Raw genomic sequence first — 56,595 nt, 5'->3', positions numbered from 1 at the left:
GGCCCGGCACCTGTGGGAGTTCGGCCGCCTCGTCGTACGCACCCCCGCACCCGCCGCCGCGGTCCCCGCCACCGCCACGTACCACGTCGACGAGGTCCGCACCGCGACCGGCACCGGCTGGTCCGTCACCGCCAGCGGCCCCACCGAGCTCATCACCGACCCCGACGAGGCCGCCCACTACCACCGCACCCTCCCCGCCCTGACCCACGGACCGCACGACACCCTGCTGCGCATCCACCCGCAGACCGTCGCCGGTTTCCGCCTCACCCGTGCGGAGGACTGACCCGGCCGTGACCCAGCTCGAAGCGCTGCCCTACCGCCACGTCCTGACCGTGCCGACCATGCCGTCCGCCGTCCGGCTTGCCCGCGAGACCACCGAGCACGTCCTGACCGAGCTGGGCGTGAACCCGCGCCACCCCACCGTGGGACCGGCCCTGCTGATCCTCAGCGAACTGGTCGCCAACGCCGTCCGCCACACGGCCACCGCGTCCCCGCAGACGACGGTCATCTACGCGGCGGGCGAGCACTGCCTGGCCTTCGGCGTGCACGATCGCCACCCCTACCAGCCGTCGCTGTACGGCGCGGCCACCGGCCCGGAGGCCGAACGCGGCGGCCTGGTCACCGTCATGGAACTCACCCTCGGCCTCGGCGGCACCGCCGTCGTGCGCGGCGACGCCGACGGACAGGGCAAATCGATCTGGATCACCCTGCCTCTCTAGCCGGGGCGCCCTGCCTCTCCAGCGGGATCGCTCGGCCTGTCCAGCTGGCTCGCTCTGCCTCTCCAGGTCGTATGAAGTTGCTAAAGTTGGCAACTCCTGAGTTCGTCACCATGGGGTTCAGGCGGCTGTTCCTCGCGCGCGGATTCGGTTAGGTCGGCCGCGCGGGCGAGGATAAGCCGCATGTCTGTGATGAGTGGGTGGATGCGATGCGCCGAAGTCCGGCCGGTACTGATGTGCCGGTCAGCGGGGGAGGCGATGTCGGCATGAGCACGCCGCTGTACCAATTGAAGGCCGAGTTCTTCAAGACCCTCGGCCATCCGGCGCGCATCCGCGTCCTTGAGCTGCTGAGCGAGCGCGAGCACGCGGTCGCGGAGATGCTGCCCGAGGTGGGCATCGAACCCGCGCACCTCTCCCAGCAGCTCGCGGTGCTGCGCCGGGCCAATCTGGTGGTGACCCGCAAGGAGGGCTCCACCGTCTACTACTCGCTGACCAGCCCGCACGTGGCCGAGCTGTTGAAGGTGGCGCGGACGATCCTGTCCGGCGTCCTGGCCGGTCAGGCCGAACTGCTCGCCGATCTGCGGGCGGGCCAGGGGGAGGGGAAACCGCCGTCGTAGACGGCGTCAGAGCGGCGGTCGCCTCGCGTGCGCATGGGGTTCCCCTGCTCGAGCGCAGTCGAGAGCTCGGGGAAGCCCAGCGCTGGACGGCGGGAGGCGACCGCCTTGGCCCGGCGGGGGCTTGTCGGGGAAGGGCGTGCCCCTCGTACCCCTCGTACCCCTCGTACCCCTCGTACTCCTCGTACTCCTCGTACCCCTCATGTCGCCACGTCCGCCCGGCGCAGCTCCTCCAGCAGATCCTGCTGCCCGGCCAGCAACACCGACAGGATCCGCCGCGCGGCGGCCAGCAGTTCGGCCACGTCGCCGCCGCCCAGCTCGTACACGACGGTCGACCCGGTGCGGGTGGCGGTCACGATCCCGGACCGGCGCAACACGGCCGAACTCCGCCTTCGCCTCGTACAACGGAACCGGCACCGCGCTCACCCCTCGTCCGTACCGGCACCGATGCCATGGATACGGGCCAGTCGCAGCGCATCGTCCAACTCGTCCCGCGCCACGGCCACTTCATAGGCGTCCCCGGCCTCAAGGGCTGCATCCAGCGCGGCACGCGCCGCCCGCACCCGCTCCAGGACGGCCTCGACGAACCCGCCCACCCGGCACCACCCCGCGACCTGCCCATCAAGACAACTGGCGAATTGCAGAACTCTGCAAGTCTAGGGGCGGCATGCCGAGCCCACCATGGTCGTGGTGATTGATCGGAAATGAACCGGGCCGATGAACCGGGCCGATGAACCGGGCCGATGAACCAGGCCAATGAACCAGGCCAATGAACCAGGCCGATGAACCGGGTCAATGGACCAGGTCAACGAGCCGGGTCAATGGACTAGACCAATGAGCTAAACTGTCCGACTCCCCCCACTTCATTACGTCGGAGCATCATGTCCGCCTCGTCCCCTTATCCGCCGCACCCCTACGGCCCGCCCGCCACGCCCTCCCGGCGCTGGTGGCAGCACCCGGCCCTGATCATCGTGCTGCTGGTCTTCATTCCCCCGGCCGGCATCGTGCTCGCCTGGCTGGGCACCTGGAAGCCGAAGACGAAGATCATCGCCTCGGTCCTCGCGCTCCTGTGGTTCGTGTTCATCCTCTTCCAGGACCCGCCCGAGAAGAAGGAGGCGGCGGCCGACCCGAAGCCGACGGCAACCGCCGCCCCCACCCCCTCCGAAACGACGGCCGAGCCCACGCCGACACCGACGCCGACGCCGAGCGAGGCACCCATGCCGGGCGTCGTGACGAAGACGTACGCACAGGCGTCGAGGACGATCGGCGAGCTGATCGACGGCGACATCCGCGCGTACAGCGCCTACACGGACGTAGACCTGCCCAAGAACCATGACGACTGGATCGTCTGCTTCCAGGGCCCGACGGCGGGCAAGACGCTCATACGCGCGTACGCCGACCCGACCCTGCACCTGGTGGCACCGGGCACCGCGTGCCCGAAGCGCGAGGGCACGGAGCTGCACCCGGAGCCCACGCGCGACCCTGCCCCGGACAACGGATCGACCGGCGACACCGGTACGGGCGACACCGGCACCGGCAGCGGCAGCACCGGCGGCTCCGGCTCCTCCGGCGACGACAGTTCGAGCGGCGGCGGCTCCTCGTCCTCCGGCGGCGGGGTGGGTGTGGTCCACCCCGGCTCGTTCTGCGACACCCCGGGAGCACCCGGCGTCACCAAGAAGGGCACGCCCATGATCTGCGGCCCCGGCTCCGACGGCCGCAACCGCTGGCACTCCTGAGGAACTACGGCAGGCAGGGGCCTGTCATTCGCCGATGCCCTGGCCGAATCCGCCGTCCACGGGCAGCTCCACGCCGGTGGTGAAGGTGGCGTCGACGGCCAGGTACAGCGCGGCGGCCGCGACCTCCTCCACGGTGCCTCCGCGGCCCATCGGCGTGGAGGCGTTGCCCTGTTCGATGAACTCGGCGCGCTGCTCCTCGGCCAGTTCGGCGACGCCCATGGTGGGGGTGAGGATGAAGCCGGGGGCGATCGCGTTGACGCGGATCTTGCGGGGGAGCAGCTCGGCGGCGAGCACCTTGGAGAAGGCGGCGACGGCCTCCTTCGCCCCGGAGTAGGCGCTGAGGCCGGGGAAGATCTGGTCGTTGGAGACGGTGGTGAACACGATCGAGCCGCCCTCGGACAGCAGCGGCGCCAGCCGCTGCACGGTGAAGAAGGCGCCCTTGGCGTTGACGTCGAAGATGCGGTCCCACGACTCCTCGGTGACCTCTTCGAGCGTCTGGAACTCGGCTATGCCCTGATTGACGAACAGGTAGTCGAAGCCGCCGAAGCGCTCGGCGACCTGGTTCCCGAGGGCGGCGATGGCGCCGGCGTCCGTGGCGTCGGAGCGCACCGGGTGGGCCAGCGGGGTGCCGAGCGCCGCCTGGGCCTCGGCGAGACGCTGTTCGCTGCGTCCGGTGTAGATCACTTCGGCGCCACGGTCGGTCAGGGCCTGGACGATGGCCCGGCCCATGCCGAGGGTGCCGCCGGTGACGACGGCCTTCTTGCCCGCCAGGGGCTTCGGGGCGACGGCTGAGGACTGCTGGGTGCTCTGGCTGGTAGACATGGCGGTTACGCTAAAGCTTGACATTGACGTCAGAGTCAAACTTCTGTGCCGGGAGTCACATGTTCATCGGCGAGCTGTCGAAGCGGACCGGCGTCAGCGCCAGGGGCCTTCGGTACTACGAGGAGCAAGGACTGCTGCGACCGCAGCGACGCGCCAGCGGCTACCGCGAGTTCGACGAATCCGATGTCGCCACCGTGCGCCGCATCCGCATCCTGCTCGCCGCCGGGCTGAACACCGACCTGATCCGGGAAGTGCTGCCCTGCATGGCCGACGAGGGCGCCATCCTGGCCCCCACCTGCGAAGAAATGGCCCAGGACCTCAAGAACGAACGCGAACGCCTGAGCCACTCCATCAAAGAACTCCAAGCCGCCCACACCATGCTCGACTCAATCATCCACGCAGGCGAACCAGCCACGGCCCGGGCCGACTGCGCTGGCTAGGGGCGGGGCTTCACCGGGGGCACGTCAACTACCGCACCGGACGCTGCCACAACCGTGGCGGGCGGCAGGTGGTCAGACGGTGCTGAGCTTGCACGAACATGAGCGCCCCCGGCAGGACTCGAACCTGCGGCCAAGCGCTTAGAAGGCGCCTGCTCTATCCACTGAGCTACGGGGGCCGGGTGTGGCCGGGTGGCATGGAGTCCGGATGTGGGGGAGATCCGTGACCTTGCCGGGGACAAGGATAGGGCTCCCGGGGCCCTGTCCCTGGTGCTTCGCCTCCGCGCCGTGATGTGGAGGTTCGGTGAAGCGGTCCTGATAATCGCAGGCAGGTGCGAATCTCGCATCGCTTTTGGCGTCTCACGCCCCGGGTGTTGTGCACTCGTTATGCCTGCGCCCCAGTCGCCCCTTCCATCCCCTGTGTCCGATCGGCGCGCAGAGACGCCCATATGCTTCAGAAAGCCGCCAAAATTGGGCATTCTTCGCATGTGGTGACCTTGGACGTACGGCCTCAGTTGCTTGACGCACTCTCCGCCCTGCGCGAGCGTGTCGCCGCCGCACGCTTTCCGCTCCCCCTTCCGGGGGCGCCACGCGCGCGTGCCAACCGGGATGAGCTTCTCGCGCAGCTCGATGACTATCTCGTGCCCCGGCTGAAGGCGCCCGAAGCGCCCCTCCTCGCCGTCGTCGGCGGGTCCACCGGAGCGGGCAAGTCCACCTTGGTGAACTCCCTGGTGGGGCGGCAGGTCAGCGAGGCGGGGGTGCTGCGGCCCACGACGCGTACGCCGGTGCTCGTCTGCCACCCGGACGATCACCGCTGGTTCGCGGGGATGCGCGTCCTGCCCGACCTCACGCGCGTGTGGATGCCCCAGGGACAGCCCTTGGAGGGGGATGAGGACGAAGGCGACGGCGGTGACGACGACCTTCTGGACATCGGGGGCGGGCCCGACGGCGAGCGCGCGTTGCGGATCGAGACCGCGGAGAGCCTGCCTCGGGGGCTGGCACTCCTCGACGCCCCCGACGTCGACTCGCTCGTCGCCGACAACCGGGTGCTTGCCGCCGAGCTGATCTCCGCGGCCGATGTGTGGGTCATGGTCACCACCGCGTCGCGCTACGCCGACGCCGTGCCCTGGCACCTGCTGCGTACCGCCAAGGAGCACGACGCCACCCTCGTCACCGTCCTCGACCGCGTCCCCCACCAGGTCGTGACCGAGGTGTCGCGGCAGTACGGGGCGCTGCTCGCGAAAGCGGGTCTCGGCGACGTACCGCGGTTCACCGTCCCCGAGCTGCCCGAGTCCGCGGGCGGCGGCGGGCTGCTCCCCGCCACCGCCGTCGCGCCGCTGCGCGCCTGGCTCACCCACCGCGTCCAGGAACCCGCCGCCCGCGACCAGGCCGTCGCACGCACCGCACACGGCGTCATCGGCTCGCTCAACGTACGGATGCCCGAACTCGCGAGCGCCGTCGCCGCGCAGTACGCGGCAGCGCTGCGGCTCACCTCCGCCGTCGACGAGGCGTACGAGAACGAGCACGCGCGCGTGAGGGGGCGTTTGCAGGCGGGCGGCGTGCTCGCGGGAGGCGCCCTGAAGCGGTGGCGCAGCTATCCGCTGGACTGCGGCCCCGGGGAGCTGCTCGACGCCATCGCCGAGAGCCTGGAGGCCCTGCTGCTGTGCGCCGTCACCGCAGCCGACGAACGCATCGACGAGGCCTGGCGCCGCGAACCCGCGGCGGGCGCCCAGGGGCTCGCCGACCGCGATCCGGAGGTGGAGAGCGCCGAGCACCGCATCGGGATGGCCGTCCGCAGATGGCGGCGGGTCCTTGAGGAGTACGCCGAGGAGGAGGTCCGCGGCATCGAGAGGGTCGACAAGAGCCCCCTGCCGGACCCCGAAGTGGTCGCCGCCCTCCTCGCCACCGCCCTGCTCGGCGGGCGCAGGGCGCGCGCGGCAGGCGAGATCCTCGCCGAGCGGATCGGCGCCCAGGGCGCGGTCCGGCTGCGCGACCGGGGCGGGCGTCTGCTCACCGACTACCTGGAGAAGGTGCTCGCCGCCGAACGGGAGCGGCGGCTCGCCCCCCTGGACGCCCTCGACGTCCACCCCGAACCCCAGGCCGAGCTGATCGCCGCCCTGTCCGTACTGCAGAAGGAGAGGTGACCGCATGACCGCCGTCACTGATCACGCCGATCACACCGAGCACGACGAGCGCCCCAAGCGGCAGGGACGTCCGGACGGCGGCTCCGAAGGCGCCTGGGACGACGGCCTCATCGCACGGCGCGTGGCGGGCGGACCCAGGGACTCCGGCAGCGGCTCCGACACCGGCACGCGCGCGTACGCCCCGTCCGGGACACCCACGTCGTACGAAGGGCCGCTCCGCGCGCGGCTCGACGCGCTGCGCGAGCTCGTCGGACTCTCCCGCACCCGCCTCGACGGCGGCACGCTCGCCGAGGCGGGCCGCGTCCTGGACGAGGCCGCCGCCCGGCGCCGACTCTCCGAACGGCACACCGTCGTCGCCATCGCGGGCGCCACGGGCAGCGGGAAGTCGACCCTGTTCAACGCGCTCGCCGGGGTGATGATCTCGGAGACCGGCGTGCGCAGGCCGACCACCGCCGCGCCCATCGGGTGTAGCTGGACGGACGGCGCGGCCGGGCTGCTCGACCGGCTCGGCATCCCGGGACGGCTGCGGCGGCGCCCGCTCCAGGGGGCGGGCGCCGACGATCTCCAGGGGCTCGTACTGGTCGATCTGCCCGACCACGACTCGGCGGTCGGTGAGCACCGCGAGCAGGTCGACAGGATCCTGGCGCTCGTCGACGCCGTCATCTGGGTCGTGGACCCGGAGAAGTACGCCGACGCGATGCTCCACGAGCGCTATCTGCGGCCCATGGCGGGCCATGCGGAGGTCACCTTCGTGGTGCTCAACCAGATCGACCGGCTCCCCGGGGACGCCGCCGACCAGGTGCTCGACGATCTGCGGCGGCTCCTGGATGAGGACGGCATCGCGCTCGGCGAGCACGGCGAGCCCGGCGCCACCGTCCTCGCGCTCTCCGCGCTGACCGGCGAAGGACTCGGTGAACTGCGCGACGCGCTCGGCCAGTTCACCCAGGAGCGGGGTGCCGCGGCCCGCCGGATCTCGGCCGACCTGGATGCGGCCGCCGCACGGCTGCGTCCCGTGTACGTCGACGGGGCGCCGTCGGGGCGGGGGCGCGGGCGGATCGGGCTCAGCGAGGAGGCGCGCGAGGAGTTCGCCGACCGGCTCGCGGACGCCGTGGGGGCGACCGCGGCGGGGGACGCGGCGGAGCGGTCCTGGCGCAGGAACGCGGGCAAGGCGTGCGGCGACCCCTGGCTCAGGCTGTGGCGCTGGTACGAGGCGCAGCGTGCGCCGCAGATCGGCGCGGGGCCGGTGGCGCTCGCCCCCGCGGACGAGGAGGCGACGGCGCGGCAGCGCGTGGAGCACGCCGTGCGCACGGTGGCCGACGAGGCGGCGACGGGGCTGCCCGCGCCCTGGGGGCAGGCGGTGCGGGAGGCGGCGGTGCGCGGCGCCGAGGGGCTGCCCGAGGCGCTCGACGACCTCGCGGTGACCGCGGGGGTGCCGACGGGGCGGCCGCCGCGGCCCGGCTGGTGGCCGGTCGCGGTCCTCGCGCAGGCGGCGATGACGCTGCTGCAAGTCGTGGGCGGGCTCTGGCTGGTGGGGCAGATCATCGGGATCGCCGAGCCGAACCTGGGCGTGCCGGTGCTGCTGATGCTGGCGGGCATCGTGGGCGGTCCGTGCGTGGAGTGGGCGAGCCGGATGGCGGCGCGGGGGCCCGCGCGGCGCTACGGCCTCGACGCGGAGAGGCGGTTGCGGGAGGCGGCCGCCGGGTGCGGAAGGGCGCGGGTCCTCGATCCGGTGGCGGCGGAGCTGCTGCGGTACCGCGAGGTCAGGGAGCAGTACGTGCGGGTGGCGGGGGCGCCGGGCGGCGTATCCATGGCGGGAAATCCCCCCATCGGGTGACGGAGTTTTCCACAACTGGGCGGTAGCACACAGCGCTCAGCGGGCTCGGCCCGACCGGTGCAATCTGAGATCGCAGCCGCGACGAGCGCGGCGGCGGAACGGATGCACGGGAGGGGCTCGGCATGAGCGAGACGATGGTGACGGTGGTGGGGAACGTCGCGACGACGCCGGTGTACCGGGAGTTGCCGACGGGACCGGTGGCGAGATTTCGCCTCGCGGTGACCACGCGGAAGTACGACCGCGTGCAGGACACGTGGTCCGACGGGCACACGAACTTCTTCACCGTGTGGGCCTGGCGGGCGCTGGGGACCAATGTCCAGGGATCCGTGTCGGTGGGTGAACCGGTCATTGTTCAGGGGCGGTTGAAGGTGCGCGACGAGGAGCGCGGTGGGCAGCACTGGACGTCGGCGGACATCGAGGCACTGGCCATCGGGCACGATCTGTCGCGCGGTACGGCGGCGTTCCGCCGGGTGTTCAAGGCGAACCCGGCGCTGACGGAACCGACGGCCGAGCGGGGCGGGCAGCGCGCCGAGGAGCCGGACGGAGAGCCCGCATCCGTGGGGTGATGGTGCGTCAGGAACGCATATGGAGCGGGCGACCGATGTGCGGCTTATCGGCGAATGAATGCCGTTGATTTGTCGATAAGCCCAGCTCGGAGCGGGTGTTGGGGATAACGATTCCGATTCGGATCGGCTGTCCCGTGACATCACCGGGGATGATGGTGTGCCGCTTCCTTAGGATGCCGGGGGTAACTCACGGGGCAGTTGGCAGGCGATGTCACGCAGGTGACAGATGATCCTGCCCCTTTCAATCTGCTGGCGGGACCACCCCCCTCATGCGAACGGGTCCCGCCCGGAGGGGAATTCAGTGTTTTCAGCGTTTTCTGCGCGTACCGCGTCGTCCATACGGGGCCGTGGCCTCGGGGCCCGCCTCGCCGTCGTGGCGGCGGCCTCGGGGCTCGTCGCGGCGGGCGCGATAGCCGGCGCGGGTGCGGCCGCGGCGGAAGAGGCGCCGCAGCACCGGGGCGGTGCGGTCGCGACGCTGGGCGGCCTGCAGACGTACGGCCAGGCCGTCATCCGGGACGGCGGCAGCTCGGAGCAGGTGCCCGCGGGCCTCTTCGAGATGTCCGTGGAGAACGGCGGCACCCTGCAGACGTACTGCATCGACATCAACAACCCCACGCAGAAGGACGCCAAGTACCAGGAGACCCCCTGGAGCGGCACCTCGCTGAACGGCAACCGCGACGCGGGCAAGATCCGCTGGATCCTCCAGCACTCCTACCCGCAGGTGAACGACCTCGCCGCGCTCGCCAGGAAGGCGGGCGCGCGGTCCCTCACCGAGGAGACCGCCGCGGCCGGCACCCAGGTGGCGATCTGGCGGTACTCGGACGGCGCCAAGGTCGACGCCGTCGACCCGCAGGCCGAGAAGCTCGCCGACTATCTGTACAAGAGCGCGCGCAGCAGCGCGGAGCCCAAGGCGTCGCTCACACTCGAACCGCCCGCCGTCTCCGGACGCCCGGGGGAGCGGATCGGCCCGGTCACCGTGCGGACGGACGCGGACGCCGTCACCGTGACGCCGCCCGCCGACACCGCGGCCAGCGGTGTGAAGGTCGTCGGCAAGAACGGCAAGCCCGTGAAGTCCGCGGCCAACGGCAGCCGCCTCTACTTCGACGTGCCGAAGGACGCGCCGGACGGCTCGGCCGCGCTCTCCGTGCAGGCGTCGACCACCGTGCCGGTCGGACGCGCCTTCGCCTCCGAGACCAGGAGCCAGACGCAGATACTCGCGGGTTCCAGCGAGTCGACGGTCTCGGCGACGGCGACCGCCAACTGGGCCGAGAAGGGCGCGATACCGGCGCTGTCGGCGGAGAAGAACTGCGCCAAGAGCGGCGTGGACATCACGGCGAGCAACAAGGGCGACCAGCCGTTCACCTTCCGGCTCATGGGCTTCAAGCACACCATCAAGGCCGGTGCGTCGCAGACCGTGACGATCCCGCTGCAGGAGGACCAGCCCTACGACTTCACGATCAAGGGTCCCAACGGCTTCCAGAAGCGCTTCAAGGGAGTGCTCGACTGCCGGACCGAAGGCGCCTCGATCGGCAACAAGACACAGCCCATGTCCCAGCCGAGCCCCGCGTCCGCGGGCGGCACCTCCGGCGGCGGCGACCTGGCCGAGACCGGCAGCTCCAGCAACACACCATTGATCGCGGGCGTCGCGGTGGCCTTCGTCCTGGTCGGCGGAGTGGCGGTGTTCCTCCTGCGCAAGAAGAAGGACCCGGCGCAGACGCAGAGCGAAGACTGAGGGGACTGAGGGGACTGAGGGCGTAAGAGAGAGGACTGAGGGCGCAAGAGAGCGGCGAATGGGCTTGTAGTCGCTCGACTACAGGGCGCGAGGAGAGGCCTCGCCGGGGAGTGTGGTCCCGGCGAGAGGCGTGATCCCGGCGGAGGCGGAAACTATCCGGTTTCCGCCGGGGGGTGGCCGTACGGCAAGATGGGGTGTATCTGCCCACTCACTGATTGCCGGACGGTTTCTCTTGGCTGAGTACATCTACACCATGCGCAAGACGCGCAAGGCGCACGGCGACAAGGTGATCCTCGATGACGTCACCTTGAGCTTCCTTCCTGGCGCGAAGATCGGTGTCGTGGGCCCCAACGGCGCCGGTAAGTCCACGGTGCTGAAGATCATGGCGGGGCTTGAGCAGCCGTCGAACGGTGACGCGTTCCTGTCGCCGGGGTTCAGCGTCGGCATCCTCATGCAGGAGCCGAAGCTCGACGAGTCGAAGACCGTTCTGGAGAACGTCCAGGACGGTGCCGCCGAGGTCATGGGCAAGCTCAAGCGCTTCAACGAGGTCGCCGAGCTGATGGCGACCGACTACTCGGACGCGCTCATGGAGGAGATGGGCAAGCTCCAGGAGGACCTGGACCACGCCAACGCGTGGGACCTGGACGCCCAGCTCGAGCAGGCCATGGACGCGCTGGGCTGCCCGCCCGGCGACTGGCCCGTCACCAACCTCTCCGGTGGTGAGAAGCGCCGCGTCGCGCTCTGCAAGCTCCTCATCGAGGCGCCCGACCTGCTGCTCCTCGACGAGCCCACCAACCACCTCGACGCCGAGTCGGTGAACTGGCTGGAGCAGCACCTCTCCAAGTACGCCGGTGCTGTCGTCGCGGTCACCCACGACCGGTACTTCCTGGACAACGTCGCCGAGTGGATCCTCGAGCTGGACCGCGGCCGCGCGCACCCGTACGAGGGCAACTACTCCACGTACCTGGAGAAGAAGCAGTCCCGTCTCAAGGTCGAGGGCCAGAAGGACGCCAAGCGTGCGAAGCGTCTGAAGGAAGAGCTCGAGTGGGTGCGGTCCAACGCCAAGGGGCGTCAGGCCAAGTCCAAGGCGCGTCTGGCGCGCTACGAGGAGATGGCCGCCGAGGCGGACAAGATGCGGAAGCTGGACTTCGAGGAGATCCAGATCCCGCCGGGCCCGCGTCTGGGCAACATCGTCGTCGAGGTCGAGAACCTCTCCAAGGCCTTCGGTGACAAGGTCCTCATCGACGACCTGAGCTTCACGCTGCCGCGCAACGGCATCGTCGGCATCATCGGTCCGAACGGCGCGGGCAAGACCACGCTGTTCAAGATGATCCAGGGCCTGGAGAGGCCGGACTCCGGCAAGATCCGGATCGGTGACACGGTCAAGGTCAGCTATGTCGACCAGGGCCGCGCCAACATCGACCCGAAGAAGACGCTGTGGGCCGTCGTCTCGGACGAGCTGGACTACATCAACGTCGGTCAGGTCGAGATGCCCTCGCGTGCGTACGTGAGCGCCTTCGGCTTCAAGGGTCCGGACCAGCAGAAGCCCGCGGGGGTGCTCTCCGGTGGTGAGCGCAACCGCCTCAACCTGGCGCTGACCCTCAAGGAGGGCGGCAACCTGCTGCTCCTCGACGAGCCGACGAACGACCTGGACGTCGAGACCCTGTCCTCGCTGGAGAACGCGCTCCTGGAGTTCCCGGGTGCCGCTGTCGTGATCTCCCACGACCGGTGGTTCCTGGACCGAGTGGCCACGCACATCCTGGCGTACGAGGGCGACTCCAAGTGGTACTGGTTCGAGGGCAACTTCGAGTCGTACGAGAAGAACAAGATCGAGCGTCTGGGTGCCGACGCGGCCCGTCCGCACCGTGCCACCTACAAGAAGCTCACCCGGGGCTGACACTGACATGAGTCGGCATATCTACAGCTGCCCCATGCGGTGGTCGGACATGGATGCCTTCGGGCACGTCAACAACGCGGTCTTCCTGCGGTACTTGGAAGAGGCGCGGATCGACTTCATGTTCCGGATCGCACCGGGTGACGGCAGCCCCTCGTTCTCGGGCGGGTCCGTCGTGGCCCGTCATGAGATCGACTACGTACGGCCGTTGGTGCACCGGCACGAGCCGGTCACCATCGAGTCGTGGGTGACGAAGATAGGCGCGGCATCGCTCACGATCTCGTACGAGGTCAAGGACCCCGAGCAGGTGTACGTGCGGGCCTCCACGGTCGTCGTGCCCTTCAACCTGGAGGCGCAGCGGCCCCGGCGGATCACCGCCGAGGAGAAGGCCGTGCTCGAGGAGTATCTGGACGACGCCGAGGGTGGCTCGGGGGCGCTTGCCGCATGACTGCGCGGCTGCACTTCGCCGACGCCGGGGAGGCGGCCGATCTGGCCGCCTTCCTGGCCCGGCTGATCCACTACGACAAGGCTGCCGCGGTGCGGCTGCAGGCCGCCGGGGACACGCTTGCCGTGTTCGGGCGGCCGCCGTCGTTCGAGGTGCTCGCGATTCGTACGGCGCGGCTCGCCAAGCCGTACGAGGACGGGCTCGACACGACGCTCGACGTCACCGTCTCCGCCGGTGAACTCCTGGAGTCCGTGGCCGAGTCGGCCGAATCCGTGCAGACGGCGGGTGTCGCCGATGTGCCGGAGGCCGTGACCGGGCCGCCGTGGGCCGGGGTGCTTCCGCCGCGCGGCGGCTGGCGGCAGGAACCGGGGCTTCCGGCTCCGGAGGCGGTGCGGGGCCTGGTGGCGGCCGCCGTCGCCGAATTCAAGGCGCGCGTCGAGGAGTTGCCGCAGGAGCGGCGGGTGCGGGCTGAGCTCGACCGGGTGGGTCGGGAGATCTGGTCCAGGACGATCGGGGAGACGGGGCTTCCGGTGCGGGTCGCTCATGCCGCGCAGGGTTTGGGGTTCTTGCGGGGGGACGCGCTGACCTTGCTGTCTTCGGGGGCTTGGCTGCGTCTGCGTACGGCTTATGGGTCTGTCGCTGTTCGGCGGGCCGCCGGTGTCGGGGGACTTTCGCTCACGCCCACGTAAGCGACACCCGGCACCGTGGGTTGTGCCCACCCTTCCCCAAGCTCTCGGCTTCGCTCGAGCAGGGGAGACCCCACTCGCCGTGCGGAACGCCTGCCCACAACAGCGGCAGCTCAGTCCCGGTCGTCGGGCCAGACGCCGATGTGGTCCCGCTCCAGTTCCAGCGCCACCCTGTCCCGCATGTCCAGTGCCGCCGTGTACTCGGCGGGCAGTTGCAGGCGGCCCGCGCGGTCCAGCATCGCGTACTCGCGGGAGATCAGGGACTCCTGGCCCGTCGACGCGTCGACCTCCGTGCGGCGCAGGACCTCCGTGGAGGTGCGGCCGTCGCGGATGGCGACCGTGCGGCGGACCTCGGAGGCGACCGCCTGGTCGTGGGTGACGATGACGATCGTGGTGCCGAGTTCCTCGTTCGCGGTGCGGAACGCGGCGAAGATCTGTTCCGCCGTGTGCGAGTCCAGCTCGCCGGTGGGTTCGTCGGCGAGGAGCACCGCGGGGTCGTTGGCCAGGGCCACCGCGATCGCGACGCGCTGCTGCTGGCCGCCGGACATCTGGTGCGGGCGGCGGTCGCGGCAGTCGGCGACCTTCAGCAACTCAAGGAGCCGGTCGGCGCGTTCGGCCTTCGCCCGCTTCGAGAGGGCCGAGCGGCCGCGCAACTGCATGGGCAGCGCGACGTTCTGAATCGCCGTCAGATAGGGCAGCAGGTTGCGGGCGGTCTGCTGCCATACGAAGCCGACCACCTCGCGGCGGTAGTGCAGGCGTTCCTTCGCGCCCATGCCGAGCAGGTCGCGGCCCGCGACGCGCGCCGCGCCCGCGGTCGGCTCGTCGAGGCCCGCGAGGATGTTCATCAGCGTCGACTTGCCGCTGCCCGACGCGCCGACCAAGGCCATCAACTCGCCGTCGCGGACCAGCAGATCGAGGCCCTGGAGCGCCTGCACCTCGACGCCGTCGGTGGCGAAGACACGGACGAGGCGGTCGCAGGTGATCAGTGCGTCGTGGCCGTAGGCGGGGCGGTCGCGGTGCGCGGTGGCCCGTGCCTCCAGCTCGGCGAGCGAGGGGACGGACGCGGCGGAGGTGTCGGTCATCGGTTGTCTCCAGTCCTCAGGTCGACGGCGGCCGTGCGCCGGGTGGTCCACCACGCCTGGACGAACGCCACCCCGGCGACGAGCGCGACGACGCCCGCCGCGGGCAGCAGCAGCGACCAGGGGTCGGCCCGCAGCGTGATGTCGCCGAGGCCGGTGAGGCCGCCGTGCGCGGCCAGTGCGATGCGGCGCAGATCGAGCCCCTCCGCGAGCAGGGCGATCGCCGCCCACCCCGCGAGGACCCCGCCGACGGCCGCGAGCAGCGCCTGCGGCAGGGCCTCGAGCGCGAGGAGCCGACGGCCCTGGCGCGCGCTCAGGCCCATGGTGCGCAGCCGGCCGAGGAGCGTGGCGCGGCGGGGCGCGGACTGCAGCAGGGAGAGCAGGACGGCGAGCGCGGCGTATCCGGCGGCCGCGGCGACGGCGGCCGCGTAGACGCGTTCGGCGCCGGATTGCAGGGGGGAGCTGGTGAGGGCGGCGCGCGCGTCGGCGCGGATGTCGATCTTGACCGCGCCCGGGTCTGTGCCTGTGCCAGTGCCAGTGCCTGTGCCCGACTCAGGCCCCGCCTCCACCTCCGCCCCCGCCCGTCCCGCCGCCCCCGCGACCGCCTCCCGCGTGATGCCGTCGCCCGTCGCGAGCAGTGCCGTGTCCTTGGCCCGGGGCAGGCCCGCGCGGTCGATCAGGAGGAAGGTGCCCTGGGTGGGGAGTGCGGGGGTGGTCGTGCGGATCGGGCCGACCTTCGCGGTGAAGGTGCCGGAGGGGGTACGGAAGGTGTGGGCGGTGGTGCCGAGGCGGCGGGCGACGTCGGGTGACGCGACGGCGGGCAGCGGCGCCGACTTCGCGGCCGCGAGGTCCGTCCTGGTCAGCGGGCCGAGCCCGGTCGTGCCCGTCAGCCGTGCGTACGTCGTGGGGTCCACCGCGACCAGCACGGCGGACGAGCCGTCGGGCAGCGTCAGGTTCCAGTCGATGTGGACGGCCGCGACGTCGCGCACCCCGGAGGCCTTGCGCAGCTCGGCGGCGAGGGCTGCGGGCAGCGGGGCGTCGGAGCGCTGCACGCGGGCGTCCGCGCCGACCGTGAGGAGCGCCGTGCGGTCCCGGGCGTCGTGCACACCGGCCAGCACCGAACCGCCGAAGGCCGCCGTCGTCAGCGCGAGCAACAGGCCGAGCAGCGGCAGGACATGGGCGGCGGAGGCCCGCCCCGCGCTCGCCATCGACAGGAAGCCGAGCGCGCCGCGCCGTCGCGCGAACGGGCGGGCGAGGAGGCGCAGAGGAAGGGGATACAGGCGTACGAGAAGGAGTGCGGCGATGCAGCCGATGAGCACGGGGGCGGCGCTGACCAGCCAGTCCGCCGAGCCGACGCCCGAGCCGGAGCCTCCGCTTCCCGACGCGGAGCCGGACGCGGAGCCTGTCCCGGACCCCGACGCGGAGCCTGTTCCGGACCCCGACGCGGAGCCACCCCCCGTCCCCCGCCTCCGCAGCGTCACCACCGCCCCCACCGCAACGACGAGCAGCACCAGTTCGGCCACCGTCCGGCGCCGCGAGGGGCGGGCCGTCAGGACGTCGTCGCGTTCCGCGTGCACGCGCGGTCTGCGGTGCGCGAACGCCGTCCGCACCGGGAGCACCGCGCAGGCGAGCACGCACACACCGGCCGCCGCCCAAAGGGAAGGGGCCACGCGCGCGTGCGGCACGGCGAGTACCGCGAGCAGCAGGCCGACGCCCGCCGCGGGCACCACCACCACGGACGTCTCGGCGAGCAGCCGTCCCGCGATGCCGCGCAGGGAGCCGCCGCGCGAACGCAGCAGCGCCAGTTCGCCGTTCCTGCGGGCCGCGCTCAGCGCGCAGGTCATCAGGAGAACGACGGCCGCGATCCCGCCGACGCCGTACGCCGCCACGGCGACGACCGGGGCGACCGCGTCGCGCAGGACCGCGTGCTCCGTGAGGACCTTGTCGAGGTCGGTGGAGACCAGGGCGTCCGGGTGCGTGAGGTCGCGCAGCCGGGTGAGCAGCGGTCCGCCCTCCAGGGAGGCGATGCGCGCCTTGAGCGGGGTCAGGTCGCGGGCGGTGAGGCCGCTGGAGACGGGGGCGACGCGCCAGTACCGCTGCGGGTTCTGGTCCACGGCGGGCAGGAACGCGCCCGCCTCGGGGGCGAGGAGCAGCCCGGCGTGCCAGAGCTTGGGTTGCGGGGCCCGGGTCGGGGCGAGCTCCTCGGCGGGGGTGCGCAGCACGGGGTCGTACGACCAGTAGGCGGACCCGGGCCGCAGGGGTTCGACGATGCCGGTGATCCGGACGGTGACGCGCGGGCCCGAGACGGACGGCAGGTGCAGGTCCGTGCCGACCCGCAGCTTCATCACCCGTGCGGTGTCCGCGGTCACGGCCGCCTCGACGCCGCGGCTGTCCGACGTGACGCCCTCGCCGCGGGGCAGCCTGCCCTCCCGCACGCGCGCGTGCCGGTCGAGTCCGGCCTGGGCGGCCAGCGTGAACTGGGACGGGGGATCATCGAGCCTGGGCAGCCAACGGTCGAGGCCGGGCGGTGACTTGACGGTCCGCGTGCCGTACGTCGACTGTGCGGCGTCCACCCGGATCGGTGCGGGCATGGCCGTGAGCGTCCGCGCGTACTGCCTGCCCAGCGGTCCCGGGCGCAGCGCGTCCTCGCGGTCGCGCTGGTCGGCTTCGAGGCCCGGTGCACGGGCGGTGAGTTCGATGCCGGTGCGGGCGGGGCCCGCGTCGGCGACGGCGGTGCGGACGGCGTCGTTCTCGTACGCCTCGACGGCCCGCGGGAAGAGCGCGGCGAGAAACGCGGTCACCACCACGAGCGCGCCCAGCGCGACCGCGGCACCGGGGGCGGCACGCAGCCGGGTGCGGATCCAGGGGGCAACGGCGGGTGCGGGCACGTCAGTTGCCTCCCTGCGTGGCGCGGAGGTGCCGGGGGGTTGCGGCGATCGGCACCGGCACCTCCACCAGCACCGGAACCTCGACCAGCACCGGCACCTCCACCGGCACCGGAACCTCCACCAGCACCGGCACCGGAACCTCCACCGGCACCGACGCAACGCGCAGCCCGATACGGCCCCGAGTGGCAACAGCGGATACGGGCACGTCAATTGCCCCCTTCGTGGCGCAAGGACACCGTGGGATCGCCGCGGCGCAGGGAGAGGGCCGTGATGATCAGGAGGGGGACCGTGGCCGTCGCGGCGAGGAGAGTGATGACGCGGGCCGCCGGGAGTTCGACCAGGACGGGCGGCACCGGCTGGGTGGCCTCGCCGGTGAGGACGATCAGGGGGACCACGGCGCGGGTCAGGACCGCGCCGAGGCCGAGGCCGACGAGCAGCGCGAGGCCGAGCAGGAAGCCCTGTTCCGCGGCGATGAGGCGGGCCAGTTGGCGGCGTGGTGCGCCGAGCGCGCGGAGCACCGCGAACTCCGCGGTCCGCTCGCGCAGCGACCCCGCCGCGCTCACCGCGAAGCCGACCGCGGCGAGGGCGGCGGCGGCCGCGGCCACCGCGAGCAGCGCGGACTGCGGGCCCGCGCCGAGCGGGTCGTCGCGCAGCTCCGCGGCGATCTCGTCGCGCACCAGGACCTGTTCGGGGTCGATGTCGGGGCGGGCGCGCAGTGCCGTGGCCGCCTCGGCGGCCTTGCCGGGGCGGGTGGTGAGCCACCACTCCGAGGGGGCGAGCGGCTTCGCGCCGTTCCTGGTGATGCGGGCGTCGAGGCTCGGCAGGTCGACCAGGACGGCGCCGCTGTCGGGTCCCGCGGATCGGTCGGAGCCCTCCGCGGGCCCCGACGTCGGCAGGTCGGGGACGGCCTTCGCGATCCGTACCTGTACGTCACGGCTCCCGGCCGGGACCTCGATCAGGTCGCCGACCCGTGCGCCGCTCGCGCGCAGGAACGGCTCCGTGACCACGGCCCGGAGTTGCGAACCGGCTTTCCCCGACGGCCGGTTCGGGGCGAGTGCCGAGGCGATCGTGTCCCGGTCCCCGCGGTCGCCGCGGGTCAGCAGCCCGGGCGCGGCCTTCGCGGTGTCGAGCGCGAGGACCGTCGCCCGGCGGTCGTCCGACAGGTTCATGGTGTCGCGTACGGCGGCCGCGGCGGCGCGCACGCCGGGCAACCCGGCGAAGACGCGCTCCTGTTGGCCGTCCGGCACCCGGCTGCCGAGCACCCGGATCTGGGTGCCCGCGCGGAAGTCCGCCTGGTCTTCCTGCGACCGGTCCCACGACGCGCCCTGCCCGATCGCCAGCATGCCCATCGCGACGGCGAGCACCAGGAGCAGTACGGGCCCGGCGCCGCGCAACGGCCGCCTGCTGAGCTGCCAGCCCGCGAGCGCCCCGGGCAGACCCCGGCCGCGGGCCGCGCGGCGCTCGGCGAGCCGGGCGGCGGGCGGCAGCAGGCGCAGGGTCACGACGGTGCCGGCGAGGAGGGCGAGGGCGGGCGCGGCGACCAGGAGCGGGTCGATGCCGAGCCGCCCGCCCCGGTCGTCGCTGAGCGCCCCGGTGCCCGAAGTCCTGCTGTCCAGCTGCCAGTACGCGACGGCGGCGATGACCAGCAGCCCCACATCCGCACCGGCCCGCAGCGGCGCGGGCAGCGCGGGTGCCCGCACGGACCGGCGTATGCCCGAAGCGGCCGAAAGGGCGGGGGCGACGACGGCGAGCGCGCAGCCGAGGGCGGTGACCAGGCCCGCGAGCCACACGCCGGTGCCCGCCGACACGTCGAGGCGAAGGCCCGTCCGGGACAGTGCGCCCTGTCCGGCGAGCAGCCGCGTCGCCGGGCCCGCGAGCAGCGGTGCGGCGACGGCCGCGGGCAGCGCGAGGAGCAGGGCCTCGACGGCGGCGAGCCAGGCGATCCGGCCGCGCGCACCGCCGCGGGCGAGCAGCAGTTCGGTCTCGCCGCCGCGCTCCGTGCTGAGCAGCCGGGCCACGAGCAGCAGCGCGTACCCGGCGAGCATGATGAGCTGGAGGGCGACGATCAGCAGGGTGGAACGGGAGACGAGCAGGGCGCGTTCGGCCCGGTCGAGGACCTCGGGGAGCGCGGTGTCGGCGCTCGGATTGCCGCCCAGGGCACGGTTGTCGGCGAGCGCGGCGGGGCCCTTGGCCGCGGCGGTGCGCAGCGCGTCGACGCGGCCCGTGGTCACGGCGCCGAAGTCGGCGGTGGCCAGCCACTGGGTGCCCTCCGTCGAGACGCGTGACCCGGTGAGCACCGAGGGGGCGACGAGCAGCGGACCGTACGTCATGAAGACGCCCTTGCGCATGCCGCGCCCGCCGAGCTCGTCGAGCTGCCAGTACGGGTCCGCGGCGTCGGCGGGGCGGTAGACGCCGGTGACGCGGACGGTGACCTTCGGTCCCGTCAGACGGTCGGTGAGGGTGAAGGGGGCCGCGCCGGGGCCGAGCCGCAGCTTGGCGGCGGCGGTCTCCGGCAGGGCCACCTCGACCGGGCCCTTGGTCCCGCCGGCCGGCCAACTGCCCTTGGTCAGGCGGATCCTGGACCGGTCGAGCGCCGCGAGGCGGGTGAGGTCGGGCTGTTCGCCGCGTTCGCCGCGTTCGCCGCGTTCGCCGCGTTCGCCGCGCTCGCCGCGCTCGGCGCGGCCGGTGTCCGGCAGTGCGTAGGTCTCCGAGCGGGCGAGGGAGCGCAGCCGTACGGGAAGCCCGTCGAAGGTGCGCTCGGCGCCCTTCCGCACCTCGTGCCGCGCCGACTCGTCCTGGCCGGGCGGGACTTGGGTGCGTACGACGAGCGCGGCCTGGGCCGCCGAGCGGGTGCGCAGGCTCTGCCGCAGGGCCGCGTCGCCGATCGCACCGGAGAACGCGGTCAGGGTGGCGAGCACCACCGTGGTCAGCAGGACGGCGAGGAGGGCCGCGGCGAGCAGCAGACGGTGTGCGCGTACGCGCAGGAACACGAACCCCGTCACTCTGTAGCCCCCCGTGCCCTGCCGTACGTGTGCGGGTGCCGCGTGCGTACGTGTGCCTGTGGTCTGCCCCCCGGCGGTCCTTTGGGATGTTTTCAGAGGGCAGGCAGTTTGGGGAAGGGGTCAGAAGGGCACGGAGGGTGGCCCTCGGGGTTCAGGCCCCGGAGGCCCCACCTCCTGGAGGTCACCCCGTGGGGTCACCCCCCGGAGGTCACCCCTCGGAGTTGACCATGGACGCCGCCGCGTACGTCAGGTAGTTCCACAGCGTCCGCTCGTGCTCCTCGGAGAGGCCGAGCTCGTCGACCGCCGCGCGCATGTGCTTCAGCCAGGCGTCGTGCGCCGCCCTGTCGACCGTGAACGGCGCGTGCCGCATGCGGAGGCGGGGGTGGCCCCGGTGGTCGCTGTAGGTGCGGGGGCCGCCCCAGTACTGCATCAGGAACAGCGCGAGCCGCTCCTCGGCGGGACCGAGGTCCTCCTCCGGGTACATGGGCCGCAGCAGCGGGTCCTCCGCGATCCCCTGGTAGAAGAGGTGGACCAGGCGCCGGAAGGTCTTCTCGCCGCCGACCTGCTCGTAGAAGGTCTGCTCCTGAAGCGTGCCGCGTGGGATCTCTTTCACACCGTCCATGGTCTCAGACGGGGCGGCCGAGTACCGAAGGCTTAGGACCCTGCCCCGGAGCGCCCCCGCCCCGCCACTCGCATCGGCGGCGACGGCGCAGCACAGTGGACTCATGGAACCCGACGCTGCACTCGCCGCGGAGGCGCGGGCCGCCCTCGTGCGTGAGATCGACGTGACCGGGGTCTGGCGGGGCGATTCCGGCTGGCGTGCGGCGTTCGAGGCCGTGCCGCGGCATGTGTTCGTGCCGTACTACTACGTCAACGCGGGCGGCGGCTACGAGCGGCTGTGGTGCGAGGACCCGGACGCCACCAGGCGGCGGCGCTGGCTGCGCGGGGCGTACGCGGACGCGCCGCTGGCCACCCGGGTGCGCGACGGCGATCTGGTGTCGTCGAGCAGCCAGCCGTCCCTGATGGCGAAGATGCTCGACGAGCTGGCGGTGCGCCCGGGGGACCGGGTCCTGGAGATCGGCGCGGGCACCGGCTACAACGCGGCGCTGCTCGCGCACCGGCTGGGCGACGACCACGTCACGACCGTCGACCTCGACCCGGAGATCACCGAGTCCGCGCGGCGGCACCTGGCGGCCGCGGGCTACCGTCCGGCCGTGGTGACCGGCGACGGGGCGGCCGGCTGCCCCGAGCACGCCCCGTACGACCGGATCATCGCCACCTGCACCCTGACCTCGGTGCCCAGGGCCTGGCTCGCCCAGTGCCGTCCCGGCGCCCGGATCCTCGCGCCGCTCGCCACCGGCCTGATCACGCTGACCGTGCGGGACGCGGAGTACGCCGAGGGCCGCTTCCTGCACACGCCCGCCTACTTCGTGCCGCTGCGCGGCGGCAGCGGAAGGGCCCCGCACGAGCAGCACATCGGGGGGCTGCCGCGCAGGGCCCTGCAGAACGAGCTCTTCCGTTTTCTCCTGGAGCTGACCGCGGACAGCCTTGATCCCCATGAGGCGCTCGCGCTGTGGCAGCGCGAGGGGCGGCCGGTGCGCGAGCGCTTCGGGATCACCGTGAGCGGTCCCTATGCGTGGGCCTGGCTCGACGACCCCGAAGGGCCGTACGCCTGGCCGCTGTGACCGCCCGCCGCCGCGGACTCAGTCGCGGCGGACCGTGATGGTCGTCCAGGCGCCCACGTGCACCTGGTCGCCGTCCTGGAGCGGGACGGGGACGAACGGCTGGATGGGCTCCTCGCCGTGGTTGACCGTGGTGCCGTTCGTGGAGTTCTGGTCGACGACCGCCCAGGTGCTGTCCGGCTGCTGGACCAGGACCGCGTGCTGGTGCGATACGCCCGGGTCCTCCGGCGGCACCGACAGGTCGATGTCCGGGGTGTCGCCCGTGGAGTGCCTGCGGCGGCCGATGGTGATCTGGTTGCCGACCAGCGGACGCTGCTGTTCCGGCGAGTACGCGGGCAGGTTCAGGCCCGATGCCTCGGGGCCGCTGCGCTGCATCATCGCCATGAAGTACTCACGGTCGGGACCGATCGTCGCCGTCCACGTGCCGGGGCCCTGCGCGGCCTGCGGCTGCGGGGGACCCTGCTGGAACGGGTCCTGCGGCTGCACGGGGGCCTGCGGGAACGGGTCCTGCGGCTGCGCGGGAGCCTGCGGGAACGGATCCTGCTGGGCCGGGGCCGAGGGCGGCGAGATCACCCAGTCGTCGCCTCCGCCGCCGAAGGACGGGCCGCCGGTGCCGGGGCCCGTGGGACCGGGCGGCGGCGGGGGCGGGCCCTGCGGGGCGCCCGTCTCCTGCGGGAACGCGGGCGGCGCGGGCGGGCCGGGCGGACCGGGCTGCTGGAACGCCTGCGGGGCGCCGGGCGGCACCTGACCGGGGCCGGGCGGCCGACCCGGACCCGGCTGGCCGGGACCCGCCGGGCCGGGACCGGGCTGGCCGGGACCCGGCTGGCCGAGGCCGTTGCCGCCGTTGCCCGCACCGGTGCCGTTGCCGAACGGCGGGATCGGCTCGGCGGGCCGGTTCACCTGCGAGGGGCGCGAGCCCTGGTACTCGTATCCCGGTCCCGGCGGCTGCTGGAACTGCTGCGCGGGGTTCGGCCCGGGCGGCGGCATGCCGGGGCCGGGGCCGCCGTGCGTGCCGGGAATCGGCGGGTTCGGCGCGGCCGGGGTGTACGAGGTGGCCGTGTTCGTCAGGAAGTTCCAGCGGCACTCCTCGCAGAACGGCGCGTTCGCCTCGCGGGGCGTGCGGCACTGCGGGCAGAGCTCCGCCTCGGGCACCGGGTCCGGCACGGCGGCCAGATGCGGGCGCGGCGGCGCGGGCTGCGGGAAGCCCGGGTCCTGACCGGGCGGCGGCGGGGGATAGCCGTACCCGGCCGCGGGCGGCGGCGGGGGCGGCGGAGGCACGGCACCGGCCATGCGGTGACCGCAGACCTCGCACCAGTCGTCGGAACCCGACTGGTGTCCGTTCGGGCAGGTCGGCATGTCGGCGCTTCCCCCTCTCCTTCTCCGGCCCGAGGGCCGTGTACTGCGCTTTTCGCTTACGGAATTGCTGGTGGAGCGTTCGCGTGCGGCTACTGCGCCACTACTGCTTCTTCACGCGAACTGTTTTCGTCGAGCGCGTCTCGAGTGTCATCTCGTCGGCCTCGGCGACCTTCGCCTTCAATCGAACAGTACCTGCAGCGGCATCGACGACGTCCACCACCTTCGAAAGCAGTTTCGCCGTATCCGCGTTGCCGGAGGCGCTGGCGAGCTGAACGGCGCGGCCCAGCTTCGCCGTTGCCCCGTCGACATCTCCCGATTTGCGGGCGTCCAGACCCTGCTGGATGACTTGTGCCAGTTCCGCCTGCCCCGTGTAGTGCGCGACCTGCGGATTGATCGATGTGGAGGCCGCCATGTCGTCCGTCCACACCGCCCGCACCAGGCCCTGCGACAGCGTCTGTACGCTGCCGTCGCCCTGCGGCACGACCAGCGAGACCCGGGCCGCGAGCATCTCCTGGCCCAGTTCGGCGCCCGGCACCTGGACACAGATGTGGTAGTCGCGGGACTCGTCGCCCCAGGACCCCGTGGGGTAGTCCCCGGCGCGGGGCCCCGCCTCCGTGCGGCGGTCGGTCAACTCCTCGACGGTGGGCGCCACTTGCTTGACGAACTTGATCTCCGCGCCGAGCGGCGTCCACAGCCGCAGACTGACGTCGGCGACCTCCTTGCCCATGGCCGCCTCCATCATCTGCGTGAAGTCGGCGGCGAGACCGGCGGGGTCGGCGACGATGTCGGCGGTCCCGAGCAGCGCGGAGGCGATGCCTGTGACCTCCTTCACCTCCCAGTCGGTGCCGACACCGCGGGCGTCGCAGGTGAAGCGGCCCGCGCAGGAGTCGAGGGCGGCCTTGAGGTCCTCGGGTGACTCGTGTTCATTGCGGCCGTCGGTGAGCAGGATGCCGTGGCTTATGGCGACGTCCGCGGAGGACAGGAGGCGGTCGGCGAGGCGCAGCCAGGTGCCGATCGCCGTGCCGCCGCCCGCGCTGAGCCTGCGCAGCGCCTGCTTGGCCTGCTCCCGGGTCTGCGGATCGGCCACCGCGAGGCGGCCGTTGCCGGGGTAGACCTCCTTGGCGATGTGCGTGCCGCCGATCACCGCGAAGTGCACGCCGTCGCGGACGGCGTCGATCGCGGCGGCCGTGGCGTCGCGGGCGCCGCGCATCTTCGTCGGCGGGTAGTCCATGGAGCCCGAGCAGTCGACCATGATCGCGACGGCCGCGTCAGGGCTCTGCCCCGCGGAGTACAGATGGGGCGCACCGACCGCGGAGCCGATGGTTCCGCCGCCGGTCGAGGTCACCGTGGCGATGGCGTTGACCTCCCGGCCGCCCTCCGGCAGGTACTCGTTCTGGTACACGTCCACCGAGAACTGCGGCACGTTCGACTTCGAGAAATTGGCCATGGATGCTGCTCCCCCTCAGATCCTCAGACGTCCGCCCCCCGGCCTCCCCCAAGTCGGCCGGGCGACACATGTGTTGGCGCGTGCGGCCGCTCCCCGTCCGTGCCGGGAAGGAGCCCGCTCTAGGCCGATCCTGCCCCTTGCGGCACGAACGGGAACGGGACGACCGCCACTGTTACGTTGTCGTGGCCCCCGCCGTCCAGGGCGTGACCGACCAGGACCTGGGCGCTGTGCAGCGGCCGGTCCGCGGCGTCGGCGGGCACCGCCCCCGCCATCTCCTCGACCGCTTCCGCGTAGTTCCACAGGCCGTCGGTGCACACCACCACTACACCCGCACGGTCCGGCTTGAAGGAAGCGGTGTGCGGCTCCAGTTCGTACGCGTCGGCGCCGAGCCAGCCCGTGATGGCGTGCGCGCGCTCGTCGGCGTACGCCTCGGCCTCGTTCATCAGTCCCGCGGCCACCATCTGTGCCGCCCAGGAGTCGTCCTCGGTGAGGCGGACGGTGGGGCCCGAGCGGTCGTCGGGGACCCAGTAGGCGCGGCTGTCGCCGACCCAGCCGACGACGAGCAGGCCGCCCGCGACGATCGAGCCGACCAGGGTGCAGGCGGGCGCGTTCTGGTGGGGGCGGTCCGCGCGGGCCGAAGCGGGCTCGGCGGCCAGGGCGTTGACGGCGTCGGCCGCCGCGATGATCGCGTCGTGCATGGCCTGCTGCGGGTGGGTGCCGCGCGGCAGGGAGCCCTGCAGGGACTCGTTGGCGGCGCGGGACGCGGCGAGCGAGGCGTCGTCGGGCCTGGTCGCCGACGAGACGCCGTCGCAGACGATCGCGACGACGGCGGGCGAGCCGTCGGGCAGCGCGGCCGAGGAGATCGCGAACGCGTCCTCGTTGCGGTGGTGGCGCAGGCCGCGGTCGCTGACCGCGGCGACCGCGTCGAGCTCCTGCTCCATGTGGTCGCGCTCGCGCGGCTGGGCGTGCCCGCAGTTCTCGCAGTACCCGTCGGGGTCGACGCGGCCCGAGCGGCAGGCGACGCAGAGCTTGGTGCCCGCGGGCGGGGTCGGTTCGGGGGCGCTCGTGCGGGGGTCGGCGCCTTCGGGGGTCTCGGGGGCCTCGGGGGCGCCGGGGTGCGCGGCGGGATCGGCGGGCGGTTCCGTGGCGCCGGGCGCCGGAAGCGGGTACTCGTCGGGTTCCATGAGATCGGATTCCACGCGATCGGGTTCCACGAGATCGGGTTCGGCGACGGGCGGCTCCGTGAGATCCGTCCCCGCCGAGTCCGTGCCCGGTACGTCGGCGGGCCGATGCGTCGGCACCGGCACGTCGGAGCTGTCCACCTCGGGGGCGACCGGCCACTCCGTGGCGGACCCGGCGGCGCCGTTGGCCGCGGCCGACCCGTTCGGGGAGGTGTCGGGACGCGCCGGCACCACCGACAGGTCGAACCCGCACGCACCGCAAAACAGGTCACCCGACTCCAGCGGCTCCTCACAGCTGGGGCAGGCAGACAGCTGGGGCATCTGCGACATACTCACACCCACGTCCGGGGGCGGAAACGGTTGGCCCGTTCCACCAGTTCGATCCTCTCCTGGCCACCCTGAGCGAGCCGGGCCAGTGTCCGGTACGAACGCTCCAGACCGAACCGGATACCACGCTCGTCCAGGTCGCTGCCGAGCAGTACCGTCCGCGTGCCGGTGGTGGCCGGTGGTGCGGAAGCGTGACCAGAGTGCCTACCGGAGAGTACCCAGTCGAGCGCGGTGCCAAGGACCTCGGTCGACAGGCGCTCCCTGCGCACCGCGTCGAGACCGAAGCCCGCGAGCGCCTCGACCTGCCCCGCAGCGGCCGTCAGGTCGTCCAGGAAGCCGGCGCCCGTGGTGGCCGCCGTGTCGGAGGTCATACGCTGCCGCAGCCGCGCCCGCACCGCCGCGACCCGGGCCGCGGTGTAGTGGATGGAGGACTCGGGGACCGACTCCAGGGTGCGCACGGCGCCGCGCCGGTCGTCGGCGGCGAGCTGCACACGGGCCAGGCCGAAGGCGGCGCTCACGAAGCTCGGGTCGGTGGTCCACACCAGGCGGTAGTACTCGGCGGCGTTGTCCAGCTGGCCGAGCACCTCCGCGCACACGCCGAGCGCCAGCTTCGGTGCGGGCTCGCCGGGGAACGCGTCGTAGACGGCGTCGAAGGACAGCGCGGAGTTCTCGAAGTCGCCGGTGGCGAGGGCGGCGACGCCGCGGTACCAGACCACGCGCCAGTCGTCCGGATGCTGGAGCTCCAGATCGGCCAAGGCCTCGGCGGCGGGCGCCAGTTCGCCCATGGCGAGGCGGGCGCGCAGGCCGCGCAGCTGCAGCTCGACGGAGTCGCCGGGCGCGGCCCCGAGGGCGCTGATCAGCTCGGCGGGCGCGGAGGCCATGAGTCCGGCGAGGAATCCGGCGTTCGGGTCGTTCGGGTCGACCCGTGGCACCGGGAGCGCGAGGGCCGTCGCCGCGGCGTCCAGGGGGCGCACGATGGTGGTCGGCGTCGTCGCCGTCGCCGGGGGCAGCGCCGGGGGGCCGCCGTTCTCCTCCGGGCCCGTCCTGCGCGCCCCGAGCCGTGACACGTCGCCCGAGAGGTCCGCGAGCAACTCCGTGTCCGTGACCTTCACTTCGGGCCCGAAGAGGGTGGAGAGGGCCGGGCGCGGCTTGCCCGTCTGGAGGGCCACGACCTCCCGCAGGACGCCGGTGAGCTGCTCGGCCATCTCCTGCGCGGACGCGAAGCGGCGGGCCGGGTCGGGGTCCGTGGCGCGCACCAGGAGCCGGTAGAAGGACTCGTACTTCTGGAAGACCTCGATGTTGTCGGGGTCGGGCAGGGAGTCAACGAAGACGTTCGTGTAGCCCTGGAAGTCGAAGGTCAGGACGGCGAGCGTGCGCGCGACGGTGTAGAGGTCGGAGGCCACGGAGGGGCCCACCTCGGCGACTTCGGGCGCCTGGTAGCCGACGGTGCCGTAGATCGCGGACTCGTCGTCGTCCATCCTGCGGACCGCGCCCATGTCGATGACCTTGAGCTGGTCCTCGGTCTGGATGGCGTTGTCGACCTTGAAGTCGCAGTACAGCACGTTGCGGCTGTGCAGGTGTCCGAGGGCTTCGAGTGCCTCGATGCCGTACGCGCAGGCCTGCTCGACCGGCAGCGGGTCGCGCTTGCCGTCGGCGGTGCGGCGGCTGTTGGCGATCTCCTTGAGGGATTTGCCGCCGACGTACTCCATGACGATGTAGCCGTCCATGGAGCCGGTGCGCTGGTCGAGGTGCTCGACGAAGTTGTAGATCCGCACGATGTTGGCGTGCTCGATCTCGGCGAGGAAGCGGCGCTCGGAGATCGCGGCGGCCATCGCGTCCTGGTCGCCGGTGTCGAGCAGGCCCTTGAGGACGACCCAGCGGTCGGACACCGCGCGGTCGATGGCGAGATAGACCCAGCCGAGGCCGCCGTGCGCCAGACAGCCCACGACCTCGTACTGACCGTGCACGATGTCGCCCGGGTTCAGCTTCGGTACGAAGGAGTAGGGGTGGCCGCACTTGGTGCAGAACCCCTCGGTGCGGCCCGGGCGTTCACCGCGCGCGCGGCCCACCGGGGCGCCGCAGTCCGAGCGCGAGCAGAATCGCTTCCGCTCGGGCACCTCGGGGTTCCGCAGGACGGCGCCGCGCGGGTCGGGGCGCGGCACGTCGGGCACCGCGACCAGGCCGACGCCGAGCCGGCCGCGCGCCGACGAACTGGCCGCGGAACCCGAGCTGCGCACCGACACCGAGCGCGAGGTCGAACGCCCGGACAGCGAGCGGGACAGGCGCCCCGACACCGACTTGCGCGAGGACTGGGAGCGGGAGGACCGCGACGACCGCGAGGAGGAGCGGGAACTCGAACTGCCGGAGCCCCGCGACTCCTTGCCGCCGCCGGTGAGACCGGTCGGCGACGAGCCGACCATGCCGTTCGGCGCGACGACCGGGGCGAGACCGCAGGTGTCGCAGTACAGCTCGCCGCCGCCGACGTCCTCGTACGACCCCGTGCACCCGGGCCGCTGACACTGCCGCTGACTCACGATTCCCCCCTCCGGTCGGTGGGCCCGCCCTGCTGCGGGACCCTCGGCACGAGCGCCTCGGCCGCGGCCTGCTGGTAGCGGAGCACCGCCTGCTCGGCCACGCGCAGGTCGCAGGGCGCGCTCCACAGCATCCGGCGGGCCGCGTCGTACCGCTCGATCAGGAGCGGGTCCTCGGCGTGGCCGTGCCGGGCGACCTTCGCCTTGTACGCGTCGAGGCGGCCGCGCAGCTCGGCGCGGACCGCGAGCGGCGCCGTCACCGCCGTCAACGACTCGCGGGCGCGCAGGAGTTCGTCCTCGGCCTTCTGCTCAAGGGACTCCAGGAGCGGTGAGAGGCGGTGCCACTGGGCGTTCCTGCGGTAGTCCGACGCCATCGCCAGCTGCTCCTGGAGCGCGGTCGGCGGGCCGCTGACGGCGGGCACCTCGGAGGCGGCGATCTTCGCGAGGACCTCGCCGCGGGCGCTCCTGGCCTCCGCGAGGGTGCGGTCCGCGCGCGAGAGCACGTCGCGCAGGCGGCCGAGGCGGGCCTCCGCGTCCTGGCGGACGGTGAGCACCGCGTCGATCTCGCGGCGCACGTCCTCCAGGGCGCGTGCCTCGCGGTCGTAGCGGTCGGTGTGCGGGCGGCCGCCGCCGGGCGCCGAACTGCCCTGCGCGCGCTGCCAGAAGGCGAGCGGATCGGAGACCACCTGCTCGCGCAGGGCGGTCAGGGCGCGCGTGATGCGCTCCAGGTCGTCGCCCGCCGGGTGCTCACCGGGGCGTACGCCGACGGAGTGGGCGAGCTGGCGGGTGCGGGCCAGTTCGGCGGCGAGCAGGTCTATGCGGGCGGGCAGCGCCGACCAGACCGCGTCGGCCGCGACGACCATGTCGAGCGAGTGCGCGTACAGGTCGTTCATCCGGGCCACGAGCTCTTCGAGCGTGAAGCGTTCGGTGAGCCTGGCGGGTCCGGTGATCGAGGGCGATGTGCCGCCCGTCGTGCCGCCCGCGACGGTCACGGACTCGCCGCGCAGCAGCTCGGTCAGCTCCACGAGGTCGTCGCGGCTGGGCCAGCGGCGGCGGGCGCGCAGCTCGTGCGCGGTGCGCAGGGCGGCCGCGTACGCGTCGAAGTACGCCCAGAGCAGCGTGATGCGGCCCTCCGCGTCGGACCAGCGCTCCTCGGTGACGCCGGTGAGCGCGGCGCCTTCCAGGAGGCGGCGTCCCGCGTGGTCCTGCAGGGCGAGGAGCGAGGTCTCGATCGCCTCGTGCTCGGCGTCGAGGCGCGCCAGCGCACGGTCCACCTCGTCCCGGTCCATCACCGGACCGGGGGGTCCCGCGACGCTCATCGATCACTCTCCGCTCTGCGTGTGCCGTAACTCTTCAGTGGTACCAGGTCCGTTGGCGGTCAGTCGCGGTACTCCGGTGCGGGTGGGGTCACCTTGCTGCTGAGGCCGCCCGCGAGCCACTTGTCGTAGGACTTCTGCCAGCCGCCGTCCTCGCGGTAGTCGTCGAGGACCTTGTTGACCCGGCGCACCAGGTCGTCGGAGCCCTTCTTCATCGCGACGCCGTAGTGCTCGGTGGTGAACGGCTCCTCGCCCTTGAGCTCGACCGTCGGGTCCTGCGCGGCCTGGCCCGCGGCGAGCGCGCTGTCGGTGACCACGGCGTCGACCTCGCCGAGCTGGAGGCGCACCAGGCAGTCGAGCTGGTTGGGCACCGTGGTGGAGATGTCGGCGCCGAAGTTCTTCTTCTCCAGCTGCTCCAGTGCGATGGAACCGGCGGCGGAGCAGACCTTCTTGCCCTTCAGCGTGTCGTTGTAGCCGGTGATGTCGGACTTCTTCGGGGCGAGCACCTGCTGGCCCGTCTCGAAGTACCCGGTGGAGAAGTCGACGTCGTCCAGGCGCTGGCAGTTGATGGTCATGGTGCGTACGACCATGTCGACCTGGCCGCTCTTGATGGCCGGGATGCGCTGATTGGTGGGGATGGCGCGGAACTTGACGGCCTCGGGGTCACCGAAGATCTCCTCGGCGATCTTGTGCGCGAGGTCGATGTCGAAGCCTTCGAGCTCGCCGCCCTTCTTGTTCGGGTCGCGGTAGCCCCACTGGTAGCTGTTCTGGTCGACGCCGACGACGAGCTTCTTGACCTTGCGGTTCTTGATGGCGTCGATCGTCGGGCCGTCCTTGGACGAGGGGCGCAGGCTGCGGTCGTTGCAGTCGTCCGCGTCGGCCCGCGCGGGCGAGGCCACGGTGACACCGGGGCCGCCCCGGTCCGCGCCGTCGTCCCCGCCGCCCTGCTGCGGCAGCACGAACACGAGCGTCCCCGTCAGCGCGCAGGCGATTCCCATCGTCCCAACGCCCGCCCGTCGCCCGCCACCACCCTTCTGCGGAAGCGCTTCGCGCCCTTCTTGTTTCCCGCCGCGCAGCCTGCCCGTGCCACGTCGTGTACGCATCGTCTGCGCGCCCCCTTTCGCCTGTGCCCCCGTCATCGGTACTCCGAAAGCCTGCGGCCGATGCCGAGCACGGCGCCCGCCGCGCCGAGGACCGCGAGCACGGCGGCGCCGACCGGCAGGCCGCTCATGGCGCCCCTGCCGTCCTCGGCCGCCTGCTTGAACTCGCCCTGTTCGTGCGCGAGTGCCTGCTCCAGGGCGGCGTCCACGTTGTCGAAGCACTCGCCGGTCGGGGCGTCCGCCTTGGTGCCGATGACCTTGTCGAGGGCTTCTTGGTACTCACCGGAGTCGTCGCTGGCGCGTGCTTCCTTGTGCCGGTCCTTCCAGACGCCCACGTTCTTCGCGGCCTCGGCGACCGGGTTCCTGCCGTCCGTGTCGTCGGCGAGCGCGGCCGCCTTCCCGAGCAGCCCGCTGTCGGCGCCGCCGAGCCGCTTCATCATCGAGCGGTAGGAGACGTCGAACTTGTCCTCGGGCTCGCCCTTGACCTCGGTGGTCTCCGCGCCGCGGCTGACCAGCGTCAGGTTTTCGTTGCCCCGGGCCTTCAGGGAGCTGATGCGGGCGTCGTTGAGGACGTTCAGGGACTGCACGCCGTTGTCGTACGAGTCGTTGAGCCCCGAGCGCGCGAAGGTGTGGCCGACGACGAGCCAGAGCAGCACGACGGTGGTGGCGGCGGTGGCGGCGAGCATGCCCTGGTTGAACACCCGGTTCGTACGGCGGTAGTTGCGGCGCTGCGCCCAGGCGAGGGCGGCGAGTGCGAGGACGCCGAGGGCGATGGCGAGCCACGGGTAGGGCTTCGCGTTGCCGTAGTCGGAGTCGAGCCGGCCGTTCTCCGCCTTGTAGAGCTTCTCGGCGGCCGGGAGCATCTGGGTCTGCATCTTGTCGTTCGCGTACCGCAGATAGGCGCCGCCGAGGGGCAGGCCCTGGCGGTTGTTGGCGCGGGCCCGCTCGATCAGTCCTGTGTACTCGGGCAGGAGCTTGTTCAGCTTGCCGACGGCGGCCGCCGACGAGGAGTCCGAGCCCGCGTTCGACGCGGCCGTCGCGAGCTTCTCGGAGGCCCGCTTGATGTCGTTCTCGTAGCGGGAGCGCACGGCGGCCGGTTCCTGGCCGCCCGCGAGGAAGCCGCTGGAGGCCGCGGTGTTGGCGTCGGCGAGCGAGCGGTAGATGGCCGCGGCGTCGGCGCTCAGCGGCTGGCTGCGGTGCAGCACGTCGTCCGCGGCGGCCGAGCGGTCCGTCATCTGCCAGGTGGTGACCGCGCCGAACGCGACGACGAGCAGGGCCAGTACGGCACCGATGATGCGCAGCTTGCCCGGCTCGGTGGTCGCGGCGGCGCGCAGCCGGTCCGTCCCCTCGGCCCAGGCCGTGCGGCGCGCGGTGGCGGGCGGCGCGGGCGACGGGCCCGGTGCCTGCGGCGGGACGGCGGGCATCACCGGCGCGGGCCCGGCGGGCGGCCGCCCCGGCGGACTCGGCGGCACGGCGCTGCCGTTCGGCGGATGTGTCACCTTGACCTCGACCTCCCCCTCGGTCATCGGACGGTTGCTCCCGCCCCGTGCGGTCAGCGCGGGAAGAAGTGCACGGCCGCAAGTATTGCCGCAGGGACTGACATCCGCACAGGCCTTGTCTCGATCTTGTTCGGATCCCTGCCCTTGAACACGAGATTGAGGGATGTTCGGTTCCCGCCCGCGCGCACGGCGCGGGCGGGAAGCCGTCGGTGACGGTGCGCGCCGCTACTCGTAGTGGCCCCGCACGCGCGCGTGCACGTCGGTGGGCGCCCCCACCTGGTCGAGGCCGAGCAGTGCCGCGCCGAGCACGGGCCGCGCGGTGACCACCCGGGGGGCCGCCTTGGGTGCCCGCTCGGCGAGCAAGGCCCTGATCCGGTCGTCGAGTTGGGGGTGGCGGGCCGCGAGGACGCTGCCGCCGAGCACGACGGGGGCGGCCTCGTCGAGCAGGCCGAGGCGGTCGAGGGCCACGGTCGACATGGCCACCACCTCGTCGGCCATCCGGTCCACCAGGGCGCGCGCCACGGCGTCGCCCGCCGCCGCGGTGGCGAAGAGCACCGGCGTCAACTCGTGCCGCCGCACTGGGGTGATGCGGCCCAGGTGCAGCGCCTCGATCAGTGCGTACATGGACTCCAGGCCGAAGTGCGCGGGCAGCGTCTCGCGCAGCGCGGTCGGCTCGCCGCGTCCGTCCTCGGCGCGTGCCGCGTGCCACAGCGCCTCCTCGGCGAGGCCGCCGCCCCCGCCCCAGTCGCCGGAGATCCGGCCGATGGCGGGGAAGCGTGCGGTGCGCCCGTCGGGCAGCATGCCCACGCAGTTGATGCCCGCGCCGCACACCACGGCGACGCCCCGCGGCTCGGCGTCCTCCAGGAGTCCGGCGCGCAGGACGGCGAACGTGTCGTTGCGCACGTCGACCGACGCGCCCCAGGCGCGCCGCCGCAGCGCCTCGGCCAACTCCCGCTCCTCCACGGGCAGATCGGCGTTGGCGAGGCAGGCGGACACATGGCCCACGGAGTCGGCGCCGGCCGCGGCGAACGCCCGGGTCACCGCGTCCGCCAGGACGTCCACCGCGGTCTCCACGCCGACCTGCGGAGGCTGGAACCCGCCGCCGCGGGCCGCGCCGACGATCCGTCCGTCGGCCGCGACCACCGCGACGTCGGTCTTGCTGTTGCCCGCGTCGATGGCGAGCACGCTCGTGCCTACGCCCACGCCAGGTGCTCCCGGTTGTGCGCGATGAGGCTGTCGGTGAGCTGCTCGGCGTACGCGTACTGGCCGACCAGCGGGTGGGCGAGCAGCGCCTTGAAGACGCGGTCGCGGCCGCCGTGCAGGGCGGCCTGCAGCGCGAGGTCCTCGTAGCCGGTGACGTTCGCGATGAGCCCGGCGTACAGCGGGTCCAGCTTCGGCACGGACAGTGGCTCGGCGCCCGTGCCGTCCACCGCGGCCTGCACCTCGATGACCGCGTCGTCGGGCAGGAACGGCAGCGTGCCGTTGTTGACGGTGTTGACCACCTGGTACGGGCTGCCGCCGTTGCCCAGCAGCGAGGCCGCGAGGTCCACGGCGGCCTCGGAGTAGAAGGCGCCGCCGCGCTTGGCGAGCAGCTCGGGCTTCTCGTCGAGGGTGGGGTCGCCGTACATCTCCAGCAACTCGCGTTCCATCTCAGCGACTTGGGCGGCGCGCGACGGCTTGGTCCTCAGCTCTTCGACCACGGCGTCGTGCTGGTAGTAGTAGCGCAGGTAGTACGAGGGCACGACGCCGAGCCGGTCGACGATCTCGCGCGGCATGTGCAGGTCCTCGGCGACGGCGGCGCCGTGCTCGGACAGGAGCTTGGGCAGCACGTTCTCGCCGTCGGGACCCCCAAGACGTACGCCCGTCTCCCACGTCAGGTGGTTGAGCCCCACGTGGTCGAGGTGCACCTCGCTGGGCGCGACGTCGAGCAGCTTGGCGAACTTCCGCTGGAAGCCGATGGCGACGTTGCACAGGCCGACGGCCTTGTGCCCGGCCTGGAGCAGCGCGCGGGTGACGATGCCGACGGGGTTGGTGAAGTCGATGATCCAGGCGTTCGGGTTGGTCCTGCGGACCCGCTCGGCGATGTCGAGGACGACCGGCACGGTGCGCAGCGCCTTGGCGAGGCCGCCCGCGCCGGTGGTCTCCTGGCCGACGCAGCCGCACTCCAGGGGCCAGGTCTCGTCCTGGTTGCGGGCCGCCTGCCCGCCGACGCGCAGCTGGAGGAGGACCGCGTCGGCGTCCGCGACGCCCGCGTCCACGTCGGAGGTGGTGACGATGCGGCCCGGGTGGCCCTGCTTGGCGAAGATGCGCCGCGCGAGGCCGCCCACCAGCTCCAGGCGGTCGGCGGCCGGGTCCACGAGGACCAGCTCCTCGATCGGCAAGGTGTCCCTCAACCGCGCGAATCCGTCGATGAGTTCGGGGGTGTAGGTCGACCCTCCGCCGACCACTGCGAGCTTCATATCGGTTCTCAGCCCTTTACTCCGGTGAGGGTGACGCCTTCGACGAAGGCCTTTTGTGCGAAGAAGAAAACGAGGATGACGGGGGCCATGACGAGCAGCGTCGCGGCCATGGTCAGGTTCCAGTTGACGCTGTGGGCGCTCTTGAAGGATTCGAGTCCGTAACTGAGCGTCCAGGCGCCGGGGTTCTGGGCGGCGTAGATCTGCGGGCCGAAGTAGTCGTTCCAGCAGTAGAAGAACTGGAAGAGCGCGATGGCGGCGATGCCGGGCTTGGCCATCGGCACGATGATCTTGATCAGGGTGCGGAACTCGCCGCAGCCGTCGACCTTCGCGGACTCGATGTACTCCTTGGGGATGGTCAGCAGGAACTGCCGCAGGAGGAAGATCGAGTACGCGTCGCCGAACGCCATCGGGATGATCAGCGGCCACAGGGTGCCCGACAGATGCAGCTGCTGCGCCCACACCAGGTACATCGGGATCACGATGACCTGCGGCGGCAGCATCATCGTCGAGATGACGAGCATCATCGCGGTGCGCCGGCCGCGGAAGCGGAACTTGGCGAGCGCGTACGCCACGGGGATCGCCGAGCAGACGGTGAAGAGGGTGCCGAGACCCGCGTACAACAGCGAGTTGCGCCACCAGTCCAGGAAGCCGGGCGTGTTGAAGACGGTCTTGTAGTTCGACCAGTGCCAGGAGTCGGGCCACAGGTCGCCGCTCATCGCCTGCGAGTCGCTCATCACCGACGTCAGGAAGACGAAGACGAACGGCAGAACGAAGAGCAGCGCGACGGCTATCGCCACGCTGTGCACGGCGATCCAGTGCAGGATCCGCTTGCGGCGGGCGCGGGCCGCGGCGGGGCCTCTTGCCGGGGCGGTGCGTTCGGGCGCGGTGGGCGCGCTGAGTGTCGTCGAAGTCATCGGAATCCTCAGTCCTCCGCCGCGAGCAGCCCGGAGCGCTTGCGCATCAGGAGCATCGTCACGGCCATGGCGATGGCGAAGAGCACGAGCGAGAGAACGCACGCCGCACCGGTGTTGAAGTTCTGGAAGCCCATCGAGTAGACGAGCTGGGGGACCGTGAGGGTCGAGTGGTCCGGGTAGCCGGGCTGGATGACCGATCCGGGGCCGATGGAGACGCCGGACGCGACCTTCCCCGCGACCAGGGCCTGGGTGTAGTACTGCATGGTCTGCACGACGCCCGTGACGACCGCGAACATCACGATCGGTGTGATCGAGGGCCAGGTGACGTAGCGGAACTTGGCCCAGGCTCCCGCGCCGTCCAGCTCGGCCGCCTCGTACTGCTCCTTCGGTACGTCGAGCAGTGCGGCCATGAAGATCACCATCAGGTCGCCGATGCCCCACAGGGAGAGCAGGACGAGCGAGGGCTTGGCCCAGGTGGGGTCGTTGAACCAGTTGGGTCCCGAGATCCCGATGGTCTCCAGGATCTCGTTCACCGGGCCGGTGCCCGGGTTGAGCAGGAAGACGAAGGCGACGGTGGCGGCCACCGGCGGGGCCAGGTAGGGGATGTAGAAGGCGGTGCGGAAGAAGCCGACGCCCGTCTTGATCTTCGTGATGAGCAGCCCGAGCGAGAGCCCGAAGACCACCCGGAGGGCCACCATGATCACGACCAGCCACAGGGTGTTCCACAGGGCGGGACCGAACAGCGGCATGTCCTGGAACACGTACTTCCAGTTCCTGAGGCCCACGAAGGTGGGCTCCTTGATCTGGTTGTAGTGCATGAACGAGAAGTAGACGGTCGCGATCAGCGGGTACGCGAAGAAGACGCTGAAGCCGACCAGCCAGGGGGAGAGGAACCCGAGCGTGCGCAGTCTGCGGCGCGCGGGGTTGGAGAGTTGCAGTGCCATGGCTGGAGTCCTCAGCTCTTCGACTGGAGGGTGTCGGCGTCGATCTGCTCGTCGAGTTTCTTCAGGGCCCCGCGCAGATCACCCACGCGGCCCGCCTCGGCGGAGTACGAGAAGTCCTGCAGCGAGACGACATAGGCGCCGCCGTTCGTGGAGGGCGGCAGGGCCTCGCTGTGCTTGTTCTCCAGGATGTCGAAGAAGGTCCGGAAGGTCGGATCGGCGTCCAGGCGCGGCGACTTGAGCGCCGCGAACGTGGAGGGCACGTTGTGGATGTCGTTGGCGAAGTCCACGACCTGGTTGGTGTCCGTGGTCAGGAACTTCACCAGCTCCCACGCGGCGTTCTGGTGCTTGGAGCTGTGCGCGATGCCCGCCACGGTGCCGGTGATGAAGCCCCGGCCGTAGGTGTCCTTCTGGTCGTCGGGGACGGGCAGCGGCGCCACGCCCCACTCGAAGTCGGCCTTGGCCTCGTTCAGCATGAGGCCGCGCCACTCGCCGTCCAGGTGCATGGCCAGCTTCCCGGTCAGGAAGGCGTTCTGGCTGGACATCTCGTCGCCGAAGGTGAGCCGGAACTTCTCCAGGTCGTCGAATCCGCCCTGGGCGTCGGCCAGTTGGCGCGCCGTCTTCAGGAATTTGTACGTCGCCGGTTCCTTCGCGAGTCGCGAATTTCCCTTGGCGTCGAAGTATTTGGGGCCCCACTGCGCGAAGAGCCGGTCCGGACTGTTCTGGTACAGACGGAAGTTGGGCATGAACCCGACCCGCTTGTACGAGTCCTTGCCGCCGCGCACCGTCAGCTTCTTGGCGTCCCGCTCGAACTCGGACATCGTCCGCGGCGGGCGCTCGATGCCCGCTTCCTTGAACGCGTCCTTGTTGTAGTACATGCCATACGCGTCGGCAAGGAGCGGCAGGGCGCACTGATTGCCCCGGTAACTGGTGTAATCCAGCAGGGTCTTGGGGAAGACCTTCGCCTTGTCGACGCCCGTCTTCTTCATGAACGGGTCGAGGTTCACCCACATCCCGGAGTCGCAGTACTGCCCGACGTTGTTGGTGGTGAAGGAGGACACCACGTCCGGAGCCTTGTCGCCGCCCGCGCGAAGCGCCTGATTGACGGTCGCGTCGGTGACGTTCCCGGTGGCCTTCACCTTGATGTTCGGGTGCATCTCCTCGAAGCGGTCGATGCTGTCGTTGACGGCCTTGACCTCGCCGGGCGTCGCCCAGCCGTGCCAGAACTTCAGGGTGACCGGCTTGGTCGGGTCGTCGTTCGCGCTGCCGACGCTCGGATTGGCGCAGCCGGAGAGCAACAGGCCGGCTGCGGCGAGCGCCGCGGACGCGCAGGTGGGTATGCGCCATCGCGGCATGGCGGACTTCCTTTACGGGAGGCTTGACGGGGGAGGGGAGTCGGGGGAGCGGGGAAAAGGAGAGAAGAGGGCGAGAAGAGGGCGAGAAGAGGGCGAGAAGAAAGAGAGGGTTCAGGCCGTGTCGAAGACCCGGTCACGGGCCTGGGTCAGGGCCTGGCGGAGCGCGCCGGAGAGGATCGGATCGCCGTCGAGCTCACTGATGCGGACCTGCGGCCGGGGCAGCGCGAGCCCGGTCAGCTCCTCCTCGACGCGGACCCGCAGCTTGTCGCCGCCGGCCTGGGCCACCGAGCCGGAGAGCACGACGAGTTCGGGGTCGACGACGGCGACGACCGCGGCGATGCCGGTGGCCAGGCGGCGCGCCACCTCGCCGAGGATGACGTCGTCGGCGAACGCCTCCTCCAACGTCCCGTCCGGGCCCGCGAGTTCACGGACGACGGGCGCGGAGACGAGCGACTGGAAACCGCCGCCGCCGTCAGGGCCGCGGGTCGCCTCGGGGCCGCCGTGCGCGAGCGGCGCGCCCGGCAGCGGCATATAGCCGATCTCGCCCGCACCGCCGGTGGCGCCGCGCAGCAGGACGCCGCCGAGCACGATGGCGGCGCCCACACCGTCGTCGAGCCAGGTGAGCACGTAGTTGTCGTGGTCCTGGGCGGCGCCTTCGTACTGCTCGGCGACCGCGGCCAGATTCACGTCGTTCTCGATGGTGACGGGCGTGCCGAGGACGGCGGCGAGATCGTCGCGCAGCGTCCGCGAGTGCCAGCCCGGCAGGTGGGGGGCGTACCGCAGCTGGCCGGACTGCGGGTCGATGGCGCCCGGCGTGCCGATCACCGCGGCCCGCAGGTCGTCGTGGCCGAGGCCCGCCCGGCGCAGCGCCCCGTCGACGGCCTCCGCGACCAGCTGGGCGGTGCGGTGGCGCACGTCCTCCGCGACGCGCCCGTCGGAGTCCGCCTCCACGCGCTCCCGGCCGAGCACGGTGCCGGTGATGTCGGCGACCAGTGCGGTGATGCCGGTCGGGTCGGCGGACAGCGCGGCGACGTGTCCGGCGCCCGGGTCGAGCTCGTACAGCAGGGCGTTGGGGCCGGGGCGGCCGCTGAGGCTGCCCGTGGTGTGCACGAGCCCGGCGGCTTCCAGGCGGCCGAGGAGCTGCGAGGTGGTGGGTTTGGAGAGGCCCGTCAGCTCGCCGATGCGGGTGCGGGTGAGGGGGCCGTGCGCGACGAGGAGGTCGAGCACCGTGCGGTCGTTCATGGCGCGCAGGACGCGTGGCGTGCCCGGGGTTCCCGGCGTGCTGCCCGCTGCTGCCATGACGACACCTGCCTTTCGGCTGCCCGGCTCCCTCGACGGCGGTGTCGGGGAACTGTTAGGAAAGTTTCCAATTCGTGAGGACCGTAAGGCTGGCGTGAATGAGGCGTCAATAGCGGGCGCCCCCGCGGCAACCAAGTCGTTACCTGTGGGGGCGGGGCGTTGCAAGGGCTGCACTCTGATCTTGCCCGCGGTGCGGGCCGTGGGCGCGGCCCGGCGTACGTTTTCCGCCATTGCGGAACTCCGTGCGGCTACCGGCCAGTTGGGCAGAACCGCCCCGGGCCTCCCACGCGTCCGGAGCTTCCGGGGAGAGATCGTCAGCACCTATCCTCACGTCTGTTCGATCGACCAGCGGTACGACCGGGGGACCAGACCACCATGACCAGTGCGACCGACGGGGTCCACGCAGCAGGCGACGACGGCGACGACGCACCCGACGGCGGCATCAAGCCGCTGACGGCGGCGGACCCCGCGAGGATCGGGCCCCATCTGCTGCTCGGCAGGCTCGGCGCGGGCGGCATGGGACGCGTCTACCTCGCCCGCTCCGAGAACGGGCGCACCGTCGCGGTGAAGGTCGTCCACGAAGAGCACGTCTCCGACGCCCAGTTCAGGGCCCGGTTCCGGCGCGAGATCGACGCCGCGCGACGCGTCGGCGAACGCTACACCGCGCCCGTGCTCGACGCCGACCCGGACGCCGACTTCCCCTGGGTCGCCACGGGATACGTCCCCGGGCTCTCCCTCGAACAAGTCGTACGCGGCCACGGCCCGCTGCCCGCGAAGTCCGTCCACGCGCTCGCCGACGGCCTCCTGCACGCGCTCGAGGACATCCACTCGGCGGGCATCGTCCACCGCGACCTCAAGCCGTCCAACGTGATGCTCACCGTCGAGGGCCCTCGCGTCATCGACTTCGGCATCGCCCGCGCGATCCAGACCTCCGTCGAATCGCTCCTCACCAGCACCGGCATGGTCATCGGCTCGCCCGGCTTCATGGCACCCGAACAGATCCGCGGTGAGAGCGCGGGGCCCAAGAGCGATGTGTTCACGCTCGGCTGCGTGCTCACCTACGCCGCCACGGGCGCGCTGCCCTTCGGACGCGGGGCCAGCAACCAGCACGCCGTCATGTACCAGATCGTCGAGGCCGAACCCGACCTCGACGCGGTGGGCGACGCCGGGCTGCGTGCGCTCATCGCCCGCTGCCTCGCCAAGGACGTGGCCGAACGCGCCGGTATCGACGAGCTGTTGGCGGACCAGGACCGGATCCGGCAGCTGCCGACGGAGACGTCGTGGCTGCCCGCCGAGGTCGTGACACGCCTCGCCCAGCAGGCGGCCCGGCTCCTGGACGCGGAGGCGGCGGAGCCGGTGCGGGAGGCGCCGCCCGTCGCCGCCGAGGGGCCCGACGCGGTCGACAGGGAGACGGCGCGGCTCCGGGCGGGGGCGGGTGCCGGGGTCGCGGAGGTGGCGGCCGTGACGGGTGGCGGTGCCGCCGGGGACCCGTCCACCCAGGAGGGCAGGCGCGCGCGGCGTCGGCGTCCCCTGATGATCGCGCTCCCGGTCGTCGCCGTGCTCTCCGTCGGCGGCGGCACGGTCGCGATGCTGCAGCCGTTCGGCGGCGACAGCGGCGACAGCGCTTCGCCCCCGGCCAGCAGCGCGCCGGTGACGCCGGGCGCCGACTCCTCGCCGTCGCCCGGCGGTTCACCGTCGAAGGACGCCAAGGACAAGGACAAGGACAAGAGCAAGGACAAGAAGGACAAGGACGGCGCCGGCGACGGCAAGGGCGGGGAAGACGGCAGGAACGGCAAGGACGGCGCCGACGGCAAGGACGGCGGGGGCGCCGACGGCTCCGGGGACCCGGACGGCTCCGGTTCCTCCGCCGGGGACGGCACGTCGTCCGGCGACTCCTCCGACGACTCAGGATCAGGGTCAGGGTCCGGCTCCGGGTCCGGCTCCTCCGCCGGGGACTCGGACGACGGGGGCTCCGCGGGGACGGGCGACGGGGGTGGCCTCGTCCCCACGTTCTTCACCGGGTCCTGGCGGTACGGCGGCCAGTACAACATCGGGCAGCCCGACACGGTGAGCATCTCCCGCAGCGGCGCCGTCAAGCTGGTCATGGACCGTCAGACCACGTGTACGTACGCCGCGAAGGTGACGTCGTCCGGCAGCCAGGGCAGCCGCATCAACGTCAGCACGGCGACCTTCGTCGGCAGCCGTCCGCCCGGCTGCTACCCGACCCTCGACCCCTCGTACTTCACCATCAACGGCAGCGGCATCCAGCACAACGTGGGCCCGGCCCACGGAGAGGGCTACTACTACGCCCGCGACTGACCGGCACGTCCTCTGGCCGTGGGCCGGGACGGGTGGGGCTCCCACCCGAACCCTCAGCCCCCGAACCCCCGCTCCTCCAGCGCCTTTTCGATCCGCGCCCGATGGTCCGCCTCCCAGGCGTCCAGCGTCTCCTCCGCCTCCTTCGCGAGCTTCGCCTGGGCTGCCTGGAGTACCTCGGCCGCGTGGGCGGAGGGGGTGACGACGATGCCTTCCTCGTCCGCGACGACGATGTCGCCCGGGTTGATCAGTACGCCGCCCACCCGTACCGGGGTGCCCAGTTCGCCGAGGTGCTTCTTGGTGCCGGGGAAGGGGATCACGCCGCGGGAGAAGACGGGGAAGCCCGCGGCGCGGACCTCGCCGAGATCGCGGATCACGCCGTCCGCCACGAAGCCGACGACGCCCCGGCGTTGCGCCACGGCGCATACGTTGCCGCCGGCCAGGGCGTGGTCCAGGTCGCCCGATTCGACGACGATGATCGAGCCGGGCTGCGCCCGGTAGATCGCCGCGTGGAGCATCAGGTTGTCTCCGGGCACGCACTTCACGGTGTACGCGGGGCCCGCGATCCGGGACGAGTTCCACAGGGGGCGTATTCCGGTGTCCATCACCTGCGCGCGGCCCACCAGGTCCGCGAGCGTGGTGGGGGGAACGTCCTCGAACGCCTTGATCTCAGTCATGGGTCGACCGTACGCGGCCCGCGTCGCCGATGATCCGGAAGCCGGAGTGCCGGGAAGAGAGAGATCGCGCCAACCCGCATGGTTCCGGCCGCCGTTCCGGGGGAGTTGTCCGCGATCTCTCCCGGAATTGTCCGTGATCGGTAACAGAGGGATCCCTTGTCCCCTGAGTCTCGTCCTGCCAGGTGGTCACGAGGTGGCCGGGCAACGGGGATCGGCGAGGAACTTCGCAAAGGGGCGGGCATGGCGCGGCACAGTGGTGGGCGGGGCTGGTACGGGAAGCTGATCGGGGCGGCGCTCGGGGTGACGATGCTCGCCACGGGGGCCTCGGTGTGGACCGCGCAGGCCGGTACCGAGGACGACGCGGCACCGGCGGCGAAGGCGCCGAGCAGTGCCGTCAAGCCGGTCGACGCGACCATCGCGCACGCCTCGGAGGCCGGGAAGCGCGGCGTCAACATCACCATCGACGACGGCCCCGACCCCAAGTGGACCCCTCACATGCTGGATCTGCTGCGGCAGTACGACGTGAAGGCCACGTTCTGCATGGTGGGGACGCAGGCGCAGGCCCACCCGGACCTCGTGAAGAAGGTGGTCGCGGACGGGCACCGGCTGTGCGACCACTCGGTGTCGCACGACACCGCCATGGACAAGAACACCGAGGCCTACCAGTCCCAGCAGATACTCGACGCCGAGCGCATGATCACCAAGGCGTCCGGCGGCGTCCGGCCGATGTACTACCGGGCGCCCGGCGGCGCCTTCACCCCGTACAGCCGCAAGCTCGCCGCGTCCCGCGGCATGCGCCCGCTGGGCTGGAACGTGGACACCAAGGACTTCGAGCGCCCGGGCACGGACGCCATCGTCGCCACCGTCGAGCGGGAGCTGTCCAACGGTCCGACGCTCCTCTTCCACGACGCGGGCGGCGACCGCACCCAGACCGTCGAGGCCCTGCGCCGGCTGCTGCCCCGGCTCAAGGAGCAGGGCTACACCTTCGGCTTCCCGGTGCGCTGAGCCAGGGCCCGGGCAGGACCGCGCCGACAGGTCCCGCCCGGCGTACCGCTTGCTCCGCTCCTTCGACTCCTTCGACTACTTCGACAGGTTCGGCGGCGGCGTTATCGGCGACGCCGCCAGCGACTGCGGAGACGTCGCCGACGCGTACGCCGAGGGGGCCGCGACGCCTGCCGAGGGGTCGGCGGCCGTCTCCTCGCCGGGCTGGAGCGGAAGGCCGCCCACGATGCGGATGCCCGCCTCGTCGAAGGCGCGCTTGATGCGCCAGCGCAGCTCGCGTTCGACGCCGAGGGACTTGCCCGGCATGGTCTTCGCGGAGACGCGGACGACCATGGAGTCGAGCAGCACGCTGTCCAGGCCGAGGATCTCGACGGGCCCCCAGAGGCGCTCGTTCCAGGGCTCGTCCTTGGCCATGGTCTCGCCGACCGCCGTGAGGGTCTCCTTCACCTTCTCCAGGTCCTCGTCCGGGCGGACCGTCACGTCGACGCCCGCCGTGGACCAGCCCTGGGAGAGGTTGCCGATGCGCTTGACCTCGCCGTTGCGGACGTACCAGATCTCGCCGTTGTCGCCGCGCAGCTTGGTGACGCGCAGGCCGACCTCGATGACCTCGCCGGAGGCGACGCCCGCGTCGATGGAGTCGCCGACGCCGTACTGGTCCTCGAGGATCATGAAGACGCCGGAGAGGAAGTCGGTCACCAGGTTCCGCGCGCCGAAGCCGATCGCGACGCCCGCCACACCGGCGGAGGCCAGCAGCGGGGCGAGGTTGATGTCGAACGTGCCGAGGATCATGAGCGCGGCCGTGCCGAGGATCAGGAACGACGCCACCGAGCGCAGCACGGACCCGATGGCCTGCGAGCGCTGACGGCGGCGCTCCACGTTCACCAGGAGCCCGCCGAGCGCCGTGCCGTCCACGGCCTGCGCCGTGCGGTTCATGCGGTCTATCAGCTTGGTGATGGCACGGCGGACGATGACGCGCAGGACGACCGCTATCGCGACGATCAGCATGATGCGCAGGCCGATGCCGAGCCAGGTGGACCAGTTCTGCTCGACCCAGCTGGCCGCGTTCGTGGCGCTCTCCTGGGCGTCCTCGAACGTGGGCGGCTTCGACGTCGACTTGTCGTCCGGGTCCGTTCCGGCTGCCGACAGGACGGACAAGAACACGGCAGGTACCTCCAGGTATCGCGGCCTGCCCAGAAGATGCCCCGGGCAGACCCACCACACTAACGGGGCATTGTGTGTGGATCGTTGTCGTGTTCGAGGGAGAGACGGTGCTCACCTGGGGAAGAAGCAAGTGATGTGCCGGTGCCGCGCGCCCTGTGGTCGAAAACACTTCAAGGCCGTTACCGGCACATGGTGGCGCTACGACCAGGCATGAGGGGAGACTGGCTACAGATCGTCCCGGCGCGAGCCACGCGCCGCCGGCGTACAAGGAGGCATCCGTGCCGCACGTCCTGGTCCTCAATGCGTCGTACGAGCCTCTCGGCGTCGTACCGCTCCGCCGCGCGCTCGTCCTCGTCCTGGAGAACAAGGCTCTCTGCCTCGAGGAATCCGGCGCCTTCATGCACAGCGCAACGCGCACCGTCCCCGCACCCAGCGTGGTCCGCCTCAAGCGGTTCGTCCGGGTCCCTTACAGGGGGCCCGTTCCTCTGACCAGGCGGGCACTGTTCGCCCGCGACGGCGGTCGGTGCATGTACTGCGGTGGCGTCGCAACCAGCGTCGACCACGTCATTCCGAAGAGCCGAGGCGGCCAGCACGCCTGGGACAACGTGGTGGCTTCCTGCCGCCGCTGCAACCACGTCAAGGCCGACCGGCACCTGATGGAGCTGGGCTGGCGGCTGCGGCACAAGCCCGCGCCGCCCTCGGGCCTCGCGTGGCGCATCATCGGGACCGGACATAGGGATCCGCGCTGGCTGCCGTACTTGCAGCCGTTCGGCGCGGAGGACGCCATGGCCCGGATCGACGGCATTTCTGCCTAGAACTCGATCCGGGCCTTTGTCGTCCCCGGCGCCTGTCACACGAGTGACACGGAGAGCGAGGACGGCACGTGCGAGACGTGCGGGAGTACGCGGTCGTCAGTCGTCGGCGACCGCGTACGCCTCCACGGACCAGAGCGAGTAGCCGAAACGCGTAGCCCGTTTGTCGCCCTGCACACGGATGTAACGCGTGTCACGCGCATCCATGCGGACCGCCTCCCGGCCGCCCTTGCCGTCCTTCACCGTCGCGGCCGTCCGCCAGGTCCGCCCGTCGGACGACGTCTGCACCCGGTAGCCCGCCGCGTACGCGTCCTGCCAGCGCAGCACGACCTGTCCGAGCCTGACGGGCTCGGCCAGCTCCAGCTGCCACCAGGCGCCGTCCTCGGCCGGGGACGACCAGCGCGTCTTCAGGTCGCCGTCGTTCGCCGCCGACGCCGGGAAGTCCTTCGTCTCGTCGCCCGACGACGAGGCCTTCGCGCCACGGGCCAGGTCCTTGCCCGCCGTACGGGGGTAGGCGCGGACCGACACCGTGCGGGTCTCGTCGCCGAAGCGCAACGGGATGTCGTACGTCCCCGCGCGCGTGCCCGCCGGGACGGTGATGTCGACCGGCACACCGACCTCCGTGCCGCGCGGCAGCGTCGTCGCCTCCGGGACGCGCACCTCGATGCCCTTGGGCGGCTTCGCCGTGAGCCGTCCGCCGACGTCGCCGGGGCGCAGCGAGAGCAGCTTCGCCGTGATCCGCTGCGCACCGCCGCCGATCTCCGCGTCGGCCTCGGTGCGGGCCAGGGAGAGGCGGGCCGCGGGGGAGTCGGCGTACCAGGGCACGAGGTGGCGGACCGTGCCCTGGGAGACGGTGGCGCGGACCGCGTCGGCGCGCACGTCCTTCAGGGTGAGTTCGGTGAAGCCGCTCTCGGAGAGGCCGCCGACGTGCCGCCAGCCCTCGCCGGGGACGTGCGCCTCGATGCCGCCCTTCGTGCCGGGGTCGGTGAGGGCCGTGACGGTGGACAGGGCGCGGGCGCGCGGCAGCCTGGCCGTCGCGCGGTCCGACGCCTGCTCGGCGTCGAGGCCCGCCCACGTGTCGTACGCCTTCAGGGATCGTGTCAGGAACGGGTCGAGCACGCCCTTGCCGACGGTCACGTGGCTCGCCTTCAGCTCCTTGTGCAGCTTCGCCAGCGAGCGCGCGGCCCGCCAGGCGGCCGGTCCGTCGCCGTCGGACTGCGCGCGCAGCATGTCGACGGCGGTCTCGCCCGCCTCGCCGTACCGCGCCAACTGCTCGATCCAGGGCCGTACTTCGTCGTCGAGCGTGCTGTCGGCGAGCCGCTCGGGCGCCTGGCGCATCACTGCGAAGGCCGCGCGGAGGCGCTGCGCCGCCTTCTCGTTCCCGGCCCGGTCCTTCGTCGCGCGGGCCCGCCAGAAGTCGCTCATGAGGGGACGCAGATACGCCGACTCGTCGGCGCCGAGCACCGAGGACGCGTCATTGCCCGCGAGGGCCCGCAGGGCGCCCCGTGCCGACGCGTCGGGGCCCGCGAGGTCGTCGATCGCGGCGAGCCAGGACTCGTGCGGCCGGTAGGCGCGGGGGTTCCAGGCGTAGTCGGCGGCCGTGAACAGGGGGATGCGGGAGGCGGACGGCTGCTCCATGGCGTTGCCGAGGAGCGCGGCGGAGCCGGTGGCGACGGCGGGCTCGCGGCCGGTGTAGGGGCCGAGGAAGATACGGTCCTGCGCGAAGTCGTTGACGGGGTAGTTGTCCATCGTGACGAGCGGATGCGGCCCGAACGCCTCGCGGGCGCCCGCCAGTTCACGCCCGGTGATGGTCCTGGGGACCACGCCCACGCCCGTCCACGCCACCTCCACGCGGCGGTCCAGATCGTCCGAGAGGGCCGCGCGGTACTCGGTCGAGCCGTCCTGGAAGTACTCCGTCGGCATCAGGGAGAGCGGCTTCGCGTCCGGGTGGCGCTCCGCGAGGTGCGCGGCGACGGCGTTGGCCACCTTGGCCTGCGCCTTCGCGGCGGCCTTCGGCCCCGAGCCGAACGTCTCCGCGTCCTGGCCGCAGTGCCACTCGCTGTAGCTGACGTCCTGGAACTGCAGCTGGAAGGCGCGCACGCCGAGCGCCCACATCGCGTCGATCTTGCGGGTGAGGTCCTTCACGTCCTTGTCGGACGACATGCACATCGCCTGGCCCGGGGCGACGGCCCAGGCCAGCGTGACGTGGTTGGCCTTCGCGCGCGCGGCGAGGGCGCGGAAGTCGGCGCGCTGGCCGGCGGGGTAGGGCTCGCGCCAGCGGGCCTGGCGGTACAGGTCGTCGCCGGGGGCGTACAGATAGCGGTTCTGCTTCGTACGCCCCATGAAGTCCAGCTGCGCCAGGCGCTGTTCACGGGTCCACGGAGTGCCGTAGAAGCCCTCCGTCATCCCGCGCACGGCCGTGCCGGGCCAGTCGCGGACCCGGGCGCCGGACATGGTGCGGGTCTTTGTGCCCGTCAGCTGCCGCAGCGTCTGCACGGCGTGGAAGAGCCCGTCGTCGCCGACCCCCGCGAGGGCGACGGTGTCCCGGCCCGCGACCTGTCCGACGGCGAGCCGGTACCCGCCCGCGGGCAGGTCGCCGCGCTCGCGCGCCCCGAGGGAACGCAGCGCCCGGTCGGCGCCCGCGCCGTCCGCGTGCACCACGAGCGTGCGGCCCGCGGGCGGCGGGGCGCCGTCCCTGACCTCGGTGATCCGCCGCGCGCCCGCGTCGCGCAGCAGCGTCCGCAGGGCCTCCACGGCGTACGCGTCCGGGTCGTCGCCCGTGACCAGCACGACGTCGTCGCCGACGGTGACGGCGGCCCCCGCGGCACTCATCGACTGCGGCCGCGGCCAGACCGGCGGCAGCCCGTCGCTCGCGGGGTCGCGGTCCGGGGACGTGGCGGGGGTGCCGGGCCTGCCGGGGGCGGCCGGAGCCGCGAGGGCGCCGGGGGCGCCGCCGAGCGCACCCGCGATGACGGCGACCGCGACGGCGGCCGCGCCCTTCCTGCGCCGCAACTGCACGGCCTCTCCTCGTCCCTGTGGTCCCACACATCACGTGTGGTGGTGAGCCCACCACTGCGGCGGTCGGGGTGTCAACGGGACCGCGTGGGGGCGGGGGGATTTTCCTCGGGCTGGTGGTATCGGGGTGGTGGGTGTGAGGGAAATGGGAGGGGTGTGGGGGTGTTGGGAAGGGCCCACGGTGTGGCTGCGGGGGCTTCCTGGGGAGTTCCGGAGGGGAGGCCCGGAGGGGAGTCCCGTAGTGGACGTTTTCCCGGTGGGTGACAGATCGGCGCGTGATCTTCCGGAGTGGGGGCGGGCGGATGGAAACAACTCCCGTATGCGGGAACCAAATGTGACCAGCGCCACGTTGAAGCACCGTATACGTCTGCGGCCCCGCGCACTGGGTAGGGCTGCCGTGACCTGCCCCCTGACAAGGAGCCCGCACGTGGCCGCTTCCGCGAATCTTCTGCTCTCCGCTCTCTCCAAACAGGTCTCCCACCCCGACTCGGGCCTCGACGGTTCCTGCTCCTGCGGCTGCCTGGAGCCGCCCCTGACCAGCGAGCCCCCGCTCGCCGACGCGGCACCGCTGACCAGCGAGCCGCCCCTCACCGACGCCGCGCCGCTGACCAGCGAGCCGACCGCCACCGGCATGGCCTCGGGCCTGGACTCCATGGGGGTCTGATGCCCCTCTCCCGGCTCGCCGCCGCCCACGGCGTCGCCACCTCCTACTCCCCGTCCCCGGGGCGTACGGTCCCGGCCTCCGATGCCGCGGTGATCGCGGCGCTCGCCGCCCTCGGCGTGGACGCGAGCACCCCGGAGGCGACCCGCGCGGCCCTCGCCGAGCGTGAGGCGCACCTGGCCGAGCGGCTGCTGCCGCCGACGGTGGTGGTCTGGACCGACACCCCCGCGCCCGGCGCCCCGCCCTTCGCGCGCCTGGCGCCGGGGACCCGGGTGCGGGTGGAGCTGGAGGAGGGCGGGGCGGTCGCCTGGGAGACGACCGGTTCCGGCGGGGTTGCGGAGGCGAGCGGCGGCGGAGGCGGTGAACGGCCCCTGGTGGCGGGCGAGTTACCGCCCGGAGTGCATCGTCTGCCGCCCGGAGTGCACCGAGTTCTCGTCCGCGGTCCCGACGGCAGGACCGCGCACGCGCACCTCGTGGCCGCGCCCCGGCGGATCAGGACCCCGGAGGGCCGTACGCACGGATTCCTCGTCCAGCTCTACTCCCTGCTGTCCCGGTTCTCCTGGGGCATGGGCGACCTCGGTGACCTGGCCGAGTTCGCCGCCTGGTCCGGGCACGCGCTCGACGCGGGCTTCGTCCAGGTCAACCCCCTGCACGCGGCCGTGCCGGGCCTGCCGGGCGGTCCCGGCGGGGACCCATCTCCGTACCGCCCCTCGTCCCGCCGCTTTCCCGATCCCGTCCACCTCCGCGTCGAGGACGTCCCCGAGTACGCGCATCTGCGGGGCGAGGCCCGCGACCGCGCCGAGGAGCTGCGCGAGAGAGCCGGGCGATTGCGCGCATCGGTCCTGCACCAGGGCGAGTTGATCGACCGGGACGCGGTCTGGGCCCTCAAGCGCGAGGCCCTCGAACTGCTCCACGGCGTCCCCCTGGGCCCCGGCCGCCGCGCCGCCTACAACGCCTTCCTCGCCGAGCAGGGCACCGCCCTGGAGGACCACGCCACCTGGTGCGCCCTCGCCGAGATGTACGGACCGGACTGGCACTCCTGGCCCGCCCCGCTGCGCGACCCCGCATCGCCCGAAACGGCGCGCGCCCGCTGCGATGTGATGGACCGCGTCGACTTCCACGGCCGTCTGGCCTGGCTCACCGACGCCCAACTGGCCACCGCCCAGCGCACCGCACGCGAGGCGGGCATGGCCATCGGCCTCGTGCACGACCTCGCGGTCGGCGTGCACCCCGGCGGCGCCGACGCCTGGGCCCAGCAGCGGCACTTCGCGCCGCACATGACGGTCGGCGCCCCGCCGGACGCGTTCAACGCGCGCGGCCAGGACTGGGGCCTGCCGCCCTGGCGCCCCGACCGCCTCGCCGAGTCCGGTTACGCCCCGTACCGCGCCCTCCTGCGCGGCCTGTTGCGGCACGCGGGCGCGCTCCGCATCGACCACGTCATGGGCCTGTTCCGCCTCTGGTGGATCCCGGCGGGCCGCGATCCCACCGAGGGCACCTATGTCCGGTACGACGCGGAGGCGATGCTCGCCGTCCTCGCCCTGGAGGCGCACCGCGCGGACACCCTCGTCATCGGCGAGGACCTCGGCACCGTCGAGCCCGGCGTCCGCGAGACCCTGCGCGAGCACGGCGTCCTTGGCACGTCGGTGCTGTGGTTCGAGCGGGACTGGAAGGGCGCGGGGGAGGGCGGGGGTGCCGGTACGGGGCGCCCGCTGCCGCCGGACCGCTGGCGCGCGGACTGCGTGGCGACGGCCACCACGCACGACCTGCCCCCGACGGCCGCGCGCCTCACCGGCGAGCATGTCCAACTCCGGTACGACCTCGGCCTGTTGACCCGCGACGTGACCCTGGAGCGGGCCGCGGCCGCGGCGGACGTGCACGAGTGGCTGGCCCTGCTCGCGCTGCTCGGCATGCTGCCGGGCGGCATGGGCTGCGAGGAGGACGAGATCCGCGCCGTGCACCGCTTCCTGCTCGCCACCCCGGCCCGGATGGTCGGCATCTGGCTGCCGGACGCGGTCGGCGACCGGCGTCCGCAGAACCTGCCGGGCACCTGGGACCAGTATCCGAACTGGCGGCTGCCGATCGCCGATGCCGCGGGACGCCCCGTCACCCTGGAGGAACTCGCCGCGTCGCCGCGCCTGCACGCGTTCATGACGGTCTTCCGCGGCGGCGTCGCGGCGCCCGGTGCGGGCGTCGCGCAGACCCGTACGGCACCCCCGGGCGCGCACCCGGTTTAGGAGTTCGCTACGTTTGCACCGTGGACAAGAAGAACGCTCTGCGCGCCGGCGCCCTGGCCTCCGGCACGACGCTGATGATGCTGCTCATGTCGTCCCCCGCGCTCGCGCTCACGCGCGACGACGGCGACGACCCGGGCCCCGGCCTGAGTGTCGTCGACACGCTCGGCCTCTATGTCGTGGCGCCCATCGTGCTGTTCCTGGTGATCGCGGGCCTCGTCATGGTCGGCGACAAGTCCCGCAAGCAGCAGAAGCAGGGCTGATCCGGGGGCTCACGCCACCCCTTTCGTACGCTCCGTCGAGGGCGCGCTCCACCATGAGTCCATGCTCGTCATGACTCCCCGGTGAAGCGCGCCCTCGACGTGTTCACGGCCGCCCCACGGGGTCACCCGTGCTCGGGCCGCTCAGCCGTCAGATAGCGCTGGATCGTCGGCGCGAGCCAGTCCGTGATCTCCTGCCTGGTCAGCGCGGTCGAGGGCGGGAACCGCAGGACGTACCGCGTCAGTGCGAGCCCGAGCACCTGCGCGGCGCAGAGCGCGGCCCGGGTCGGCGCCTGTTCCGGGTCGGGGCAGACCTCGCGCGCGACCGGCAGCAGCTGCTCCCTGAAGATGTCCTGCATGCGCTCGGCGCCCGCCTGGTTGGTGATGCCCACCCGGAGCAGCGCGGTGAGCGTGCCGCCGTCCTCCCACAGGTCGAGGAAGTGGCCCACGAGCACCCGCCCCACGTCCTCGCGCGGCACCCGCGCGAAGTCCGGCATCCGCAGGTCGGCGGAGGTGGCCGCGGCGAAGAGGCCCTCCTTGTTGCCGTAGTAGCGCATCACCATGGACGGGTCGATGCGGGCGTCCTTGGCGATGGCGCGGATCGTCGCGCGCTCGTAGCCGTCGGCGGCGAACCGTTCGCGGGCCGCCGCGAGGATGCCGGCCCGGGTGGCGTCGGAGCGGCGTGCGCCCTGGGGGTTCGCTGCGCCTTCGGCAGCCGTCTCTGTCATGCCAACAAACGTAGGCCAACGCCTGTTGACAGTCCATAGCGCCGCCTCTACGTTGGCCAACAAGCGTTGACCAACAAGTGTTGGCATCAGGAGGCAGCCATGAACGGCACGACCGGAACCATGGGCACCACCGACCGCGGGACCGCACGCGACATCGTCGTCGTGGGCGCGGGCCCCACCGGACTCCTCCTCGCGGGCGACCTCGCCGCGGCGGGCGTACCCGTCACGCTCGTCGAGAAGCGCGCCAAGGGCATCAGCAACCTCTCCCGCGCGATGGTCGTGCACGCCCGCACCCTGGAACAGCTGGACGCCCGCGCCCTCGCCGACGAGCTGGAGGCCAAGGGCGAACCCCTCGGCAGGCTCCGCCTCTTCGACCGCCTCTCGCTCGACCTCGCGACCCTGCCGTCCCGCTTCCGGCACGTCCTCGTCCTGCCGCAGTACGAGGTGGAACGGGCCCTGGAGCGGCGTGCCGTCGAGGCCGGAGTGCGGTTCGTGTACGAGACGGAGGTCGCGGGCCTCACCCAGGACGCCGACGGCGTGACCCTTGAACTCCACGGCCCCGGCGGCACGTCCGGCACGCTCGGCGCGGCCTTCGTGGTCGGCGCCGACGGGCTGCACAGCCGCGTGCGCGAGGCGATCGGACTGCCCTTCCCCGGCAAGTCCGTCATCCGCTCCCTCGTCCTCGCCGACGTCAGGCTCGCCGAGCCGCCTCAGACCCTGCTCGCCGTCAACGCCGTCGGCGACGCCTTCGCCTTCATCGCACCCTTCGCCGACGGCTACCACCGCGTCATCGGCTGGAACCGCGCCCGCGACGTCCCCGACAGCGAGCCGCTCGACCTCGCCGAGGTCAGGGAGATCGTCCGGGCGGCGCTCGGCAGGGACTTCGGCATGTACGACGCCCGCTGGATGTCCCGCTTCCACAGCGACGAACGCCAGGCGCCCGCCTATCGTGTGGGCCGCGTCTTCCTCGCGGGCGACGCCGCGCACATCCACTCCCCGGCCGGCGGCCAGGGCATGAACACCGGCCTCCAGGACGCGGCGAACCTCGGCTGGAAACTGATCGCCGCCGTCAACGGCCGGGCCCCGCAAGGGCTGTTGGACAGCTACCAGACCGAACGGCACCCGGTCGGCAAGCTCGTCCTGCGCACCAGCGGCGGACTCGTCAGGCTCGCGATGGCCAAGCGCCCCTGGACGCTCGCCGCCCGCGCCGCACTCGCCGCCTTCGTCAACCACGTACGCCCGGTGCGCGTGAGGGCCGTCGGTCAGATCACCGGCATCGGCGTCGCCTACGCGGCACCGAAGGGCGCCCACCGGCTCGTCGGACACCGGGCGCCGGACCTCGCGCTCAAGGAGGGGCGCCTCTACGAAGTGCTGCGCGAGGGGCAGTTCGTGCTCGTCGCGCCGGAGGGCGTGGAGCGGGCGGAGGGGCCTGTGGTGACGGCCCACTGGGCGAGCGGCCGTCGTACGACCGTCCTCGTGCGCCCCGACGGATATGTGGCGTGGGCCGCGGAGGACGCGGACGCGGAGGCGGTGGCGGCGGCGCTGGGGGAGTGGGGCATCGCGTAGCACCCCGAGCCGCTGCCCGCCCCGCTCCGCCCCCACTGAACCATTCGCTTCTCCTTCAAGGAAGCATCGAAAAGATTCGATGGACCTGATGGGTGAGGGGGTGTCACGGTAGTCCCGCAACCCACCGAGACACCCCCGCCGACGCGGGGAGAGAGGCGAGGGACACCCCGTGACCGTCCTGGACCGGACCCCCATCGACACCGTGACGAGCGACCGCAAGGCCGTGTCCGCCGCAGCCCGCCCCCTCGGCATCGGCCTCGCGCTCGCCGCCCTCGCCACCGTCGTCTGGTCGGGCAGCTTCGTCACATCCCGCGCCCTGCACGACACCGTGCCGCCCGTCCAGCACGCGTTCTGGCGCTGGATCATCGCCATCGCCGCGGTCGCGCCGTTCGCGGCCCGCGAGACCTGGCGGCAGCGGGCCCTGCTGCGCCGGCACCTCCGCTTCCTGCTCCTCGCCTCGCTGCTCGGCGTCACGATCTACAACACCCTCGTGAACCAGGCCGGGATGACCACCACCGCGGGCAACATGGGCATGATCATGGCCGCGTCGCCCGTCCTGATGGCCGTCTACGAACGCGCCGGAGGCACCAGGCTCGGCGCACGCCGCGTCACCGGCATGCTCGTCGCCTGCGCCGGAGTGCTGCTCCTCGTCAGCAAGGGCTCCCTCGCCATGGACTTCGCGGTCGGCGACCTCTGGGTGATCGCGGGCGCGCTCTCCTTCGGCTCCTACAGCGCGCTCCTCAAGCGCAAGCCCGCGGAGATCGGCGGACTGCCCTTCCTCTTCTCGACGTTCGTGCTCGGCGCGCTGATGCTGCTCCCCGTGTTCGCCGTCAGCTACGCCGTCCAGGGCGGCTTCGAACCGACGGCGGGCACGGTCTCCCCGCTCCTGTACGTGGGTGTGGTGTCGTCGGCGATCGCCTTCTTCGCCTGGAACAAGGCCGTCTCGATCATCGGCGCCGCCCGCGCCGGAGTCGTCTACTACCTCCAGCCGGTCTGCGTCGCCCTGCTGTCCTTCGCGCTCCTCGGCGAGGCGATGGGGTGGCTGCAGGTGCTCTGCATGGGACTGATCCTGGGCGGCGTGATCCTCGGCTCGGCCGCGGGCGGCCGGGCTCCCCGCGACCGGGACCGCGCCTGACATGGCGGGCGGCGGGGGTCTGTACGTTGACTCCATGAGCGAGTGGGACATCAAGAAACTGCAGATCCTGCGGACGTTGAGCGAACGGGGCACGGTCACGGCGACCGCGGCGACCCTGCAGATGACGCCCTCCGCCGTGTCCCAGCAGCTGTCCAACCTCGCCAAGCAGCTGGGCGTACCCCTGCTCGAAGCGCACGGGCGCCGCGTCCGGCTCACCGACGCGGCCCACCTCGTGCTCCGGCACGCCGAGGCGGTCTTCGCCCAACTGGAGCGGGCCGACGCGGAGTTGGCGGCCTATGTGCACGGGGAGGCGGGGGAGGTGCGGGTCGGGGCGTTCTCCACCGCGGTGCCCGCGCTCGTCGTCCCCGCGGTGCGGGCCCTGCGGGAGGCGGCGCCCGGCATCTCCGTACGGGTGCGGGAGACCGAGGCGGCCGAGGCGTACGAACTCCTCGCCGCCGGAGAGGTCGACATCGCGCTCTCCCTCGCGGCGCAGGCGCCCGCCGCGGCCGACGCCGACGCGCGCTTCACCCGGGAGTCACTGCTCGCCGACCCGCTGGACGTGGCGCTTCCCGAGGAGCATCCACTGGCCTCCGGCCCGCAGCCGCGCCTCGCCGATCTCGCCGCCGAACCGTGGATCTTCGGGGGCAGCGGGCCCTGGTCCGAGATCACCCGGGCGGCGTGCGAGGGCGCGGGCTTCACGCCGGAACAGGCCCACTCCGCCTCCGGCTGGACCGCGATCCTCGCGATGGTGGAGGCGGGCATGGGGGTCGCGCTCGTGCCCCGCATGGCCGCGGTGCGGCGTGACGGCGTCGCGATGCGGGACCTCGGGCCGGACCGGCCCCGGCGCCACGTCATCGCCGCGGTGCGCCGCGGGGCGGCGGGGGGTGCGGCGGTCTCCCGCGTCCTCGCGGCCCTCCGCGAGGCGGTTCCCACGCGGTCGCCGTCCCCCTAGCCCGCGTTGCCGCCCGGCTGCGGGCCGGTGGGGGCTGACCGCGCAGTTCCCCGCGCCCCTTACGGGCCCCGTAAGGG

General features: G+C 72.4%; 46 protein-coding genes, 1 tRNA gene and 1 pseudogene. 22 read left to right on the top strand and 26 right to left on the bottom strand.

Annotated elements, in window-relative coordinates; translation table 11 throughout:
* The 3 genes from ACFWZ2_RS36495 to ACFWZ2_RS36485 form a co-directional block, all read left to right on the top strand.
* The coding region (locus ACFWZ2_RS36495) for a pyridoxamine 5'-phosphate oxidase family protein (RefSeq protein ID WP_384553227.1) at positions 1-283 on the top strand (283 nt) is incomplete at its 5' end.
* Between the two features lie 58 nt (positions 284-341).
* Positions 342-719, top strand: a complete 378-nt coding sequence (locus tag ACFWZ2_RS36490) for an ATP-binding protein (protein ID WP_384553236.1) — start codon at positions 342-344, stop codon at positions 717-719.
* Between the two features lie 263 nt (positions 720-982).
* Complete coding sequence (locus tag ACFWZ2_RS36485; protein WP_384553225.1) at positions 983-1,333, top strand: ArsR/SmtB family transcription factor; 351 nt, start codon at positions 983-985, stop codon at positions 1,331-1,333.
* Positions 1,334-1,530: 197 nt separating this feature from the next.
* On the opposite strand, the pseudogene ACFWZ2_RS36480 reads toward ACFWZ2_RS36485, so the two are convergent.
* Positions 1,531-1,710: pseudogene (locus tag ACFWZ2_RS36480) on the bottom strand (transcriptional regulator); the annotation flags it as partial.
* 42 nt (positions 1,711-1,752) lie between these two features.
* Positions 1,753-1,926 carry a hypothetical protein gene (locus ACFWZ2_RS36475; RefSeq protein WP_384553223.1) on the bottom strand — a complete coding sequence of 58 codons (174 nt, stop codon included), beginning with the start codon at positions 1,924-1,926 and terminating at the stop codon, positions 1,753-1,755.
* Positions 1,927-2,211: 285 nt separating this feature from the next.
* On the opposite strand from ACFWZ2_RS36475, the gene ACFWZ2_RS36470 reads away from it, so the two are divergent.
* On the top strand, positions 2,212-3,066 hold the full coding sequence (locus ACFWZ2_RS36470) for a hypothetical protein (RefSeq protein WP_384553221.1): 855 nt from the start codon (positions 2,212-2,214) through the stop codon (positions 3,064-3,066).
* Between the two features lie 24 nt (positions 3,067-3,090).
* Here ACFWZ2_RS36470 and ACFWZ2_RS36465 read toward each other — a convergent pair whose 3' ends face one another.
* Positions 3,091-3,888, bottom strand: a complete 798-nt coding sequence (locus ACFWZ2_RS36465) for an SDR family NAD(P)-dependent oxidoreductase (protein ID WP_384553219.1) — start codon at positions 3,886-3,888, stop codon at positions 3,091-3,093.
* A gap of 59 nt (positions 3,889-3,947) precedes the next feature.
* Between ACFWZ2_RS36465 and ACFWZ2_RS36460 the strand changes: the two genes are divergently transcribed.
* Positions 3,948-4,328 carry a MerR family transcriptional regulator gene (locus tag ACFWZ2_RS36460; RefSeq protein WP_384553217.1) on the top strand — a complete coding sequence of 127 codons (381 nt, stop codon included), beginning with the start codon at positions 3,948-3,950 and terminating at the stop codon, positions 4,326-4,328.
* A gap of 103 nt (positions 4,329-4,431) precedes the next feature.
* Here the strand turns inward: ACFWZ2_RS36460 and ACFWZ2_RS36455 are convergent.
* Positions 4,432-4,504 (bottom strand) — tRNA-Arg (locus tag ACFWZ2_RS36455).
* A 270-nt stretch (positions 4,505-4,774) separates the two neighbouring features.
* Here ACFWZ2_RS36455 and ACFWZ2_RS36450 point away from each other — a divergent pair.
* The 7 genes from ACFWZ2_RS36450 (at position 4,775) to ACFWZ2_RS36420 (ending at position 13,629) form a co-directional block, all read left to right on the top strand.
* The gene (locus tag ACFWZ2_RS36450) at positions 4,775-6,469 is read left to right on the top strand and encodes a dynamin family protein (protein ID WP_384553215.1); all 1,695 of its coding nucleotides are present in this window, start codon (positions 4,775-4,777) and stop codon (positions 6,467-6,469) included.
* A gap of 4 nt (positions 6,470-6,473) precedes the next feature.
* The gene (locus ACFWZ2_RS36445) at positions 6,474-8,303 is read left to right on the top strand and encodes a GTPase (protein ID WP_384553213.1); all 1,830 of its coding nucleotides are present in this window, start codon (positions 6,474-6,476) and stop codon (positions 8,301-8,303) included.
* Between the two features lie 122 nt (positions 8,304-8,425).
* Positions 8,426-8,869: a single-stranded DNA-binding protein gene (locus ACFWZ2_RS36440; RefSeq protein ID WP_384553211.1), complete on the top strand. Its 444-nt coding sequence runs from the start codon at positions 8,426-8,428 to the stop codon at positions 8,867-8,869.
* Between the two features lie 337 nt (positions 8,870-9,206).
* Positions 9,207-10,601, top strand: a complete 1,395-nt coding sequence (locus ACFWZ2_RS36435; protein WP_384553234.1) for a Cys-Gln thioester bond-forming surface protein — start codon at positions 9,207-9,209, stop codon at positions 10,599-10,601.
* A 232-nt stretch (positions 10,602-10,833) separates the two neighbouring features.
* On the top strand, positions 10,834-12,498 hold the full coding sequence (gene ettA / locus ACFWZ2_RS36430) for an energy-dependent translational throttle protein EttA (protein ID WP_384553209.1): 1,665 nt from the start codon (positions 10,834-10,836) through the stop codon (positions 12,496-12,498).
* A 7-nt stretch (positions 12,499-12,505) separates the two neighbouring features.
* The gene (locus ACFWZ2_RS36425; protein WP_384553207.1) at positions 12,506-12,943 is read left to right on the top strand and encodes an acyl-CoA thioesterase; all 438 of its coding nucleotides are present in this window, start codon (positions 12,506-12,508) and stop codon (positions 12,941-12,943) included.
* Positions 12,940-13,629 (top strand): hypothetical protein, encoded by a 690-nt coding sequence (locus tag ACFWZ2_RS36420; protein WP_384553205.1) that lies wholly within the window; start codon positions 12,940-12,942, stop codon positions 13,627-13,629. Before ACFWZ2_RS36425 ends, ACFWZ2_RS36420 begins: the two co-directional genes overlap by 4 nt.
* Positions 13,630-13,739: 110 nt before the next feature.
* On the opposite strand, the gene ACFWZ2_RS36415 is transcribed toward ACFWZ2_RS36420, so the two are convergent.
* The 5 genes from ACFWZ2_RS36415 to ACFWZ2_RS36395 form a co-directional block, all read right to left on the bottom strand.
* Entirely contained in the window at positions 13,740-14,708 is a 969-nt protein-coding gene (locus ACFWZ2_RS36415; protein WP_384553203.1) for an ABC transporter ATP-binding protein, read from the bottom strand.
* Positions 14,705-17,593 (bottom strand): FtsX-like permease family protein, encoded by a 2,889-nt coding sequence (locus ACFWZ2_RS36410; RefSeq protein WP_384553202.1) that lies wholly within the window; start codon positions 17,591-17,593, stop codon positions 14,705-14,707. The genes ACFWZ2_RS36415 and ACFWZ2_RS36410 overlap by 4 nt, the downstream gene beginning before the upstream one ends.
* A gap of 1 nt (position 17,594) precedes the next feature.
* Positions 17,595-17,798 carry a hypothetical protein gene (locus tag ACFWZ2_RS36405; protein WP_384553200.1) on the bottom strand — a complete coding sequence of 68 codons (204 nt, stop codon included), beginning with the start codon at positions 17,796-17,798 and terminating at the stop codon, positions 17,595-17,597.
* 1 nt (position 17,799) lies between these two features.
* Positions 17,800-20,595 carry an FtsX-like permease family protein gene (locus ACFWZ2_RS36400; RefSeq protein ID WP_384553198.1) on the bottom strand — a complete coding sequence of 932 codons (2,796 nt, stop codon included), beginning with the start codon at positions 20,593-20,595 and terminating at the stop codon, positions 17,800-17,802.
* A 208-nt stretch (positions 20,596-20,803) separates the two neighbouring features.
* The gene (locus tag ACFWZ2_RS36395) at positions 20,804-21,217 is read right to left on the bottom strand and encodes a globin (protein WP_384553196.1); all 414 of its coding nucleotides are present in this window, start codon (positions 21,215-21,217) and stop codon (positions 20,804-20,806) included.
* A gap of 103 nt (positions 21,218-21,320) precedes the next feature.
* Here ACFWZ2_RS36395 and ACFWZ2_RS36390 point away from each other — a divergent pair, with 103 nt between their 5' ends.
* The gene (locus ACFWZ2_RS36390) at positions 21,321-22,280 is read left to right on the top strand and encodes a methyltransferase domain-containing protein (protein WP_384553194.1); all 960 of its coding nucleotides are present in this window, start codon (positions 21,321-21,323) and stop codon (positions 22,278-22,280) included.
* Between the two features lie 18 nt (positions 22,281-22,298).
* Here ACFWZ2_RS36390 and ACFWZ2_RS36385 read toward each other — a convergent pair whose 3' ends face one another.
* From ACFWZ2_RS36385 to ACFWZ2_RS36325, 13 genes are all read right to left on the bottom strand, one after another.
* Positions 22,299-23,633 carry an FHA domain-containing protein gene (locus ACFWZ2_RS36385; RefSeq protein WP_384553192.1) on the bottom strand — a complete coding sequence of 445 codons (1,335 nt, stop codon included), beginning with the start codon at positions 23,631-23,633 and terminating at the stop codon, positions 22,299-22,301.
* 100 nt (positions 23,634-23,733) lie between these two features.
* The gene (locus tag ACFWZ2_RS36380; protein ID WP_384553190.1) at positions 23,734-25,080 is read right to left on the bottom strand and encodes a VWA domain-containing protein; all 1,347 of its coding nucleotides are present in this window, start codon (positions 25,078-25,080) and stop codon (positions 23,734-23,736) included.
* Positions 25,081-25,199: 119 nt separating this feature from the next.
* On the bottom strand, positions 25,200-26,591 hold the full coding sequence (locus ACFWZ2_RS36375) for a protein phosphatase 2C domain-containing protein (RefSeq protein WP_384553188.1): 1,392 nt from the start codon (positions 26,589-26,591) through the stop codon (positions 25,200-25,202).
* Positions 26,592-26,593: 2 nt separating this feature from the next.
* Positions 26,594-29,125, bottom strand: coding sequence for a tetratricopeptide repeat protein (locus ACFWZ2_RS36370; protein ID WP_384553232.1), 2,532 nt, complete (start codon positions 29,123-29,125; stop codon positions 26,594-26,596).
* Positions 29,119-30,438, bottom strand: coding sequence for a hypothetical protein (locus ACFWZ2_RS36365; RefSeq protein ID WP_384553186.1), 1,320 nt, complete (start codon positions 30,436-30,438; stop codon positions 29,119-29,121). Before ACFWZ2_RS36365 ends, ACFWZ2_RS36370 begins: the two co-directional genes overlap by 7 nt.
* A 59-nt stretch (positions 30,439-30,497) precedes the next feature.
* Positions 30,498-31,433, bottom strand: coding sequence for a glutamate ABC transporter substrate-binding protein (locus tag ACFWZ2_RS36360; protein ID WP_384553184.1), 936 nt, complete (start codon positions 31,431-31,433; stop codon positions 30,498-30,500).
* A gap of 137 nt (positions 31,434-31,570) precedes the next feature.
* Complete coding sequence (locus ACFWZ2_RS36355; protein ID WP_384553230.1) at positions 31,571-33,034, bottom strand: hypothetical protein; 1,464 nt, start codon at positions 33,032-33,034, stop codon at positions 31,571-31,573.
* A gap of 225 nt (positions 33,035-33,259) precedes the next feature.
* Positions 33,260-34,237, bottom strand: coding sequence for an N-acetylglucosamine kinase (locus ACFWZ2_RS36350; protein ID WP_384553182.1), 978 nt, complete (start codon positions 34,235-34,237; stop codon positions 33,260-33,262).
* The gene (locus ACFWZ2_RS36345) at positions 34,228-35,493 is read right to left on the bottom strand and encodes a 6-phospho-beta-glucosidase (RefSeq protein ID WP_384553181.1); all 1,266 of its coding nucleotides are present in this window, start codon (positions 35,491-35,493) and stop codon (positions 34,228-34,230) included. The genes ACFWZ2_RS36350 and ACFWZ2_RS36345 overlap by 10 nt, the downstream gene beginning before the upstream one ends.
* A gap of 8 nt (positions 35,494-35,501) precedes the next feature.
* Positions 35,502-36,407 (bottom strand): carbohydrate ABC transporter permease, encoded by a 906-nt coding sequence (locus tag ACFWZ2_RS36340; protein WP_384553180.1) that lies wholly within the window; start codon positions 36,405-36,407, stop codon positions 35,502-35,504.
* 8 nt (positions 36,408-36,415) lie between these two features.
* Positions 36,416-37,351, bottom strand: a complete 936-nt coding sequence (locus ACFWZ2_RS36335; RefSeq protein ID WP_384553178.1) for a carbohydrate ABC transporter permease — start codon at positions 37,349-37,351, stop codon at positions 36,416-36,418.
* A gap of 11 nt (positions 37,352-37,362) precedes the next feature.
* Complete coding sequence (locus ACFWZ2_RS36330; RefSeq protein WP_384553176.1) at positions 37,363-38,703, bottom strand: ABC transporter substrate-binding protein; 1,341 nt, start codon at positions 38,701-38,703, stop codon at positions 37,363-37,365.
* Between the two features lie 111 nt (positions 38,704-38,814).
* Positions 38,815-40,002, bottom strand: a complete 1,188-nt coding sequence (locus ACFWZ2_RS36325) for an ROK family protein (protein WP_384553174.1) — start codon at positions 40,000-40,002, stop codon at positions 38,815-38,817.
* A 375-nt stretch (positions 40,003-40,377) separates the two neighbouring features.
* Between ACFWZ2_RS36325 and ACFWZ2_RS36320 the strand changes: the two genes are divergently transcribed.
* Positions 40,378-42,321, top strand: coding sequence for a serine/threonine-protein kinase (locus ACFWZ2_RS36320; protein WP_384553172.1), 1,944 nt, complete (start codon positions 40,378-40,380; stop codon positions 42,319-42,321).
* 53 nt (positions 42,322-42,374) lie between these two features.
* Here ACFWZ2_RS36320 and ACFWZ2_RS36315 read toward each other — a convergent pair whose 3' ends face one another.
* On the bottom strand, positions 42,375-42,995 hold the full coding sequence (locus ACFWZ2_RS36315) for an RraA family protein (RefSeq protein ID WP_384553170.1): 621 nt from the start codon (positions 42,993-42,995) through the stop codon (positions 42,375-42,377).
* A 240-nt stretch (positions 42,996-43,235) separates the two neighbouring features.
* Here ACFWZ2_RS36315 and ACFWZ2_RS36310 point away from each other — a divergent pair, with 240 nt between their 5' ends.
* On the top strand, positions 43,236-44,000 hold the full coding sequence (locus ACFWZ2_RS36310) for a polysaccharide deacetylase family protein (protein WP_384553168.1): 765 nt from the start codon (positions 43,236-43,238) through the stop codon (positions 43,998-44,000).
* A 75-nt stretch (positions 44,001-44,075) separates the two neighbouring features.
* Here ACFWZ2_RS36310 and ACFWZ2_RS36305 read toward each other — a convergent pair whose 3' ends face one another.
* Complete coding sequence (locus tag ACFWZ2_RS36305; protein WP_384553166.1) at positions 44,076-45,158, bottom strand: mechanosensitive ion channel family protein; 1,083 nt, start codon at positions 45,156-45,158, stop codon at positions 44,076-44,078.
* Between the two features lie 278 nt (positions 45,159-45,436).
* Here ACFWZ2_RS36305 and ACFWZ2_RS36300 point away from each other — a divergent pair, with 278 nt between their 5' ends.
* Positions 45,437-45,973, top strand: a complete 537-nt coding sequence (locus ACFWZ2_RS36300) for an HNH endonuclease (protein ID WP_306335859.1) — start codon at positions 45,437-45,439, stop codon at positions 45,971-45,973.
* A 96-nt stretch (positions 45,974-46,069) separates the two neighbouring features.
* On the opposite strand, the gene ACFWZ2_RS36295 is transcribed toward ACFWZ2_RS36300, so the two are convergent.
* Positions 46,070-48,988: a beta-N-acetylglucosaminidase domain-containing protein gene (locus tag ACFWZ2_RS36295; RefSeq protein WP_384553164.1), complete on the bottom strand. Its 2,919-nt coding sequence runs from the start codon at positions 48,986-48,988 to the stop codon at positions 46,070-46,072.
* 424 nt (positions 48,989-49,412) lie between these two features.
* Between ACFWZ2_RS36295 and ACFWZ2_RS36290 the strand changes: the two genes are divergently transcribed.
* Genes ACFWZ2_RS36290 through ACFWZ2_RS36280 form a run of 3 tightly spaced genes read left to right on the top strand, consistent with a single transcriptional unit; the run spans position 49,413 to position 52,140 of the window.
* Positions 49,413-49,649, top strand: coding sequence for a hypothetical protein (locus ACFWZ2_RS36290; RefSeq protein WP_384553162.1), 237 nt, complete (start codon positions 49,413-49,415; stop codon positions 49,647-49,649).
* Complete coding sequence (gene malQ, locus ACFWZ2_RS36285; RefSeq protein ID WP_384553160.1) at positions 49,649-51,880, top strand: 4-alpha-glucanotransferase; 2,232 nt, start codon at positions 49,649-49,651, stop codon at positions 51,878-51,880. The genes ACFWZ2_RS36290 and malQ overlap by 1 nt, the downstream gene beginning before the upstream one ends.
* A 20-nt stretch (positions 51,881-51,900) precedes the next feature.
* A complete protein-coding gene (locus ACFWZ2_RS36280) occupies positions 51,901-52,140 on the top strand; it encodes a hypothetical protein (RefSeq protein ID WP_384553159.1) in 240 nt (79 codons plus the stop codon).
* 122 nt (positions 52,141-52,262) lie between these two features.
* Here ACFWZ2_RS36280 and ACFWZ2_RS36275 read toward each other — a convergent pair whose 3' ends face one another.
* Positions 52,263-52,865: a TetR family transcriptional regulator gene (locus ACFWZ2_RS36275; RefSeq protein ID WP_384553157.1), complete on the bottom strand. Its 603-nt coding sequence runs from the start codon at positions 52,863-52,865 to the stop codon at positions 52,263-52,265.
* A 99-nt stretch (positions 52,866-52,964) separates the two neighbouring features.
* On the opposite strand from ACFWZ2_RS36275, the gene ACFWZ2_RS36270 reads away from it, so the two are divergent.
* The 3 genes from ACFWZ2_RS36270 (at position 52,965) to ACFWZ2_RS36260 (ending at position 56,518) form a co-directional block, all read left to right on the top strand.
* Complete coding sequence (locus ACFWZ2_RS36270; RefSeq protein WP_384553155.1) at positions 52,965-54,431, top strand: FAD-dependent oxidoreductase; 1,467 nt, start codon at positions 52,965-52,967, stop codon at positions 54,429-54,431.
* 193 nt (positions 54,432-54,624) lie between these two features.
* Positions 54,625-55,566, top strand: coding sequence for a DMT family transporter (locus tag ACFWZ2_RS36265; protein WP_384553229.1), 942 nt, complete (start codon positions 54,625-54,627; stop codon positions 55,564-55,566).
* A 34-nt stretch (positions 55,567-55,600) separates the two neighbouring features.
* Complete coding sequence (locus ACFWZ2_RS36260) at positions 55,601-56,518, top strand: LysR family transcriptional regulator (protein WP_384553153.1); 918 nt, start codon at positions 55,601-55,603, stop codon at positions 56,516-56,518.
* The last annotated feature ends 77 nt before the right edge of the window (positions 56,519-56,595 follow it).

Source organism: Streptomyces sp. NPDC059002, from assembly GCF_042740435.1.
Classification (GTDB): domain Bacteria; phylum Actinomycetota; class Actinomycetes; order Streptomycetales; family Streptomycetaceae; genus Streptomyces.
This window is presented reverse-complemented; position numbering and strand designations above follow the sequence as displayed.

What these genes read in the sequence shown, in the direction of transcription:
- ACFWZ2_RS36260 (WP_384553153.1), top strand. Translation starts at nt 55,601, where the DNA reads ATGAGCGAGTGGGACATCAAGAAACTGCAGATCCTGCGGACGTTGAGC.
- ACFWZ2_RS36465 (WP_384553219.1), bottom strand. Translation starts at nt 3,888, where the DNA reads ATGTCTACCAGCCAGAGCACCCAGCAGTCCTCAGCCGTCGCCCCGAAG.
- ACFWZ2_RS36450 (WP_384553215.1), top strand. Translation starts at nt 4,775, where the DNA reads ATGCTTCAGAAAGCCGCCAAAATTGGGCATTCTTCGCATGTGGTGACC.
- ACFWZ2_RS36440 (WP_384553211.1), top strand. Translation starts at nt 8,426, where the DNA reads ATGAGCGAGACGATGGTGACGGTGGTGGGGAACGTCGCGACGACGCCG.
- ACFWZ2_RS36335 (WP_384553178.1), bottom strand. Translation starts at nt 37,351, where the DNA reads ATGGCACTGCAACTCTCCAACCCCGCGCGCCGCAGACTGCGCACGCTC.
- ACFWZ2_RS36345 (WP_384553181.1), bottom strand. Translation starts at nt 35,493, where the DNA reads ATGAAGCTCGCAGTGGTCGGCGGAGGGTCGACCTACACCCCCGAACTC.
- ACFWZ2_RS36360 (WP_384553184.1), bottom strand. Translation starts at nt 31,433, where the DNA reads ATGGGAATCGCCTGCGCGCTGACGGGGACGCTCGTGTTCGTGCTGCCG.
- ACFWZ2_RS36320 (WP_384553172.1), top strand. Translation starts at nt 40,378, where the DNA reads ATGACCAGTGCGACCGACGGGGTCCACGCAGCAGGCGACGACGGCGAC.
- ACFWZ2_RS36340 (WP_384553180.1), bottom strand. Translation starts at nt 36,407, where the DNA reads ATGACTTCGACGACACTCAGCGCGCCCACCGCGCCCGAACGCACCGCC.
- ACFWZ2_RS36425 (WP_384553207.1), top strand. Translation starts at nt 12,506, where the DNA reads ATGAGTCGGCATATCTACAGCTGCCCCATGCGGTGGTCGGACATGGAT.
- ACFWZ2_RS36395 (WP_384553196.1), bottom strand. Translation starts at nt 21,217, where the DNA reads ATGGACGGTGTGAAAGAGATCCCACGCGGCACGCTTCAGGAGCAGACC.
- ACFWZ2_RS36470 (WP_384553221.1), top strand. Translation starts at nt 2,212, where the DNA reads ATGTCCGCCTCGTCCCCTTATCCGCCGCACCCCTACGGCCCGCCCGCC.
- ACFWZ2_RS36490 (WP_384553236.1), top strand. Translation starts at nt 342, where the DNA reads ATGCCGTCCGCCGTCCGGCTTGCCCGCGAGACCACCGAGCACGTCCTG.
- ACFWZ2_RS36310 (WP_384553168.1), top strand. Translation starts at nt 43,236, where the DNA reads ATGGCGCGGCACAGTGGTGGGCGGGGCTGGTACGGGAAGCTGATCGGG.
- ACFWZ2_RS36460 (WP_384553217.1), top strand. Translation starts at nt 3,948, where the DNA reads ATGTTCATCGGCGAGCTGTCGAAGCGGACCGGCGTCAGCGCCAGGGGC.
- ACFWZ2_RS36445 (WP_384553213.1), top strand. Translation starts at nt 6,474, where the DNA reads ATGACCGCCGTCACTGATCACGCCGATCACACCGAGCACGACGAGCGC.
- ACFWZ2_RS36315 (WP_384553170.1), bottom strand. Translation starts at nt 42,995, where the DNA reads ATGACTGAGATCAAGGCGTTCGAGGACGTTCCCCCCACCACGCTCGCG.
- ACFWZ2_RS36325 (WP_384553174.1), bottom strand. Translation starts at nt 40,002, where the DNA reads ATGGCAGCAGCGGGCAGCACGCCGGGAACCCCGGGCACGCCACGCGTC.
- ACFWZ2_RS36270 (WP_384553155.1), top strand. Translation starts at nt 52,965, where the DNA reads ATGAACGGCACGACCGGAACCATGGGCACCACCGACCGCGGGACCGCA.
- ACFWZ2_RS36330 (WP_384553176.1), bottom strand. Translation starts at nt 38,703, where the DNA reads ATGCCGCGATGGCGCATACCCACCTGCGCGTCCGCGGCGCTCGCCGCA.
- ACFWZ2_RS36420 (WP_384553205.1), top strand. Translation starts at nt 12,940, where the DNA reads ATGACTGCGCGGCTGCACTTCGCCGACGCCGGGGAGGCGGCCGATCTG.
- ACFWZ2_RS36275 (WP_384553157.1), bottom strand. Translation starts at nt 52,865, where the DNA reads ATGACAGAGACGGCTGCCGAAGGCGCAGCGAACCCCCAGGGCGCACGC.
- ACFWZ2_RS36390 (WP_384553194.1), top strand. Translation starts at nt 21,321, where the DNA reads ATGGAACCCGACGCTGCACTCGCCGCGGAGGCGCGGGCCGCCCTCGTG.
- ACFWZ2_RS36385 (WP_384553192.1), bottom strand. Translation starts at nt 23,633, where the DNA reads ATGCCGACCTGCCCGAACGGACACCAGTCGGGTTCCGACGACTGGTGC.
- ACFWZ2_RS36415 (WP_384553203.1), bottom strand. Translation starts at nt 14,708, where the DNA reads ATGACCGACACCTCCGCCGCGTCCGTCCCCTCGCTCGCCGAGCTGGAG.
- malQ (WP_384553160.1), top strand. Translation starts at nt 49,649, where the DNA reads ATGCCCCTCTCCCGGCTCGCCGCCGCCCACGGCGTCGCCACCTCCTAC.
- ACFWZ2_RS36365 (WP_384553186.1), bottom strand. Translation starts at nt 30,438, where the DNA reads ATGAGCGTCGCGGGACCCCCCGGTCCGGTGATGGACCGGGACGAGGTG.
- ACFWZ2_RS36485 (WP_384553225.1), top strand. Translation starts at nt 983, where the DNA reads ATGAGCACGCCGCTGTACCAATTGAAGGCCGAGTTCTTCAAGACCCTC.
- ACFWZ2_RS36375 (WP_384553188.1), bottom strand. Translation starts at nt 26,591, where the DNA reads ATGTCGCAGATGCCCCAGCTGTCTGCCTGCCCCAGCTGTGAGGAGCCG.
- ACFWZ2_RS36380 (WP_384553190.1), bottom strand. Translation starts at nt 25,080, where the DNA reads ATGGCCAATTTCTCGAAGTCGAACGTGCCGCAGTTCTCGGTGGACGTG.